Annotated in this window: 56 protein-coding genes (1 of these 56 only partly in view); 37 read left to right on the top strand and 19 right to left on the bottom strand. The window is 61.8% G+C overall.

The genetic code is table 11. From position 1 onward, the window contains the following. From PKE98_RS10675 to PKE98_RS10620, 12 genes are all read left to right on the top strand, one after another. On the top strand, positions 1-864 hold the 3' portion of the coding sequence (locus PKE98_RS10675) for a chemotaxis response regulator protein-glutamate methylesterase (protein ID WP_271195276.1). The gene continues 144 nt to the left of window position 1, outside the view; 864 of the gene's 1,008 nt are visible here — the last part of the coding sequence; its start codon lies beyond the left edge, outside the window; it ends in the stop codon at positions 862-864. Between the two features lie 130 nt (positions 865-994). Continuing rightward, positions 995-1,948, top strand: coding sequence for a response regulator (locus tag PKE98_RS10670; protein WP_271195524.1), 954 nt, complete (start codon positions 995-997; stop codon positions 1,946-1,948). Between the two features lie 143 nt (positions 1,949-2,091). Further along, positions 2,092-2,787 (top strand): tellurite resistance TerB family protein, encoded by a 696-nt coding sequence (locus PKE98_RS10665; RefSeq protein WP_271195275.1) that lies wholly within the window; start codon positions 2,092-2,094, stop codon positions 2,785-2,787. Positions 2,788-2,959: 172 nt separating this feature from the next. Next, positions 2,960-4,055, top strand: a protein-coding gene (gene prfB, locus PKE98_RS10660) for a peptide chain release factor 2 (protein ID WP_271195274.1) whose coding sequence is annotated in 2 segments (ribosomal slippage) — positions 2,960-3,031 and positions 3,033-4,055 — 1,095 coding nt in all. Because the reading frame shifts where the segments join, the coding sequence is not laid out codon by codon here. A 74-nt stretch (positions 4,056-4,129) separates the two neighbouring features. Next, a complete protein-coding gene (gene lysS, locus PKE98_RS10655) occupies positions 4,130-5,632 on the top strand; it encodes a lysine--tRNA ligase (protein ID WP_271195273.1) in 1,503 nt (500 codons plus the stop codon). 163 nt (positions 5,633-5,795) lie between these two features. Continuing rightward, entirely contained in the window at positions 5,796-6,506 is a 711-nt protein-coding gene (locus PKE98_RS10650) for a TetR/AcrR family transcriptional regulator (RefSeq protein ID WP_271195272.1), read from the top strand. Positions 6,507-6,659: 153 nt separating this feature from the next. Continuing rightward, the gene (locus tag PKE98_RS10645; RefSeq protein ID WP_271195271.1) at positions 6,660-7,874 is read left to right on the top strand and encodes an O-antigen ligase family protein; all 1,215 of its coding nucleotides are present in this window, start codon (positions 6,660-6,662) and stop codon (positions 7,872-7,874) included. Continuing rightward, positions 7,864-8,442, top strand: a complete 579-nt coding sequence (locus PKE98_RS10640) for a serine acetyltransferase (protein ID WP_271195270.1) — start codon at positions 7,864-7,866, stop codon at positions 8,440-8,442. Before PKE98_RS10645 ends, PKE98_RS10640 begins: the two co-directional genes overlap by 11 nt. Positions 8,443-8,618: 176 nt before the next feature. Next, positions 8,619-9,170 (top strand): hypothetical protein, encoded by a 552-nt coding sequence (locus PKE98_RS10635; protein ID WP_271195269.1) that lies wholly within the window; start codon positions 8,619-8,621, stop codon positions 9,168-9,170. Positions 9,171-9,273: 103 nt separating this feature from the next. Continuing rightward, positions 9,274-10,569, top strand: coding sequence for a flavohemoglobin expression-modulating QEGLA motif protein (locus PKE98_RS10630; protein ID WP_271195268.1), 1,296 nt, complete (start codon positions 9,274-9,276; stop codon positions 10,567-10,569). A 198-nt stretch (positions 10,570-10,767) separates the two neighbouring features. Next, positions 10,768-11,670, top strand: a complete 903-nt coding sequence (locus PKE98_RS10625; protein ID WP_271195267.1) for an alpha/beta hydrolase — start codon at positions 10,768-10,770, stop codon at positions 11,668-11,670. Beyond that, positions 11,667-11,993: a PA3694 family proteiin gene (locus tag PKE98_RS10620; RefSeq protein WP_271195266.1), complete on the top strand. Its 327-nt coding sequence runs from the start codon at positions 11,667-11,669 to the stop codon at positions 11,991-11,993. The genes PKE98_RS10625 and PKE98_RS10620 overlap by 4 nt, the downstream gene beginning before the upstream one ends. 123 nt (positions 11,994-12,116) lie before the next feature. Here the strand turns inward: PKE98_RS10620 and PKE98_RS10615 are convergent, their stop codons facing one another. Then, positions 12,117-14,300 carry a heavy metal translocating P-type ATPase gene (locus PKE98_RS10615; RefSeq protein WP_271195265.1) on the bottom strand — a complete coding sequence of 728 codons (2,184 nt, stop codon included), beginning with the start codon at positions 14,298-14,300 and terminating at the stop codon, positions 12,117-12,119. A gap of 80 nt (positions 14,301-14,380) precedes the next feature. Between PKE98_RS10615 and cadR the strand changes: the two genes are divergently transcribed. Then, positions 14,381-14,848, top strand: coding sequence for a Cd(II)/Pb(II)-responsive transcriptional regulator (cadR, locus tag PKE98_RS10610; protein WP_271195264.1), 468 nt, complete (start codon positions 14,381-14,383; stop codon positions 14,846-14,848). 91 nt (positions 14,849-14,939) lie between these two features. Here cadR and PKE98_RS10605 read toward each other — a convergent pair whose 3' ends face one another. From PKE98_RS10605 to PKE98_RS10595, 3 genes are all read right to left on the bottom strand, one after another. Beyond that, the gene (locus tag PKE98_RS10605; RefSeq protein ID WP_271195263.1) at positions 14,940-15,716 is read right to left on the bottom strand and encodes an OmpA family protein; all 777 of its coding nucleotides are present in this window, start codon (positions 15,714-15,716) and stop codon (positions 14,940-14,942) included. 36 nt (positions 15,717-15,752) lie between these two features. After that, positions 15,753-16,163, bottom strand: coding sequence for a DUF4398 domain-containing protein (locus tag PKE98_RS10600; RefSeq protein ID WP_271195262.1), 411 nt, complete (start codon positions 16,161-16,163; stop codon positions 15,753-15,755). A gap of 271 nt (positions 16,164-16,434) precedes the next feature. Then, a complete protein-coding gene (locus PKE98_RS10595; protein ID WP_271195261.1) occupies positions 16,435-16,779 on the bottom strand; it encodes a pilin assembly protein in 345 nt (114 codons plus the stop codon). Positions 16,780-16,989: 210 nt separating this feature from the next. On the opposite strand from PKE98_RS10595, the gene ppc reads away from it, so the two are divergent. The 8 genes from ppc (at position 16,990) to PKE98_RS10555 (ending at position 25,083) form a co-directional block, all read left to right on the top strand. Then, a complete protein-coding gene (gene ppc, locus PKE98_RS10590; RefSeq protein WP_271195260.1) occupies positions 16,990-19,626 on the top strand; it encodes a phosphoenolpyruvate carboxylase in 2,637 nt (878 codons plus the stop codon). 201 nt (positions 19,627-19,827) lie between these two features. After that, positions 19,828-20,475 (top strand): adenylate kinase, encoded by a 648-nt coding sequence (gene adk / locus PKE98_RS10585; RefSeq protein ID WP_271195259.1) that lies wholly within the window; start codon positions 19,828-19,830, stop codon positions 20,473-20,475. A gap of 86 nt (positions 20,476-20,561) precedes the next feature. Continuing rightward, positions 20,562-21,242, top strand: coding sequence for a tRNA (adenosine(37)-N6)-threonylcarbamoyltransferase complex dimerization subunit type 1 TsaB (gene tsaB, locus PKE98_RS10580; protein ID WP_271195258.1), 681 nt, complete (start codon positions 20,562-20,564; stop codon positions 21,240-21,242). 153 nt (positions 21,243-21,395) lie between these two features. Beyond that, positions 21,396-21,740 carry a hypothetical protein gene (locus PKE98_RS10575; RefSeq protein WP_271195257.1) on the top strand — a complete coding sequence of 115 codons (345 nt, stop codon included), beginning with the start codon at positions 21,396-21,398 and terminating at the stop codon, positions 21,738-21,740. Between the two features lie 81 nt (positions 21,741-21,821). Further along, positions 21,822-22,700: a DUF72 domain-containing protein gene (locus tag PKE98_RS10570; RefSeq protein ID WP_271195256.1), complete on the top strand. Its 879-nt coding sequence runs from the start codon at positions 21,822-21,824 to the stop codon at positions 22,698-22,700. Between the two features lie 32 nt (positions 22,701-22,732). Beyond that, the gene (locus tag PKE98_RS10565) at positions 22,733-23,563 is read left to right on the top strand and encodes an isocitrate lyase/PEP mutase family protein (protein ID WP_271195255.1); all 831 of its coding nucleotides are present in this window, start codon (positions 22,733-22,735) and stop codon (positions 23,561-23,563) included. A gap of 26 nt (positions 23,564-23,589) precedes the next feature. Next, positions 23,590-24,258 carry an extensin-like domain-containing protein gene (locus PKE98_RS10560; protein ID WP_373877847.1) on the top strand — a complete coding sequence of 223 codons (669 nt, stop codon included), beginning with the start codon at positions 23,590-23,592 and terminating at the stop codon, positions 24,256-24,258. 45 nt (positions 24,259-24,303) lie between these two features. Beyond that, positions 24,304-25,083 carry a class I SAM-dependent methyltransferase gene (locus PKE98_RS10555; RefSeq protein ID WP_271195254.1) on the top strand — a complete coding sequence of 260 codons (780 nt, stop codon included), beginning with the start codon at positions 24,304-24,306 and terminating at the stop codon, positions 25,081-25,083. Between the two features lie 38 nt (positions 25,084-25,121). Here the strand turns inward: PKE98_RS10555 and PKE98_RS10550 are convergent, their stop codons facing one another. Then, entirely contained in the window at positions 25,122-25,760 is a 639-nt protein-coding gene (locus PKE98_RS10550) for a TetR/AcrR family transcriptional regulator (protein WP_271195253.1), read from the bottom strand. Between the two features lie 94 nt (positions 25,761-25,854). On the opposite strand from PKE98_RS10550, the gene PKE98_RS10545 reads away from it, so the two are divergent. Beyond that, on the top strand, positions 25,855-26,958 hold the full coding sequence (locus PKE98_RS10545) for an efflux RND transporter periplasmic adaptor subunit (RefSeq protein WP_271195251.1): 1,104 nt from the start codon (positions 25,855-25,857) through the stop codon (positions 26,956-26,958). A gap of 6 nt (positions 26,959-26,964) precedes the next feature. Then, positions 26,965-30,039: an efflux RND transporter permease subunit gene (locus PKE98_RS10540; RefSeq protein ID WP_271195250.1), complete on the top strand. Its 3,075-nt coding sequence runs from the start codon at positions 26,965-26,967 to the stop codon at positions 30,037-30,039. 186 nt (positions 30,040-30,225) lie between these two features. Here PKE98_RS10540 and PKE98_RS10535 read toward each other — a convergent pair whose 3' ends face one another. From PKE98_RS10535 to PKE98_RS10525, 3 genes are all read right to left on the bottom strand, one after another. Then, positions 30,226-30,915: a DUF4197 domain-containing protein gene (locus PKE98_RS10535; RefSeq protein ID WP_271195249.1), complete on the bottom strand. Its 690-nt coding sequence runs from the start codon at positions 30,913-30,915 to the stop codon at positions 30,226-30,228. Between the two features lie 88 nt (positions 30,916-31,003). Further along, positions 31,004-31,618, bottom strand: coding sequence for a Yip1 family protein (locus PKE98_RS10530; protein WP_271195248.1), 615 nt, complete (start codon positions 31,616-31,618; stop codon positions 31,004-31,006). A gap of 93 nt (positions 31,619-31,711) precedes the next feature. Further along, entirely contained in the window at positions 31,712-32,029 is a 318-nt protein-coding gene (locus PKE98_RS10525) for a putative quinol monooxygenase (protein ID WP_271195247.1), read from the bottom strand. 160 nt (positions 32,030-32,189) lie between these two features. Here PKE98_RS10525 and mdaB point away from each other — a divergent pair, with 160 nt between their 5' ends. After that, the gene (gene mdaB / locus PKE98_RS10520; protein WP_271195246.1) at positions 32,190-32,774 is read left to right on the top strand and encodes an NADPH:quinone oxidoreductase MdaB; all 585 of its coding nucleotides are present in this window, start codon (positions 32,190-32,192) and stop codon (positions 32,772-32,774) included. A gap of 113 nt (positions 32,775-32,887) precedes the next feature. Here the strand turns inward: mdaB and plsB are convergent, their stop codons facing one another. Beyond that, complete coding sequence (gene plsB / locus PKE98_RS10515) at positions 32,888-35,371, bottom strand: glycerol-3-phosphate 1-O-acyltransferase PlsB (protein WP_271195245.1); 2,484 nt, start codon at positions 35,369-35,371, stop codon at positions 32,888-32,890. 409 nt (positions 35,372-35,780) lie between these two features. On the opposite strand from plsB, the gene PKE98_RS10510 reads away from it, so the two are divergent. After that, a complete protein-coding gene (locus PKE98_RS10510) occupies positions 35,781-35,990 on the top strand; it encodes a cold shock domain-containing protein (RefSeq protein ID WP_271195244.1) in 210 nt (69 codons plus the stop codon). A 170-nt stretch (positions 35,991-36,160) separates the two neighbouring features. Here PKE98_RS10510 and PKE98_RS10505 read toward each other — a convergent pair whose 3' ends face one another. From PKE98_RS10505 to PKE98_RS10480, 6 genes are all read right to left on the bottom strand, one after another. Beyond that, entirely contained in the window at positions 36,161-36,544 is a 384-nt protein-coding gene (locus tag PKE98_RS10505; RefSeq protein WP_271195243.1) for a hypothetical protein, read from the bottom strand. Positions 36,545-36,574: 30 nt separating this feature from the next. After that, on the bottom strand, positions 36,575-37,387 hold the full coding sequence (locus PKE98_RS10500) for a putative RNA methyltransferase (protein WP_271195242.1): 813 nt from the start codon (positions 37,385-37,387) through the stop codon (positions 36,575-36,577). Then, entirely contained in the window at positions 37,387-38,538 is a 1,152-nt protein-coding gene (gene dapE / locus PKE98_RS10495) for a succinyl-diaminopimelate desuccinylase (RefSeq protein ID WP_271195241.1), read from the bottom strand. The genes PKE98_RS10500 and dapE overlap by 1 nt, the downstream gene beginning before the upstream one ends. A gap of 275 nt (positions 38,539-38,813) precedes the next feature. Continuing rightward, positions 38,814-39,863, bottom strand: coding sequence for an alkene reductase (locus PKE98_RS10490; RefSeq protein ID WP_271195240.1), 1,050 nt, complete (start codon positions 39,861-39,863; stop codon positions 38,814-38,816). Positions 39,864-39,932: 69 nt separating this feature from the next. Continuing rightward, a complete protein-coding gene (locus PKE98_RS10485; protein WP_271195239.1) occupies positions 39,933-41,093 on the bottom strand; it encodes an MFS transporter in 1,161 nt (386 codons plus the stop codon). A gap of 33 nt (positions 41,094-41,126) precedes the next feature. Next, the gene (locus PKE98_RS10480; RefSeq protein ID WP_271195238.1) at positions 41,127-41,429 is read right to left on the bottom strand and encodes an ArsR/SmtB family transcription factor; all 303 of its coding nucleotides are present in this window, start codon (positions 41,427-41,429) and stop codon (positions 41,127-41,129) included. A 165-nt stretch (positions 41,430-41,594) separates the two neighbouring features. Between PKE98_RS10480 and PKE98_RS10475 the strand changes: the two genes are divergently transcribed. Further along, a complete protein-coding gene (locus PKE98_RS10475; protein ID WP_271195237.1) occupies positions 41,595-42,170 on the top strand; it encodes an acyl carrier protein phosphodiesterase in 576 nt (191 codons plus the stop codon). A 316-nt stretch (positions 42,171-42,486) separates the two neighbouring features. Here PKE98_RS10475 and PKE98_RS10470 read toward each other — a convergent pair whose 3' ends face one another. Then, the gene (locus PKE98_RS10470; protein WP_271195236.1) at positions 42,487-43,281 is read right to left on the bottom strand and encodes a lysophospholipid acyltransferase family protein; all 795 of its coding nucleotides are present in this window, start codon (positions 43,279-43,281) and stop codon (positions 42,487-42,489) included. After that, on the bottom strand, positions 43,281-44,036 hold the full coding sequence (gene olsB, locus PKE98_RS10465) for an L-ornithine N(alpha)-acyltransferase (RefSeq protein ID WP_271195235.1): 756 nt from the start codon (positions 44,034-44,036) through the stop codon (positions 43,281-43,283). The genes PKE98_RS10470 and olsB overlap by 1 nt, the downstream gene beginning before the upstream one ends. Positions 44,037-44,171: 135 nt before the next feature. Between olsB and PKE98_RS10460 the strand changes: the two genes are divergently transcribed. The 8 genes from PKE98_RS10460 to PKE98_RS10425 all read left to right on the top strand — a co-directional run bounded on the left by PKE98_RS10460 (position 44,172) and on the right by PKE98_RS10425 (position 50,278). Beyond that, positions 44,172-45,053, top strand: coding sequence for an acyl-CoA dehydrogenase middle domain-containing protein (locus tag PKE98_RS10460; RefSeq protein ID WP_271195234.1), 882 nt, complete (start codon positions 44,172-44,174; stop codon positions 45,051-45,053). A gap of 117 nt (positions 45,054-45,170) precedes the next feature. Further along, complete coding sequence (locus PKE98_RS10455) at positions 45,171-46,301, top strand: serine hydrolase domain-containing protein (RefSeq protein WP_271195233.1); 1,131 nt, start codon at positions 45,171-45,173, stop codon at positions 46,299-46,301. Further along, positions 46,301-46,654, top strand: a complete 354-nt coding sequence (locus PKE98_RS10450) for an amidase (RefSeq protein ID WP_271195232.1) — start codon at positions 46,301-46,303, stop codon at positions 46,652-46,654. Before PKE98_RS10455 ends, PKE98_RS10450 begins: the two co-directional genes overlap by 1 nt. A gap of 65 nt (positions 46,655-46,719) precedes the next feature. Next, positions 46,720-47,295 (top strand): YceI family protein, encoded by a 576-nt coding sequence (locus PKE98_RS10445; protein WP_271195231.1) that lies wholly within the window; start codon positions 46,720-46,722, stop codon positions 47,293-47,295. A gap of 53 nt (positions 47,296-47,348) precedes the next feature. Further along, positions 47,349-48,506, top strand: coding sequence for a phospholipase D-like domain-containing protein (locus PKE98_RS10440; RefSeq protein WP_271195230.1), 1,158 nt, complete (start codon positions 47,349-47,351; stop codon positions 48,504-48,506). Between the two features lie 165 nt (positions 48,507-48,671). After that, on the top strand, positions 48,672-49,259 hold the full coding sequence (locus tag PKE98_RS10435) for a DUF2846 domain-containing protein (protein ID WP_271195229.1): 588 nt from the start codon (positions 48,672-48,674) through the stop codon (positions 49,257-49,259). A gap of 100 nt (positions 49,260-49,359) precedes the next feature. Then, the gene (locus PKE98_RS10430; RefSeq protein WP_271195228.1) at positions 49,360-49,941 is read left to right on the top strand and encodes a DJ-1/PfpI family protein; all 582 of its coding nucleotides are present in this window, start codon (positions 49,360-49,362) and stop codon (positions 49,939-49,941) included. Positions 49,942-49,975: 34 nt separating this feature from the next. After that, positions 49,976-50,278: a ribbon-helix-helix domain-containing protein gene (locus PKE98_RS10425; protein WP_271195227.1), complete on the top strand. Its 303-nt coding sequence runs from the start codon at positions 49,976-49,978 to the stop codon at positions 50,276-50,278. A gap of 163 nt (positions 50,279-50,441) precedes the next feature. Here the strand turns inward: PKE98_RS10425 and PKE98_RS10420 are convergent, their stop codons facing one another. After that, on the bottom strand, positions 50,442-50,753 hold the full coding sequence (locus PKE98_RS10420) for a hypothetical protein (protein WP_271195226.1): 312 nt from the start codon (positions 50,751-50,753) through the stop codon (positions 50,442-50,444). 282 nt (positions 50,754-51,035) lie between these two features. Next, on the bottom strand, positions 51,036-52,556 hold the full coding sequence (locus PKE98_RS10415) for a fumarate hydratase (protein WP_271195225.1): 1,521 nt from the start codon (positions 52,554-52,556) through the stop codon (positions 51,036-51,038). Positions 52,557-52,776: 220 nt separating this feature from the next. Here PKE98_RS10415 and PKE98_RS10410 point away from each other — a divergent pair, with 220 nt between their 5' ends. The 3 genes from PKE98_RS10410 to PKE98_RS10400 are packed head-to-tail and all read left to right on the top strand — an operon-like array spanning position 52,777 to position 55,617. Continuing rightward, complete coding sequence (locus PKE98_RS10410; RefSeq protein WP_271195224.1) at positions 52,777-53,904, top strand: GGDEF domain-containing protein; 1,128 nt, start codon at positions 52,777-52,779, stop codon at positions 53,902-53,904. Then, entirely contained in the window at positions 53,897-54,835 is a 939-nt protein-coding gene (locus PKE98_RS10405; RefSeq protein WP_271195223.1) for an iron-sulfur-binding ferredoxin reductase, read from the top strand. Before PKE98_RS10410 ends, PKE98_RS10405 begins: the two co-directional genes overlap by 8 nt. 8 nt (positions 54,836-54,843) lie before the next feature. Continuing rightward, entirely contained in the window at positions 54,844-55,617 is a 774-nt protein-coding gene (locus PKE98_RS10400) for an enoyl-CoA hydratase-related protein (RefSeq protein ID WP_271195222.1), read from the top strand. The last annotated feature ends 195 nt before the right edge of the window (positions 55,618-55,812 follow it).

Raw genomic sequence — 55,812 nt, 5'->3', positions numbered from 1 at the left:
GTGGTGCTGATGGATCTGATCATGCCGGTGATGGACGGCGTTGAAGCCACCCGGCAGATCATGGCCAGAACGCCGTGCGCGATTGTGGTGGTGACGGTGAATTCGCAGCAGAGCGTCAACCGCGTGTTCGAGGCCATGGGCCACGGCGCGGTGGACGTGGTGGACACTCCGGCACTCGGCGTGGGCGACCCGCGAGAGGCGGCGGCGCCGTTGCTGCGCAAGATCCAGAATATTGGCTGGCTATTGGGCCAGCAGGAAAAAAAACCGACGGCCACGGCCCAGGGCACAGGTGCCACCCAACAGCGCAAGGCGTTGCTGGCCATTGGCGCGTCGGCGGGCGGGCCGGCGGCGCTGGAAATATTGCTCAAGGCGCTGCCGGCCGATTTCCCGGCGGCGGTGGTGCTGGTGCAACACGTAGATCAGGTGTTTGCCGCCGGCATGGCCGACTGGCTGTGCGATGCGTCGAACATGCCAGTACGCCTGGCCGTGGACGGCGAGCCGCCGCAGGTAGGCAGCGTGTTGCTGGCCGGCACCAATAACCACCTGAGGTTGCTCAGAGATGGCACCCTGAGTTACACCGTGGAGCCCAGCGCGCATATTTACCGGCCCTCGATTGATGTGTTTTTTGAAAGCGTCGCGCAGTATTGGCAAGGCGAGGCCATGGGCGTGCTGTTGACCGGCATGGGCCGCGACGGTGCCAACGGCTTGAAAATGATGCGTGAGCGCGGGTTTCATACCATCGCTCAGGACCAGCAAAGCTCGGCGGTATACGGCATGCCCAAGGCTGCCGCCGCCATTGATGCCGCTGTAGAAATTTGTGCGTTGGACGCCATCGCGCCAACGCTGTGCCGACGATGGCAGTAGGGCGAATGTCAGCTGTTGAGACCGTGATTCGGCGGATACCGCTGGCGCGGCATTCGCCCTACGAATTGGCGACAGAACAACAATGTGTAGTCGGGGTAACGCCGTAGTGATTAATGACGAAAACGCCGTAATGGTGTTGTTGGTGGACGACCAGGCCATGATTGGTGAGGCCATCCGCCGTGCCCTGGCGAACGAGCCGAACATTGGCTACCACTTCTGCTCGGACCCGCATCAGGCGGTGGCCCAGGCTATTGCCATCAAGCCCACGGTGATCATTCAGGACCTGGTGATGCCGGGCGTAGACGGCCTGTCGCTGGTGCGTGCGTACCGCGCCAACCCGGTGACAGCGGATATCCCGATTATCGTGCTGTCGACCAAAGACGACGGCATGGTCAAAAGCTCGGCCTTCGGCGCCGGCGCCAACGACTACCTGGTGAAACTGCCCGAACCCATTGAGCTGATTGCGCGTATTCGCTACCACTCGCGCTCGTTCCAGATGCAACTGCAGCGCGACGAGGCCCACCGCGCCCTGCGCGAGAGCCAGCAGCAACTGATGGAAACCAACCTGGTGCTGCAGCGCCTGATGAATTCGGACGGCCTGACCGGCCTGTCCAACCGTCGGCATTTCGACGAATACCTGGAAATGGAATGGCGTCGGGCCATGCGCGAGCAAAGCCAGCTGTCGCTGCTGATGATCGATGTGGACTACTTCAAGGCCTACAACGACAGCTTCGGTCATCTCAAGGGCGACGAAGTGCTGCACCAAGTGGCCGATGCCATTCGTGGCGGTTGCAGCCGCCCGTCCGACCTGCCGGCGCGCTACGGTGGCGAGGAATTCGCGATGGTGTTGCCCAGTACCTCGTCCGGTGGTGCGCGGCTGGTGGCGGAAAAAATCCGCCGCTCGGTGGAGGCGATGCATATTCCCCATACCTCACCCAAGGAAGGCTCGGTGCTGACCGTCAGCGTTGGCCTGGCGACCATGTTGCCGCAGCAGGGTGAAGAGCATCGGTCGCTGATTCAGACGGCTGACCGGGCGCTGTATCAGGCCAAGAATGCGGGGCGTAATCAGGTGGGGATGTTGTGATCGCCCTTAGGATCAATCGAGGCTGACGCCTCGATTACTGGAGACGTCGGCCGAAAAGCAACATCTGCAAACACTCTCGCGTAAGGCTTTTCCTGCATTTGCCTCTAGTCTGCCGATCGGTTTATTTGACGATTGGAGGCTGTATGAACACCCGTGGCTTGCTCGATCAGTTGTTGAAATCCGGCCAGGACCTGCTGCAAAACAAGGCTACCGGCGCCAAGCCGGGCAAAGCCGGCGGGCTGCTGGATGGCGCCAACCTTGGCAGCCTGCTCAGTGGGGCCGGCGGTGGTGCGTTGGCGGCCGGGGCCATGGGCCTGCTGCTGGGCAACAAAAGCGCCCGCAAGCTGGGCGGCAAAGCCCTGACTTACGGTGGCCTCGCTGCGTTGGGCGTGATTGCCTACAAAGCTTACGGTAACTGGCAGGCCAATCAGTCGGCCGGCGCCGCCCCCGAACCGCAAACCCTTGATCGTCTTCCGCCGGCCCAGGCCGAGCTACACAGTCAGGCCATTCTCAAAGCCCTGGTGGCGGCCGCCAAGGCCGACGGCCATGTCGATGCCCGCGAGCGGCAACTTATTGAAGGCGAGTTCGTGAAGCTGAGTAATGATGCCGAGCTCAACCGCTGGCTGGATCTGGAACTGAACAAACCGCTGGACCCCGCCGACGTGGCCCGCGCTGCCAGTACACCGGAGATGGCGGCCGAAATGTATGTGGCCAGCGTGCTCATGGTGGATGAGGAGCACTTTATGGAGCGCGCTTATCTGGATGAGCTGGCCAAGCAGTTGAAGATCGAGCCGTCGCTGAAGGTGGAGTTGGAGAGCCAGGTGCGCCAGGCGCTCTGATATCTCTTGTAGGAGCCAGCTTGCTGGCGAACGCTGTAAACATCGGTGTTTTCAGGGTTCGCCAGCAAGCTGGCTCTTGCGTTTATGCCCCGATTACCGGCTGCAACCCTTGCAGCGACTGGGGTATACTCGCCGGCTTTTCGAAAGTTCAAGCCTGCGAGTGCTGCCCACCATGGAAATCAACCCGATCCTTAACAGCATCAAGGACCTCTCCGAACGCTCCGAGACCATTCGGGGGTATCTTTGACTACGATCACAAGAGTGATCGTCTGACTGAGGTCAACCGCGAGCTGGAAGACCCAGCCGTGTGGAACAACCCTGAATACGCCCAGAACCTGGGCCGCGAACGTGCCGCCCTGGCACTGATCGTCGAAACACTCGACGAGATGAAAAGCGGCCTGAGCGATGCCCGTGACCTGCTGCAAATGGCTGCCGAAGAAGAAGACCAGGGCGCCGTAGACGACGTCTGCGCCGAGGTCGAGCGCCTGCGCGAGTCGCTGGAAAAACTCGAGTTCCGCCGTATGTTCAGCGGCGAGATGGATGCCAATAACGCCTACCTCGATATTCAGGCCGGTTCCGGCGGCACCGAAGCCCAGGACTGGGCCAACATTCTGCTGCGCATGTACCTGCGCTGGGCCGACAAGCGTGGCTTCGAGGCAACCATCATGGAATTGTCGGCCGGTGAAGTGGCGGGCATCAAAGGCGCCACCGTGCATATCAAGGGCGAATACGCCTTTGGCTGGCTGCGCACTGAAATCGGCGTGCACCGCCTTGTGCGTAAAAGTCCGTTCGACTCCGGTAACCGTCGCCATACGTCGTTCTCGGCGGTATTCGTGTCGCCGGAAATCGATGACAACATCGAAATCGAAATCAACCCGGCAGACCTGCGCATTGACACCTATCGTTCATCCGGTGCCGGTGGTCAGCACGTAAACACCACCGACTCGGCTGTACGTATTACTCACGTTCCGACCAACACCGTGGTCAGCTGCCAGAACGAACGCTCCCAACACGCCAACAAAGACACCGCGATGAAAATGCTGCGCGCCCGCTTGTATGAGCAGGAAGTGCAAAAACGCAACGCGGCTTCCCAGGCGCTGGAGGAGACCAAATCTGACATCGGCTGGGGTCACCAGATTCGCTCCTATGTACTGGATGCCTCGCGCATCAAGGATTTGCGTACCAGCATCGAGCGCAGCGACTGCGACAAAGTGCTGGACGGCGACCTGGACGAATACCTGATCGCGAGCCTCAAGCAAGGGCTGTAAGTTCAGCCCCGATACGCGCCCCCCTGATTGGGCAATGCAACGTGCACTGCAACGTATATGGAAACTGTAAAGACATGAGCGACCAAACACCGGATCTGCAAGCGCTGCAACAGGAAGAAAACACCTTGATCGCCCTGCGCAAGGAAAAGCTTGCCGCAGCACGTAGCAAGGGTCAGGCCTTCCCCAACGACTTCCGCCGCGACAACTACTGCGCTGACTTGCAAAAGCAGTACGTGGACAAGACCAAGGAAGAGCTGGAAGCCGCTGCCATCCCGGTCAAGGTTGCCGGTCGCATCATGCTCAACCGTGGCGCGTTCATGGTTATCCAAGACATGAGCGGGCGCATTCAGGTGTACGTGAACCGCAAAACCCTGTCCGAAGAGAAACTGGCCGAAGTAAAAACCTGGGACCTGGGCGACATCATTGCCGCCGAAGGCACCCTGGCCCGTTCCGGAAAGGGCGATCTGTACGTGGAAATGACCGACGTACGCCTGCTGACCAAGTCGCTGCGCCCGCTGCCGGACAAGCACCACGGCCTGACCGATACCGAAACCCGTTACCGTCAGCGCTACGTCGACCTGATCGTCAACGAAGAAACCCGCCAGACCTTCCGCGTCCGTTCGCAAGTGATTGCGCACATTCGCAGCTTCCTGATGCAGCGCGACTTCCTCGAAGTTGAAACGCCGATGCTGCAGACCATTCCTGGCGGCGCCGCGGCCAAGCCGTTCGAAACGCACCACAACGCTCTGGACATGGGCATGTACCTGCGCATTGCGCCGGAGCTTTACCTCAAGCGTTTGGTGGTGGGCGGTTTCGAGCGCGTGTTCGAGATCAACCGCAATTTCCGTAACGAAGGCGTTTCCACCCGGCACAACCCCGAGTTCACCATGCTCGAGTTCTACCAGGCTTACGCTGACTACGAAGACAACATGGACCTCACCGAGGAGCTGTTCCGTGAGTTGGCGCAACTGGTGCTGGGCACCACCGATGTGCCTTACCAGGGCAAGGTGTTCCACTTCGGCGAGCCATTTGCGCGCATGTCGGTGTTCGACTCGATCCTGCACTACAACCCGGACCTGACCGCCGCCGACCTGACCGATATCGACAAGGCCCGCGACATTGCCAAGAAAGCCGGCGCCAAGGTGCTGGGCTTCGAAGGCCTGGGCAAGTTGCAGGTGATGATTTTCGAAGAGCTGGTGGAGCACAAGCTGGAGCAGCCGCACTTCATTACCCAGTACCCGTTCGAAGTATCGCCGCTGGCCCGCCGCAACGACGAAGACCCAAGCGTGACCGACCGCTTCGAGCTGTTTATCGGCGGCCGTGAAATCGCCAACGCCTACTCCGAGTTGAACGACGCCGAAGACCAGGCCGAGCGCTTCCAGGCACAGGTGGCCGACAAGGACGCCGGTGACGACGAAGCCATGCACTACGACGCCGATTTCGTTCGTGCGCTGGAGTACGGCATGCCGCCAACTGCAGGTGAAGGCATTGGTATCGACCGTTTAGTGATGTTGTTGACGGATGCGCCGTCTATTCGCGACGTGATTCTTTTCCCCCATATGCGCCCACAGGCCTGATGCAGACAAAGAGCCGCCTTCGGGCGGTTTTTTGTTACCGTTCAGTGCGCGTATTTGTTGGAGTGGAGTGGAATCTATTCTGCCAAGGCAGGCTCCAAGTCCCGCCGACTCCACGAGAGTCATGGTCAGCTATCAATAGAGAGTGCGAGAGGTAAGCCCCGTCGTGACCCAACCTTCCCGAGACAGCACTGCTGACGTCGCCAGCGCCGTTGCCGAAAGTGTTCAATACCAGGGCCGCAAGGCCAGCCGCCAGGGCAGCGAACAACGCCGCCAGGCGATCCTTGATGCGGCCATGCGCATTATCGTGCGCGAAGGCGTGCGCGCCGTGCGCCACCGCGCTGTGGCTGCCGAGGCCGAAGTGCCATTGTCAGCCACCACGTATTACTTCAAAGACATCAACGACCTGATAACCGATACGTTCGCGCTCTTCGTCGAACGTAGCGCCGCCGATATGGCTGCGTTCTGGGAAGGTACTGAAGGCCTGCTGCGCGCCCGGGTAGACAAACTCGATGGCAGCGCCGAATCCCGCCGTGCGCTGGCCGACTATATCGCTGCCATGGCCGTTGAGTACGTGCGCCAGCAAGTGCAGGAGCGTCCGGCGCACTTGCTCGCCGAGCGTGCCTTTCAGCAGGAAGCACTGCTTAACCCCCGCCTGCATGATCTGGTGCGCTCGCACCGGCAGATTCTGCAGCAGGGTGCGACGCACTTCTTCGAAGTGTTGGGTTCCAAACAGCCTGAGCAGGATGCCAAGGTGCTCACCGGCATCGTTGAGCGCATGGAGTATCAGGGCTTGATTGATGGCGCTGAGCACCTGGACGGTGCCGATATGCTGGCCTTGCTCAAGCGTTATATGTATCTGGTGCTGGGTTTGTAGGTCGCTTTTCGGTCGGGCTGTCGTTTTCGCGCAAGCTGGTGGCGATGTTTTCAATGACTGAGCCGTTAAATGGCGCCAAAATGTTCGGCACGTAACACTTGGCAACATGCAGTTGCAGCCCTCCCGTTTCAGACTTCTTCATTGGATGTATGCATGGCGCTCAAACGCTTGGCCAAGGACGTTGGCCTATTGGTACTTTCACTGGGCATGCTGGTCGACCTGATCGGCATTCTGTTCATCAACGACGGAAGCCGGTTGACCGCGCTGCTCAACCTCACGTTTTTTCTCCCCGCCTTGGTGCTGACGCTTTCTGTGCCGGCTTACCGGGCGCGTCTGTTCAACCGCGAACTGCTGTTCGTGGGGGTGTTCTTGCTGTTCACCTTGTTGGTCGTCTGCCTCAATAGCCACTCGGAACACTCGCTCAAAGCTCAGCTGAAAACCGCGCTGTACGTGCTGGTGTACGTCTCGGCGGTGTTGATTCTTGCGTTGGAAAACAAGCTGGAGCGTTTGCTGTGCTGGGCGTTTTTTCTCGCCAGTGCCGTCGCCGCCGCCAGCTTGCTCTACCAGGGCGTAGTGCTGCACAAGGCGTTGTTTTTCGCCGGTTTTCGTCTGGATAGCCTGGGCTATGAGGGCTATGCCGACTTTGGTAACGCCATTGTCTCGGCGCTGTACTTCGGCGTATTCGCGGTGTTTGGTGTGCATCAGGTGGTGAGCAAACCGATGGCCGTCTGGCAGCGAGCGGTGTGGGCGCTGTGTGTGGCTGCGTTGGGGTTGTACATCCTTAGTACCGGATCGCGCGGGGTATGGGCGGGCGTGCTGGCGGCGTTCTTTGCCAGCGTGATCTTGCACCTTCACGGGCGTGTGCGGGCTGGGGTACTGGCGGCGTCGGTGCTGGTGCTCGCCGCTGCCACGTTTTACGTCAAGGTGGTGCTGGCCCAAAGCGGACGGGGCATTAGCTTGCGCGACCAGATATGGTCGGCCTGGTACGAGCGCCTCGGCGAATTCTGGTTGGCCGGCGCCGGGGCCGGTAACGACTTTGATGTGTGTGTGGCGCAAACCACCTGCTTCAATCAAGCGCACAATCTGTTTCTGCAGACCGGTTATGAATACGGCCTGATTGGCATGCTGTTGCTGGTGGTATTGATCGGCGTGGCCTGGATACGTGGCATGGACCGCTCGGTGCGCGAGCAGCCGCTGGGCAGTCTTGGTGGTGTGCTGATGCTGTTCGCCGTGATTACCGCCCTGGTGAATTACCACACCGTACTGAATCGTCCGGGTGTGTATTGGCTGGTGTTCTGGCTGCCGCTGGGGCTTCTGATCCACGCGCGGTATATGGCAACGCAACGGGGTGAGCAGCGTGCTGGGTAAGATTCTTCGCGAGGCAAAAATCTACTGGCAGGCCGAAATTCTCGGCGGCCCGCAAAAGCCGTTCACGTGGACGCGGCTGCGGCAGAAGTGCAAACGCAATAACCGCGACCTCTATCTGTTCTGGTTCCGCCTGGCCTACGCCATGAACGAGCACGGCAACAGCTTCTGGCGCCGCCGCGCCAAGTTGCTGAACGAGAAAACCAGCCGCCGTTTTGGTGTGGAAATCATGCTTGGCGCTCAGATTGGTATCGGCCTGCGCATCAATCATCCCACCGGTATCGTGATTACCTCGCACGCGCGCATCGGCCGCGATTTTCGTGTGTGGCAAAACACCTCTATCGGTATCAAAGGCGCCTCCGAGCAGGTGCGTATTGTGCTGGGTGACGGGGTTCGGCTGAGCGCCCATAGCTGCATCATTGGCGATGACATCGAAATCGGCGACAACGTGGTAATTGGCGCAGGTTCACTGGTTACCAAAAGCGTCCCTGCCAACCACGTGTTCTATAACGAACGTACCGATGTGGTTCGTCAGTACGACCCGGCACATATGGGGCGTCTGCAACAATAAGCGGGCATGGTCACAACCTGCGCTGAATCCTTGCTCGTAACATTTGTCACAATCGATAGCTAACGTGGGCCGTTTTAGTCAGGTACTCATCAGGGGAGAGAGTCGGTGACGACAGGCTGTGTAAATGTGACGGTAAAGGCAGCGCGGCTGCCGGGCGAGCAAGCGGGGAGGGCGCGATGAACCTCTGGCGTGTATTGGTTGCGTTGTCGTTTCTGCTGCTGGGCGGTTGCCTGGTGACGTTCAAAGATCCTATTCCGGCCAACGAGCCGGCGCCCATGCCGCTGCTTGGCGAGTGGACGCGCAAGAACGAGTTTGGCGACACGCTCTATCTGGATGTCAGTCGTTCGGGCCCCAACGTCTATAAGGCGCGGACCTACGTGAACACTCCCGATAACCTCAAAAGCGTCGAAGAGTACAGCTTTACCGTGTCGCACCACGGCAGCCGCTGGTACCTGTCGGCGGGCCTGCCCAAAAGCCTGGGGGCCAACTTTGCCATCGGTGGTTTCGAGCTGACCAAGGACAACGAGCTGCTGCTCTATAACCTGGATATCGACCGCGTTACCCAGGAGCTGGAAGTAGGCGGCTTGCAGGGTGATGTGGTGCAAACGCCCGAGGGCGATGGTGTGCTGATCACCAGCCCGTTAGAGAAAGTGTTTGCGTATCTGGACGATCAGGCCAATTCGGATGTATTTATCGAGGTGGCGCGGTATCAGCGTACCGGCGAGTAGCGCATAAAAAAAAGCATCGCGGCTGAAGCCGCTCTTACAGGTTGTGCAGTCTTGTAGGAGCGGCTTCAGCCGCGATGTTGTTGATTTTAAAGGCGAGGGACCGATGAACAGCCAACTCCAACTTGACGACTACCAACTGGTCATTCGCGCCTTGTCGGACCGCCTGGTAGAAGCGCAAACGCCGATCCGCGTGCTGGACGCCGTCAAGTGGGACGACAACGTGCGCAAGGCCTTCCTCAAAGGCAAAGGCAAGGAGCTGCCCCAGGTAGGTCGCGATTACTACGCCGGCCGCCCGCTGGGTTTCGACTCTGGCGCCAAGAAGCTGGAATTCCAGAATATCGAGCGCGATATCACTCGCCAGCTCGGCCAGTTCAACCCCGTCGGGCAGATCATGCGGCGCATGTGCAAGGAATACCGCATGGTTATCCGCATGCTCGAAGCGCGCGGCACGTCGGACTTTGGCCTGATCTCGCAGGAGCTGTATGGCTCGGCCTCCGATGCCTTTCATGCCGGCGACCCCACCCTGGCCGACCTTGGCCTGATGTTCTCCGATTACCTGAACAAGATCGATGACCGGGGCGACCTCAAGGACGAACCGAAAACCCTGACCGCCAAGGACGCGGTGGCCATACTGCAAGGCCGCCTCAACACCGTGTTCGGTGAAGCGCAGAGCACCATCCGCGTGTTCGAGTCGGACGGCATTCTGGCCGACGCGGCCGCCGGCGCCGACTACATCAAGATTCGTTCCGACGCCATGTTCAACGAGCGCGACGTGCGCGCCCTGGAAGTGCACGAAGGCCTGGTGCATGTGGGCACCACCCTGAACGGCCTCAATCAGCCGATCTGCACCTTTCTGGCCAAGGGCCCGCCCTCGTCGACCATTACCCAGGAAGGCCTGGCGATTCTGATGGAAGTGATCGCTTTCGCCTCCTACCCCAGCCGCCTGCGCAAACTCACCAACCGTACCCGCGCCATTCACATGGCCGAAGAGGGCGCCGACTTTCTCCAGGTGTTCGACTTCTTCCGCGAGCAAGGCTTCGATATGGAGCAAAGCTACGCCAATGCCAGCCGCAGCTTCCGTGGCTCGACGCCGGACGGCCTGCCGTTTACCAAGGACCTGTCGTACCTCAAGGGCTTTATCCTGATCTACAACTACATTCAGCTGGCCGTGCGCAAAGGCAAGCTCGAAGCCATTCCGCTGCTGTTCTGCGGCAAGGCCACCCTGGAAGACATGCGCACGTTGCGCCAATTGGTGGACGAAGGCCTGGTGGTGCCGCCCAAGTACTTGCCGCCGCAATTCCGTGACTTGAATGCCTTGTCGGCGTGGATGTGCTTTTCCAACTTCCTCAACCATTTGAGCCTGGACCGCATCGAGGCGGATTACGCGAATATTTTGTAGGCGGGTGATTGGACACGAATCACCGTTTCCTTCGATAGCCTGGGTCCCAGCCTGCGCTGGGACGACGGTGGCGGTTGGCAAAACACCCTCATCCCAGCGAAGGCTGGGATCCAGAATCTCCAGCCGTACGCCACAGGACGGAGCCCCTATGCCCAGCCCCAAACTTGGATGTGAAATGCCTGCCACCGGGTGCGCCTGATGCGCCGTGTGCTTCTGGCCGCACTGCTGATCGGCCTGACCGGCTGCAGCAACCTGTTGTTCTTCCCCCTCAAGCAAGTGCCATTCACCCCCACAGTGGCCAAGCTGCAATACCGCGATATCACCCTGACCGCCGCTGACGGCACGCGCCTGCATGCCTGGTGGCTGCCGGCCAAAGAAGGCGTGGCGCTCAAGGGCACCGTGCTGCACCTGCATGGCAACGGCGGCAATGTCGCCACCCACCTGGGCGGCAGCTACTGGTTACCGGAGCAGGGGTACCAGGTGCTGTTGCTCGACTATCGCGGCTACGGCACCTCTGAAGGCAGCCCGGATTTGCCCGGCGTCTATCAAGACATCGACGCCGCGTTCGCTTGGCTAAAAACCGCGCCCCAGACCCAGGGCCAACCGCTCTATGTGTTAGGGCAAAGCATTGGCGGCGCATTGGCCGTGCACTATTTAAGCGAGCACCCGCAGCAGGCCAGCCGCCTTGCGGCCATGGTGCTCGACGGGGTGCCGGCCAGTTACCGCGATGTGGCCCAGCTCACCCTGAGCAACTCGTGGCTGACTTGGCCGCTGCAGGTGCCGCTGTCCTGGCTGGTGCCGGACGGCGACAGTGCGATCACCAGCATTGGCAATTTGCCGCAGCTGCCGCTGTTGATCTACCACAGCATTGACGATACGGTCGTGCCCCTTTCCAACGGCGTGAGCTTGTATCAAGCTGCGCGCCCGCCGCGGGTGTTCCAGCCCACGCGTGGCGGCCATGTGCAAACCTTCGCCGACCCGGTGTGGCGGCAAGTGATGGTGCTGTTTATGAGCGACCCCCAAGGTTTTACCGGGCTGCGTCGTTTGGCTGAAGTGCCCAATAGCCCCCAATCCGATTCGAAAACAGAGACAGCGCAATGAGCGAACAACGCGACGCAAGACCCCTGATCATCACTGGCGTGCTTTCCATCATGGGCACCGTGGCCGCGCTCTGGTTCTACGGTTACCTGCATATTGCCAAGCCCGAAGATGCGTTGCTGCTGTCGGACTTCACCATGCTCAAGACCGTGCCGGGTGAAGACTACAAAGTGTCGCTGGAGCCCGCGGCGCAAGTGGCGCAGTGTGTGGATGGTATCGTGGTGTTGTTCGATACCGAGCAGAAAGGCCTGACCGGTGTGTTGGTGGACAACAAGAAACGCGCGGTACGCTGCATGGGGCAGGAGACGCCGCAGAAGATTGAGTGAAGCTTTAAGACCCTCTCCCCAGCCCTCTCCCGCGAGCGGGCAGAGGGGGCTGACCGAGTTCGATCTGGTTCCCCTCTCCCGCGTGCGGGAGAGGGGCTAGGGGCTAGGGGTAAGGGCCAGCCATTACGCAGTCTTGACTCTCAACAACCGCAACCCGTTAAACACCACCAACAAACTCGCCCCCATATCCGCGAACACCGCCATCCACAGGCTGCCCATGCCCGCCAGGGTCAGGCCGAGAAACACCACCTTGATGCCCAATGCCAGCGCGATGTTCTGCATCAGCACGTTGTGGGTGCGGCGTGACAGACGAATAAATACGGGCAGCTTGCGCAGGTCGTCATCCATCAGTGCCACGCCCGCCGTTTCAATCGCGGTGTCGGTGCCGGCCGCGCCCATGGCAAAGCCGATATCGGCCCGGGCCAGGGCCGGAGCGTCGTTAATGCCGTCGCCGACCATGCCGACCCGTTGCCCATTCACCTGCCGCTGTTGAATCTGCGCCAGTTTGTCTTCGGGCAATAAATTGCCCTGCGCCTCATCAATGCCAACCTGCTTGGCAATCGCCGCGGCGGTGTGTGGGTTGTCGCCGGTAAGCATCAGGGTTTTCACCCCCAGCTCGTGCAACTCGGCGATGGCCTCGCGGCTGGTGTCGCGCACCGCATCGGCGACGGCAAACAGTGCCAGCGGGCCGTTGCCATCGAGCAGGACGATGGCGGTTTTGCCTTGGCGCTCCAGCGTGTCGAGGTGGCCTTCCAATTCGGTCGAGCACAGTCCCAGTTCTTCCACCAGACGATGGTTGCCCAGGTGGTAGGGCGTGCCGTCGATCACGCCTTTGACGCCACGGCCGGGGAGGGCGATCAGGTCTTGCACCTCCAGCAGGGCGATCTGTTCCTCGCCAGCCGCACGGGCCAGGGCCTGCGATACCGGGTGATCGGAGCGCGTCGCCAGGCTGGCCGCCAGGGCACGTGCATTGGGCTGGTCGCCGAGCAGCACCACATCGGTCTGCTGCGGCCGGCCGTGGGTGAGGGTGCCGGTTTTATCCAGCGCCACCCAGGCCAGTTGCCGGCCCATCTCCAGAAATACGCCACCCTTCACCAGAATGCCCAGGCGTGCGGCCGCAGCCAGGCCGCTCACCAGGGTTACCGGCGTGGAAATCACCAGCGCACAGGGGCAGGCGATCACCAGCAGCACCAGGGCTTTATAGATCCAGTCCAGCCAGTGGCCGCCGACGATCAGAGGCGGTACCACGGCCGTCAGCACGGCAATGGCAAATACGCTTGGCGTATAGATACGTGAAAAACGGTCGACAAAGCGTTGGGTCGGCGCTTTCGAGCTTTGCGCTTCTTCCACGGCGTGGATGATGCGCGCCAGGGTGCTGTCGTCGGCGGCTCGCGTGGTGCTGTATTCCAGCTCGCCTTCGCCGTTGATGCTGCCGGCAAACAACACGTCGTCTGGGGCCTTTTCCACCGGCAGGCTTTCGCCGGTGATGGGCGCCTGGTTGACGCTGGAGCGGCCGTTGACCACCTGGCCATCCAGCGCAATGCGCTCGCCGGGGCGAACCCGCACGCGGCTGCCCAACGCGACGTCGGCCACCTTCATTTCCTGCCACTGGCCGTTTACCTGCACGGTGGCCTGCGCCGGCGTGAGATCGAGCAGGCCACGAATGGCACGGCGAGCGCGGTCCAGCGACTTGGCTTCGATCAGCTCGGCAATGGCAAACAGCACGCTGACCATCGCCGCTTCCGGCCACTGACCGATCAGCACGGCGCCGGTCACGGCAATGCTCATCAGCGCGTTGATGTTCAGGTTGCGGTTTTTCAGGGCAATCAGGCCCTTGCGGTACGTGGGCAAACCGGCGCCGGCGATCGCGGCCAGGGCAAACAAGGCAATCAACCAGGTCGGGCCGGCTTCAGTCCATTCCAGCACTTCGGCCACCAGCGCAGCTGCACCGGCCAGTGCCAACGGCCACCAGGGTTTGTGTTCGGCGGCAGGGGCCGGGGCGCCGTTATCCACAGGCTCGGCTTGCATGCCCAGGGTGGCGATCAGCTGTTGCAGCGGCTGTAATTCGGCAAAGCGGTGCTGCACGCGCAGCACCCGCTGGATCAGGTTGAATTCCAGCGCCTCCACTTCCTTAACCTTGCCCAGGGCATCGCGTAGCAGACGTTCTTCGGTGGGGCAGTCCATGGCATCGATGCGCAGGCTGCTCCAGCGCAGCTCACCGGTGACGCCGCTTACCGATAGGGCAGCTGCCACTTGCGGCGCGGCGTCGTGGTGGTGATCGCAGCAATGATGGTGGTCGTGACTCATGTGCATAACTCCTGGTTGACGCTGTGGCAGTGATTGCACACCCTGTAGCTACTACAGAGTCAAGCAGCGAGAGTCATGACATGAAAATTGGTGAGCTGGCGCGACTGACCGACTGCCCGGTGGAGACCATTCGCTACTACGAGCGTGAGGGGCTTCTGCCAGAGCCTGCACGCTCTGAAGGCAATTACCGGCAATACACCCAGGTGCATGTGGAGCGTCTGGCGTTTATCCGTCACTGCCGCTCGCTGGATATGACCCAGCAGGAAATTCGCGAATTGCTGGCCCTGCGCGATGCGCCCGAGGCCGATTGCACGGCGGCCAATCGCCTGATCGACGAACATATTCATCATGTGGAAGTGCGCATCACCGAGTTGCGGTCGTTGCAAGAGCAACTGCGTGAGTTGCGCGCCCATTGCCAGGTTGTGGGCAATAACGAAGCGTGCGGGATTCTGCGGGAGTTGGAACAGCCTGCACCGCCGGCGGTGGCCAGTGAGGCGTGTATCGATGCCGGGCATTTGCATGTGCCGGGGGTGCACAAGCGGCATTAGGTCGAGATCGCTGGTGCGCGGAGCACACCCTACCAAAGCGCTGTTGATCTCGTAGGGTGTGCTTCGCGCACCAGGCGATTTTACCGGCGACTTACAACACGCGAGGAGCTACAGGTGCAGGGCCATTAGCGATGGTCACCTCAACGCGACGATTCAACGTGCGCGAATCGGGCGAGGCATTGCTCGCTACCGGGTAGTCCTTACCGAAGCCATGGGTGGTAATGCGGGTTGGCGAAACCCCCATGCCTACCAGCGCGCTACGCACCGAGTCGGCACGGGCTTGCGACAGGCGCAGGTTATGGTCGGTGGTGCCGGTGTTGTCGGTAAACCCTTCCACTACCACTTGGCTGTTGGGGTTCTGCTGCAGGTAGTTACCCAGTTCCTGCACATTGCGCAGGCCGTTTGGCGTCAGCTCGGCGCGGTCGATCTGGAACAGCACATCGCCCAGGGTGACCACGGTGCCGCGCGGGGTTTGTTTGGCTTGCAGCTGTTGCAGCAGCACGCTCACCTGCTGGTTACGGGCATCCAGTTGCGCTTGCGTGCGCTGTGCCGGGGCGTTGGCCAGGCTTTGTTCAGCCTGCTTCTGAAGCATGGTCTGACGTGCCACTTCCACGCGCTGGTTGCTGATATAGGCCAATTGGTCGACCTGGGACTGCGGCTTGCCGTCGGCATAGGCGATATCGGCACGGGCGATCATATCGGCCGCTTCCTTGGTTTCCAGCGGCGCCAGGGTTTGCGCTTGCGGCTGGGCAGTCAGGGCCGAGTAGTTGCTATGGGCCTGGTCCAGGTTCGGGTTGGGTTTGGAAGCACAGGCCACCAGGGCGAGGCTGAGTACCGACAGGGCAGAAACTGAAATCAACTTGTTCATGGGGATTGTCCTTATCTGGGCTGAGCGCTGAGCGCGTTACTGCACGATGATTGGCGTGCGAGCGCCTTCTTCACGAATTTGCTGAACACCCTGTTGTGAGTCCTGCAGGGTTTTCTGGGCCTTGGTGGCCAGCGCGGTACGTTCGGCTACACGGGCATCCCACTCGGCCTGTTCGGCCATCATGCGGGCTTGTTCGTACTGGTCATCACGCAGCAGGCTTTCTGCAGCAGCCAGTTTGTCCTGCGCGGCCTTCATGGGCACCGGAGCGTACTCCGGGCCGCCTGCGGCCACGGCGCTCTTGACCACTGTGTTGGTCACGGCGAATTGCTCGGTCGGCGGGTTGCCGGCGCAGCCGGTCAGCAGCAAGGTGCCGCCGAGGGCCAGCGCTGCCAGCAATGATTTTGGGTGGGTGACAGCAGGGCTTGTCTTCATGATATTCCGCTCCATTGGGGTCTCTCCACAGATGTCTTCACTCAAGACAACTTGCCTGCCAGATGCATGCTAATTACCGATTGATAGCCGACGTTGGCTATACGTTGCCGGCTAATGGCAAATGCGCTGGCTTATGGGTGTGACCGGAGCGGTGTAAAGAATGTTCAACATAATTGACGACGGGTGGTACGGCGGGGAGGGTTGGCGAAGGGAAATGGCTCTCCGTGGGCGGCGTAGGGCGGATATCGCCAAAGGCGATATCTGCCGATTCGCTGGCCGGATGCGGTCAATGATTGGTGCTGTCCAACTGCTCGCTCAGCAAATGCAGGTGCTTTTTCGACAATTCCAGAAAGCGCGGTGTGGGCCCCACATCTTCGTACAGCGGGTCGCCCATCTCATCGGTGGCCACCACATGGTCGCCTTTTACGTAGGGCAGGCCGGCTTCCAGTTCTTCCAGGGCAGCGCCAATCAACTCGCCCAGCAGTTCTTCGGGCTGGCGCTTGGGGTACATCTCGGCAAGCGCCGCCAGGCGTGCGGCGGCTTCCAGGTCGAGGTGGATATGGTAAGGGCTGCGGGTAAGGCGGCCGGTGGCAAAGTTTTCCCAGTGGCGAACAAGTTCGCGGATCTTCATAAATTCCTCGTGAGTCTCTATGGCTTAGGGGGCGCGCGGGCGACGGTAATCGGCGCGCCTACCTGATTCAGACTAGACGGCCGCGCAATCGAGCGGGTCCATTCGTCGCAACCTTGAAATTTGATGGCGCTTTCCAACACAGCGCGCGCGAACTTTCCGATGCGGGTTAAGCTCAAGCGCAAGGTATGGATCGGCAATGGAGAAGTACTAATGGCCCAAATCGACGCGCGTTTGCGTGAGGACGTTCACCTGCTCGGCGAGTTGCTGGGGGAAACCATCGGCGCCCAGCGTGGCGAAGGCTTTGTCGACAAGATCGAGCGCATTCGCAAAGGCGCCAAAGCGGCGCGTCAGGGATCTGCCAAAGGCGCGGCACAACTGACCAGTACGCTAGACAGCCTCAAGGAAGACGAACTGTTGCCCGTGGCACGCGCCTTCAATCAGTTTCTTAATTTGGCCAATATCGCCGAGCAGTATCACCAGGTGCGCCGCCTGGGCCCCGAGGAGCCACCGCGCTTTGAAACCGAGGTGCTACCGCAACTGCTGGAACGCCTGAAGAATGAGGGTCACACGGCCGAAGTACTGGCGCGTCACTTGAGCCGCCTGGAAATCGAGCTGGTGCTGACGGCGCACCCCACCGAGGTGTCGCGCCGCACCCTGATTCAGAAATACGACGCCATCGCCGCGCAACTGGCCGCTCAGGACCACAGCGACCTGTCCCCCGCTGAGCGCAGCCAGGTCAAACAGCGCCTGCATCGGCTGATTGCCGAGGCCTGGCACACCGAAGAAATCCGCCGCACCCGGCCGACGCCCGTGGATGAAGCCAAATGGGGCTTCGCCGTGATCGAGCACTCGCTGTGGAAAGCCGTGCCCAAGTACCTGCGCGGCGCCGACGACGCGCTGTATGCCGCCACCGGCCTGCGCCTGCCACTGACGGCGGCTCCCATTCGGTTCGCCTCGTGGATGGGCGGCGACCGCGACGGCAACCCCAATGTCACTGCGCCGGTTACCCGCGAGGTGCTGCTGCTGGCGCGCTGGATGGCCGCCGACTTGTACCTGCGCGATGTGGATAATCTGGCCGGCGAGTTATCGATGCAGCAGGCCAATGCCGCAGTGCGCGAGGTGGTCGGCGACAGCCCCGAGCCATACCGCGCGTTGCTCAAGCAACTGCGCGAACGCCTCAAGGCCACCCGCGCCTGGGCCGAAGCCGCGCTGCATGGCGACCTGCAACCGTCGGCTGGTGTGCTGCACAGCAACACCGAACTGCTGGAACCGCTGGAGCGCTGCTACCACTCGCTGCATGAGTGCGGCATGGGCGTGATCGCCAACGGTCCGTTGCTCGATTGCCTGCGCAATGCCGCCACCTTTGGCCTGTTTCTGGTGCGCCTCGACGTGCGCCAGGACTCCACCCGCCATGCCTCGGCCATGAGTGAAATCACCGATTTCCTCGGCCTGGGCAAGTATCAGGACTGGGATGAGGAAACCCGCGTGGCGTTTTTGCTGCGCGAGCTGAACAACCGTCGGCCCTTGCTGCCGGCGCACTACCAGGCCTCGGCCGACACCGCCGAAGTGCTCGCCACCTGCAAGGTGGTGGCGCAGGCACCGCAGGCGTCGTTGGGCTCTTACGTCATTTCCATGGCAGGTGCGCCTTCAGACGTGCTGGCGGTGCAACTGCTGCTTAAAGAAGCCGGGTTGCAACGGCCGATCCGGGTGGTACCGCTGTTTGAAACCCTGGCGGATCTGGAAGGGGCTGGCGCGGCGATTGATCGTCTGCTGGGTTTGCCCGGCTACCGTTCGCGGTTGCATGGCCCGCAGGAAGTGATGATCGGCTATTCCGATTCGGCCAAGGACGCCGGCACCACGGCAGCGGCCTGGGCGCAGTACCGAGCGCAGGAAGCCCTGGTGAATGTGTGCCGCGAGCATCAGGTAGAGCTGCTGTTGTTCCACGGCCGTGGTGGCACCGTCGGCCGTGGCGGCGGTCCGGCGCATGCGGCGATTCTGTCGCAGCCGCCGGGGTCGGTGGCCGGGCGCTTCCGCACCACCGAGCAGGGCGAGATGATCCGCTTCAAATTCGGCCTGCCGGATATTGCCGAGCAGAACCTCAACCTTTATCTGGCTGCCGTGCTTGAAGCCACGGTGCAACCGCCGCCAGTGCCGGAGCCGGCCTGGCGCGAGTTGATGGGCAAGCTCGCCGAAGACGGCGTAGCCGGTTACCGCGCGGTGGTGCGTGAGCACCCGCAGTTTGTTGAATACTTCCGCCAGGCCACGCCGGAACAGGAACTGGGGCGCTTGCCGTTGGGCAGCCGACCGGCCAAGCGGCGCGAGGGCGGGGTGGAAAGTCTGCGCGCCATTCCGTGGATTTTCGCCTGGACGCAAACCCGCTTGATGCTGCCGGCCTGGCTGGGCTGGGAAAAAGCCTTGGGCAACGCGCTGGAGCGCGGCGACGGCGAGCTGCTGGCGCAGATGCGCGAGCACTGGCCGTTCTTCCGTACCCGCATCGATATGCTGGAAATGGTGCTGGCCAAGGCCGACGCCGCCATCGCCGGTTTGTACGACGAACGCCTGGTATCGGACGAGCTGCGACCGCTGGGTGCGCATTTACGCGACCTATTGTCGCAGGCTGGTACGTCTGTGCTGGCTTTGACCGGGCAGTCACAGCTGTTGGCCCATAGTCCTCAGACGTTGTCGGCCTTCACTGTACGAAACACTTACCTCGACCCGCTGCACCTTCTGCAGGCCGAGCTGCTGGCCCGTTCTAGACACTCCGAGCGCCAGGCAGATAGCCCTCTGGAGCAAGCGTTGCTGGTCAGCGTGGCCGGTATCGCGGCGGGGCTGCGCAACACCGGTTGAGGGGCAAGCGCAGGGCCTGGGGAGCGCGTTCCAGGTGCTCCCAAGGGCCCCGTTGGCTCCTACTTTCGGTGGCTTGTGCGGTGCGGGTGCGCTGTGTATCTTGAGCAACCTTTTGGCCGCTCCATGCTGCCGGGACCTATACCGAGATTGGCCCCACGAGGCGAATCCGACGAGTTCTATTCAATCTTGAGGAGCACAGAGATGCGCGTGATTCTGTTGGGAGCGCCCGGTGCCGGCAAAGGTACCCAGGCTCGCTTCATCACCGAGAAATTCAACATTCCACAAATCTCCACCGGCGACATGCTGCGTGCGGCCGTCAAGGCAGGCACCGAGCTGGGTCTGCAGGTCAAAGGTGTGATGGATAGCGGTGGTCTGGTTTCCGATGACCTGATCATCGGCCTGATCAAAGAGCGCATCGCTCAGCCAGATTGTGCCAATGGCTTCCTGTTCGACGGTTTCCCACGCACCATTCCTCAGGCCGAAGCCCTGAAGGACGCCGGCGTGAAAATCGACAACGTGGTGGAAATTTCGGTGGACGACGAAGAAATCGTGCAGCGCATTTCCGGCCGCCGTGTACACGCCGACTCCGGCCGTGTGTACCACCTGATCTACAGCCCGCCCAAAGTGGAAGGCAAAGACGACGTTACCGGTGAAGACCTGGTTCAGCGCGTCGACGATACCGAAGCTACCGTGCGCAACCGCCTGAAGGTCTACCACGACCAGACCAAGCCCCTGGTGAACTTCTACCAGCAACTGTCGGCTGCCGAAGGCTCGCCCAAGTACAGCTTTATTGAAGGCGTGGGTTCGGTAGAAGACATTACCGCCAAGGTGCTCGCAGCCCTGAGCTGAGTGCCGACCGCTTTGCAACCAACGGCCCGCTTGCGGGCCGTTGGCGTTTATACTGCGCCCCGTTTTTCTCTGCCCTGGATCGACCAATGAGCACTCTGCTGGCCCTGGATACCGCAACCGAAGCTTGCTCCGTTGCCCTGCTGCACGACGGCAAGGTGCTGAGCCACTACGAAGTGATTCCGCGCCTGCACGCTCAGCGCCTGCTGCCGATGATCAAAGACCTGCTGGCCGAAGGCGGCATCGCGCTGTCATCGGTGGACGGCATTGCCTTCGGGCGCGGGCCGGGCGCTTTCACCGGCGTACGCATTGCCATCGGCGTGGTGCAGGGGCTGGCCTTCGCCCTGGATCGCCCGGTGCTGCCGGTGTCCAACCTTGCCGTGCTGGCGCAGCGAGCATTGCGTGAACATGGCGCGCAACAGGTCGCCAGCGCCATCGATGCGCGGATGGATGAAGTCTATTGGGGTTGCTACCGCGCCGAGCAGGGTGAAATGCGCCTGGCCGGGCTGGAAGCAGTGCTGCCGCCGGAGCAAGCCAACCTGCCACGCGATGCCAGCGGCGACTGGTTTGGCGCCGGCACCGGTTGGGGCACCTTTGCGCCGCGCATACCCGTGCACGTGGTCGGGCAAGAACCCAATATGCTGCCGCATGCACTGGACCTACTGAGCCTGGCGCAATTCGCCTGGGCCCGTGGCGAGGCGCTGCCGGCCGACCAGGCGCAGCCGGTTTATCTGCGCGACAAGGTGGCCACGCCAAAGGCTGACCGTTAACCGTTCAGCATCCCGTCAGCCAGCCGACTGACGGGTGATTGCGCTTATGTATCCAGTCTGGTTACATACCCGACACATACATTGGCCATAGTTGCGAATGGCCATTGTATGTCGGCCAATTCCGATACGTTTGAACGAGAAGTCTGAGCAGTAATGCGCATCGACGGTTTTACCTCCTCTTACACGCCAGAACGCACCCCGTTGCCGGGGAGCGCGGTCACGCCTTTCCGTGAGGTTCAGCGCGCGCAAGAGGCCCGTCAGGACGTTCCTGCCACACCGTCGACCACCCAAGGTATCGAAAGCACCCCGCAACAACGCCGCGTACAAGCCAGTAACGCCAGTAGTGATAGCCTGCCGGCGCGCTCGCAAGAGGTGTACGTGCAACGCAATGGTGTCAGCAGCCGCGCTCAACAGGCGTTGGCCAGCTATGCCAGCACCGCCAGCTACTCGAATGACACCGACGCCAACCAGGTTCTTGGTCTGGATACGTACGCGTAACCGGAGGGTGTGCTTGGCGCACCATCGCGTTTACTCGGCCATCGCTCGGTGCGCAGAGCACACCCTACGGACCGCATTGAGTTGACGAATTTCGATCGGCCCGTACTGCCTTATTTCCTCGGCTGCCCCTCCTGGAGCGAAACCGCCTGGCGCGGTGATCTCTACCCCGATAGCGCCCGCAGCGCCGATTTTCTCGGGCTCTACACCCAGGTCTTCAACACGGTGGAAGGCAATACCACCTTCTACGCCCAGCCCTCGGCGGCCACGGTGCAGCGTTGGGCCGAGCAGATGCCGGCGCATTTCCGTTTTTGCGCCAAGCTGCCGCGCGATATCAGCCACACCAGCGACCTGTTCGCCCAGCTCGACGCCGCTCAGGCCTTCGTCACCTTGCTCAAACCCTTGGGCGAGCGAGTCGCGCCGTTCTGGCTGCAATTGCCGGCCAGCTTCGGGCCGCAGCGGTTGCCGGAGTTGGCGGGTTTTCTCGCCGAGCTGAAGGTGCCGTTGGCCGTGGAAGTACGCCATCCGGCGTTTTTCGCCAAGGGTGACGAGGAGCGGGCGCTCAATCGTTTGCTGCTGGGCCACGAGGTGGAGCGCCTGTGCCTGGATTCACGGGCACTGTTCAGTTGTGTGTCCACCGACCCTGCGGTGCTGCACGCGCAAGCCAAAAAGCCACGCCTGCCTACGCGCCCGGCGGCCTTTACCCAATTCCCGCAACTGCGGTTTATAGGCCACCCGGAGCTGGCCGCCAACGACCCGTTTATGCAGCCCTGGCTGCACAAGGTTGCGGGCTGGATTGAAGAGGGCCGCACGCCGTATGTGTTTTTGCACACGCCGGACAACATCCTGGCCGCCCAACTGGCGCGGCGTTTTCATCAGCAGTTGATGGCGTTGTTGCCTGGGTTGCCGGCGTTGACTGAATTAGAGGTCGAACCGGCTGCGCAGCAACTCGGTCTGTTGTAGGTTGGCGTTCTTCACCCAGCAGGAAGCTATCCATGTCGTCGCAATTGGCTCGCGCTCACACCTTCCAGCAATTACATGCCGCCGACGGCGCATTCGTCTTCCCTAATCCGTGGGATGCCGGCTCGGCAAAAATGCTCGCCAGCTTAGGTTACAAAGCCCTGGCCACCACCAGCGCCGGCCTGGCCTTCGCCCTCGGACGGCCAGACGCTGAAGGCGCGATTTCCCTTGAAGAAAACCTGGCCAACGCCCAGGCCATCGTCGCCGCCACCGACTTGCCGGTCGCCGGCGACTTGGAGAACGGTTTTGCCGATGATCCGCAAGGGTGCGCCGCCTGCATCAAGCGCGCGGCGGCGATTGGCCTGGTGGGCGGCTCCATTGAAGATGCCAGCGGCCGTGCCGACGCGCCGATCTACGATTTCCAACTGGCGGTGGAACGGGTGCAAGCGGCGGTTGAAGTCGCCCGCAGCCTGGACTTCCTCTTCACCCTGACCGCCCGCGCCGAAAACCTGCTCAACGGTCGCGACGACCTGGCCGACACCATCCGCCGTCTGCAGGCGTTTGCCGAAGCGGGCGCCGACGTGTTGTTCGCGCCGGGGCTGCGCTCGGTCGCCGAGATTGAAGCGGTGGTGCGCGCCGTGGCGCCGAAACCTGTGAATGTGCTGATGGGCTTGTCGGGCGTCACCCTCACGGTGGCGCAGTTACAGGACCTGGGCGTCAAGCGCATCAGTGTCGGCTCTTCCCTGGCTCGTGCGGCCTACGGCGAGTTCTTGCGCGCCGCGCAGGATATTCAGCAAAACGGCCGCTTCACCTACGCCGAACGCGCGCTGCCGTTCCAGCACCTGAACGATCTGTTCAAGGGCTGACGGTGCGCGGGCTGCCTAAATTTCTGCTGGTCGTGGTGGTAATAGGCGCTGCGCCCTTTGCCGTGTGGCGCGGCTGGTGGCAAGTGCCGCCGCAGTGGAACCCCTGGGCACCGCTGGATGTGCGCCTGGAGCCGAATATGCTGACGCCGTGGAAGATGATGCGGCTGGGGCAGAACCGTGAGCTGTGTGCGCAAGCCTTGGCCACCTCTCCGGTGCGGTTTTTGCCGCTGGCCGATAACGCCGCCACCGCCAATTGCCCGCTCAACAATGTGGTGCGCGTACAGGGCTCGGTGGTCGCTTTCAGCAGCAGCTTTATCGCCACCTGCCCGCTGGCGGTGGGCTTTGCGATGTATGAGCGCCACGGGTTGCAGCCGGCGGCCGAAGCGGTGTTTGGCCAGAAGGTTACGCGTATCGACCATCTGGGCAGTTTTGCCTGCCGTAATATCGGCAGCAGTTCGCGGCGCAGTCAGCATGCCAGCGCCAATGCATTGGATATCGCTGGCTTTCGTCTGGCCGATGGCCGCCGCATTACGGTGGCCCGGGACTGGAATGGCACGGGCGACGATGCGCGGTTTTTGCGCCTGGCACGGGATGCAGCCTGCCAGTCGTTCAAGGTCACGCTCAGCCCGGAATACAACGCTGCTCACCACGACCATTTTCACCTCGACATGGGCATGTTTAGCCTCTGTCGCTAGGCTCTGGCAGAATGCCGCCCCTGATTTGTCCGAGTTGCTTTTCCCATGAGTGATCACATCCCAAGCGTTGTCGTACGTGCCGAAGCCTTGGCGCCGGTCTACACCGAGGCCGCTGCGAAGTGGGCGGCGCGTTTGGGGTTGCCGCTCGAAGGCGAGGCGGACTTTGCCTTGCAACTGGGCGATGACGGCCTGCAACTGACCGATCTGGGCCCCCAGGCGCCGGGCCCGGTGCGGGTGGATTTTGTCGAAGGGGCGGTGGCCCATCGGCGCCTGTTCGGTGGCGGCACCGGGCAGATGATTGCCAAAGCCGTCGGCGTACAACCGGGCGTGCGCCCTTACGTGCTGGATGCCACGGCAGGGCTGGGGCGCGACGCATTCGTGCTGGCCAGCCTCGGTTGCCAGACCGCCATGATCGAACGCCAGCCGCTGATTGCAGCGTTGCTCGAAGACGGGTTGAGTCGTGCCAAAGACGACGAAGACGTCGGCCCCATCGTTCGCCAGATGCGCTTACTGGTGGGCAATGCCATCGAGTTGATGCAGGCCTGGGAAGGCGAGGCGCCGCAGGTGATCTACCTGGACCCGATGTTTCCGCACCGCGACAAGAGCGCGTTGGTGAAAAAGGAAATGCGCCTGTTCCGCCCACTGGTGGGCGATGACCTCGACGCCCCGGCCTTGCTGGAGGCGGCACTGGCGTTGGCCACGCACCGGGTAGTGGTCAAGCGCCCACGCAAGGCGCCGATCATTGCCGGCGCCAAGCCCAGCTATGCGCTGGACGGCAAATCCAGCCGCTACGATATTTATCCGAAGAAAGCGTTAAAGGCCTGAATCGGCGGATACCGCCACGCGGGTTTCCGCCGCAACACCTATCTCGGCAAATACGCCCGCACAAACATCTGCACCGCATCGGCAATCTGTTCGGCGCTGGACGTGGTTTCGTCTTCGCCGTTGCAGCCGATCAGCAAACGGAAGTTGATGCCGCCTTTGAGCAGGCAAAGAAAGTGCTCCGCCGCCAGTTCCGGATTGGCAATCTCCAGCTTGCCCAACTGGTCGGCCCTGCGGAGCAGGTCGCTCATCTCCTCGTGCACCACCTGCGGGCCCGACTCGTAAAAGAGCTTGGCAAGCTTGGGGTCGGATGCGCCCAGGGCAATCATCACCCGGTGCAATTCGATCGATTCACGGCTGCTCACCAGGCAATGGAACGCCTGGGCGATGTTAAGCAGCACGGTTTCAATCGGCGCAGTTTCCAGCAGCTCGAAAATCACCAGCGGCATCTGCTCTTCACACTTGGCGCGCACGGCCATGGAGAACAGCGTCTCCTTGTCGGTGAAGTGGCTGTAGACGGTGAGCTTCGACACCCCGGCCTCGGCGGCAATGGCATCCATGCTGCAGCCGTCGTAACCCAGGCGCAGAAACAGGTTCTTCGCGGCATCGAGGATCGCTGCGCGCTTTGTAAGGTCTTTCGGGCGACCCGGTCCGCTAGGCGGTAATAGTTTGTCAGACATTTCGCGTTTTATTACTGGACTGGCGAGTTTGCTATTTTTACTATACCCGCCAGTACAATTATTCAAAGCCTTAATTCGCGAAAGGTCATACATCATGTTCCGCCATGTCCTGCCACTCGCCTTACCTGCGTCCCTTGTTTTCCTGCTCGCCGCCTGTGGCGCGCCTGAAGAGGTGAAGGTTCTCCCACGTCCAGCCCTGGTGGTGCAGCCGCAACCGGCGGGCGAATTGGCCGATACCTACCCCGGTGAAGTGCGCGCCCGTCTGGAGCAGGACCTGGCGTTCCGCATCGGCGGCAAGGTCAGCAAGCGCCTGGTGGAAGTCGGCGAGCGGGTGAAAAAGGACCAGCCGCTGGCCGAGCTCGACCCGCAGGACGTGCAGCTGCAACTCGAAGCCCAACGCGCCCAGGTGGCCGCCGCCACCGCCAACCTGCAATTGGTGCGCAGCGAACGTGATCGGTACAAAACCCTGTTCGACCGGCAGATGGCCAGCCGCTCGCAGTACGACAACGCCGAAAACCTCTACCGCGCCGGTGAAGCGCGGGTAAAACAGGCCAAGGCCGAATTTGATGTGTCCAGCAACCAGGCCGGCTATTCCGTGCTGCGCGCCACCCAGTCCGGCGTTATCTCGCGCCGTCTGGTGGAGGTGGGCAATGTGGTTTCCGCCGGGCAGACCGTGTTCAGCGTGGCCGCTGATGGCGAACGCGAAGTGGTGATCAGCCTGCCGGAGCACAGCATCGAGCGTTTCAAGATTGGCCAGGACGTGTTCGTCGAGCTGTGGTCGCGCCCGGACAAACGTTTCCCCGCGCGCATTCGCGAGTTGTCGCCCGCCGCCGACCCGCAATCGCGCACCTATGCCGCCCGCGTTTCCTTTACCGCCGACAAAGTGCCGGCCGACCTGGGCCAGAGTGCGCGCGTGTTTGTGCCCGTTGCCGGTGAAGTGCCGTTGGCCGTGCCGCTATCCGCACTGAGCGCCGAAGGCGGTAGGCCGTTCGTGTGGGTGGTCGACCCGCAAAGCTCCAAGTTAACGCGCCGCGAAGTGAAAGTCGGGCCTTACGGCGAAGACCAGGTGCCGGTGCTCGAAGGCCTCAAAGCCAGCGATTGGGTGGTTGCCGCCGGTGTTCAAGTACTGCGTGAGGGCCAGCAAGTTCGGCCCGTGGACCACGCCAATCGCTCGGTCAAACTGGCAGCGCAGGAGTAAGCACGGATGAGCTTCAACCTATCCGAATGGGCGCTGCGCAATCGGCAGATCGTGCTGTTTCTGATGTTGCTGCTGGCGATTGTCGGCGCGATTTCCTACACCAAGCTGGGGCAGAGCGAAGACCCGCCCTTTACCTTCAAGGCCATGGTGGTCCGCACTAACTGGCCGGGCGCCAGCGCCGAGGAAGTGTCGCGGCAGATCACCGAGCGCATCGAGAAAAAACTGATGGAGACCGGCGAGTTCGAGAAGATCATTTCGTTCTCGCGTCCCGGCGAATCGCAGGTGACCTTTCTTGCCCGCGACTCGATGAACTCCCGCGAAATTCCCGAGCTCTGGTACCAGATCCGCAAGAAGGTCAGCGACATTCGTTACACCCTGCCGCAGGGCATTCAGGGGCCATTCTTCAACGACGAATTCGGCACTACCTACGGCAACATCTACGCCTTGACCGGCGAGGGTTTCGACTACGCCACCCTCAAGGACTACGCCGACCGCATCCAGCTGCAACTTCAGCGGGTAAAAGATGTGGGCAAGGTCGACCTGCTGGGCTTGCAGGACGAAAAAATCTGGATTGAGCTTTCCAACGTCAAGGCCGCTACCCTCGGCCTGCCGCTGGCGGCGGTGCAAAAAGCCTTGGAAGACCAGAACACCGTGGCCGCTTCGGGGTTTTTCGAGACGCCCAGCGACCGTATCCAGTTGCGGGTGACGGGCCGCTTTGAATCGGTGGATGAGATCAAGGCGTTCCCGATTCGGGTTGGTGACCGCACCTTCCGTATTTCCGACGTCGCCGAGGTGCACCGGGGCTTCAGCGACCCACCCGCACCGCGCATGCGTTTTATGGGGCAGGACGCCATCGGCCTCACTGTGTCCATGAAACCGGGCGGCGACATTCTGGTGCTGGGTACGGCGCTGGAAAAAGAATTTGCGCGCATGCAGCAATCGCTGCCGGCCGGCATGCAGCTGAGCAAAGTAAGTGACCAGCCGGCCGCGGTTAAAACCGGTGTGGGCGAGTTTGTGCAGGTGCTGGTGGAAGCCTTGGCCATCGTGATGCTGGTGTGCTTCTTCTCGCTGGGCCTGCGCATTGGCCTGGTGGTGGCGCTGGTGATTCCGCTGGTGCTGGCGATGACGTTTACCGCCATGTACTACTTCGGCATCGGCCTGCACAAGATTTCCCTCGGCGCCCTGGTGCTGGCGCTTGGGCTTTTGGTGGACGATGCGATCATTGCCATCGAGATGATGGCGATCAAGATGGAGCAGGGTTACTCACGGTTCAAAGCCGCGAGCTTCGCCTGGACGAGCACGGCGTTCCCGATGCTCACCGGCACCTTGATCACCGCCGCCGGCTTTCTGCCGATTGCCACCGCGCAGTCGGGCACCGGCGAATACACGCGCTCCATCTTTCAGGTGGTGGCCATTGCCCTGCTGGTGTCGTGGATTGCCGCCGTTATCTTCGTGCCTTATATCGGCGAAAAACTGCTGCCGGACCTGGCCAAATTGCACGCCGCCAAACACGGCGGCAGCGACAAAGGTCACGACCCGTACGCCACACCGTTCTACCTGCGCGTTCGCGGGGCCATCGAGTGGTGCGTGGGCCATCGTAAAACCGTGATCGTGCTGACCATCGCCTTGTTCGCCGGCTCCATCTTCATGTTCAAGTTCGTGCCGCAGCAGTTCTTCCCGTCCTCCGGGCGGCTGGAGTTGATGGTCGATCTGAAGCTGAGCGAAGGCGCCTCGTTGAAGGCCACCGAAGAGCAGGTTCGTCACCTCGAAGCGCTGCTCAAGGATCACCCCGGCATCGACAACTATGTAGCCTACGTGGGCACCGGTTCGCCGCGTTTCTACCTGCCGCTGGACCAGCAATTGCCGGCCGCCAGCTTTGCCCAGTTTGTGGTGCTGAATAAGACCATCGAAGACCGCGAAGCTGTGCGCAAATGGCTGATCGAAACCCTGGCGAGCGAGTTCCCGACCCTGCGTACGCGCATCACCCGCCTGGAAAACGGCCCGCCTGTGGGTTACCCGGTGCAGTTCCGCGTGTCTGGCGAGCATATCGACGAAGTCCGCACCCTGGCCCGCGAAGTGGCCGACCGCGTGCGCGAAAACCCCCACGTCACCAACGTGCACCTGGACTGGGAAGAACCGAGCAAGGTGGTGTACCTGAGCATCGATCAGGAGCGCGCCCGCGCCCTTGGCGTGACCAGTGCCAGCCTGTCGACTTTCCTGCAAAGCGCACTGTCGGGTAACACCGTCAGCCAGTACCGGGAAGACAACGAGTTGATCGAAATTCTGCTGCGCGGCACCGTGCGCGAGCGCCAACAGCTGGCGTTGCTGCCAAGCCTGTCGGTGCCTACCGACAATGGCAAAAGCGTCGCGCTGTCGCAGATTGCTACGCTCAAGTACGGGTTCGAGGAAGGCATTATCTGGCACCGCGATCGCTTGCCCACGGTTACCGTGCGCGCCGATATCTACGGTAAGGAACAGCCGGCAAGTATCGTCAAACAGATCCTGCCGACCCTGGACGGCGTGCGTGCCAAGTTGCCCGATGGCTACCTGCTGGGCGTAGGCGGCACGGTGGAAGACTCGGCCAAGGGCCAGAACTCGGTAAACGCCGGTATTCCGCTGTTTATCGTGGTGGTGCTGGGCCTGCTGATGCTGCAGCTGAAAAGCTTCTCGCGCTCGGCCATGGTGTTTCTCACAGCACCCTTGGGTCTTATTGGCGTGACGCTGTTCCTCCTGGTGTTTAACCAGCCGTTTGGCTTTGTGGCCATGCTGGGCACCATCGCCTTGTCGGGCATGATCATGCGCAACTCGGTGATTCTGGTGGACCAGATCGAGCAAGACATCAGCGCCGGGCATGACCGCTGGCACGCGATCATCGATGCCACGGTTCGCCGCTTCCGGCCGATTGTGCTAACGGCCTTGGCGGCGGTGCTGGCGATGATTCCGCTGTCGCGCAGTACCTTCTTCGGGCCGATGGCGGTGGCGATCATGGGCGGGTTGATCGTGGCGACCGCGTTGACGCTGTTATTCCTGCCGGCGCTGTATGCGGCGTGGTTCAGAGTGAAGAAAGAGGAAAAGGTGTGAAATAAGACGGCTTCCGGGGCGTCGGCCATGCTGCGTTGAAAGCCGCCTTTAAATGCTCACGTACTTGAGTACGCTGCGCTTTAAAGCCGACTTTCGCCTTGCCTGGCTCTAGCCCCGAAACCCTCGACCGAGTTGCGGCCGCACTTCAACAGCGAGTTGCGGCCGCACTTCAACAGCGAGGTGCGGTTAAAGCGCGCCAAACACCTTCTTGGCCAGGCTGGTCGCCGCGGCGGCCGGGTCTTTACGAATGCTGGCTTCCTGTTTGGCGATCATCTCGAACAAGCCGTCGAGCGCCTTTTCGGTCACGTAGTTTTCGATATTGGCGCTCTTGGCATCCACGGCGCCAAAGCTCGCAGCCTGGCCGGCGAAGGTGTTGTATTGCTTGGCCAGGCCGACCTGGTCGGTGGCCTGTTTGACGATCGGCAGGAATTTGGCGCGGATTTGTTCGCGGCTGGTTTTGTTCAGGTATTGGGTAGCGGCGTCATTCTTGCCAGCCAGAATGCTTTTAGCGTCCGACACGGTCATTTTCTTCACGGCATCTACCAGCAGCGCCTGGGCTTGCGGCACGGCGGCCTCGGCCGCCTTGTTCATGCTGGTTTCCAACTGATCAACCTGCGCCCCCATGCCCATCATCTTCATGGCCTTGGCAGCTTTGCCGAGGTTGCCGGGCAATTCGATACGCACGTCTTTGTTGTTGCTGAAGCCGCCGGGCGTACCCAGTTGCTTCACGGCAATTTGCGCGCCTTGGGTCAGGGCATCTTTCAGGCCGCCGCTGGCGTCGGTTTGCGAGAGGTCGCTGATGGACAGGGCGAACACCTGGGCAGACAACGCCAGACCAGCGAGCAGGGTGGCGAGAGAGGCAGTGGAGCGAAGCATGGGCACATTCCTGTTGGGGACAATGGCCCGAGCTTAGCGGACTGTACCGTTCAGGCAAACCCGTTACGGCACAGCCGCTGCAACCTCGCTATTGGCCAAGCGGGCCGCGCAGGTATTCCGGCGGCAGGTAGAAGTACCAATAGAGAATGGCCGATACCAGCACGGTAACCAGGGTCAGTACCGACACGCCCCACACGCTGGAGGAAAACAGAAAGCCTTGCTCTGTTTTGGTCCGCATAAAGGTCGGCAGGCCGACGTACAGCAAAAAGGTCGAGTAGGCGCAGGCGGCAAGCAGTACCGCCACTGCTAGCCAGCGACTGGGGTAAAGCCCTGCCAGCCCGGCCACGAACAAGGGCGAAGCGGTGTAGGCCGCAAAGCCAATGCATTGATTAAGGGTTGGGCGAGCGTCGAACGTGCGGGACATCCAGCGAATAAACACACCCATAAGTGCTGTGCCGAGCAGGATGGCGCCGTAAATCATGGCGCTTAGCGCCAGCGCGCTATCGGCGGTCAGGCGTACGGTTTCGTTCTCCGCCAGGCTCCAGCCCACCTGGGTGGTGCCTATAAACAGAGCAAAAGGCGGGATAAGCCCGAGAAAAATCAGGTGGGGCCAGTAATTGCGGGGTTTTTCCTCTTCTTCCTTGCGGATATCAGTCCAGACCCGTTCCGGCTGGGTGAAGAGTTTGATCAGGTGCGTGCTCATTCTCAGATCCTCGCGCGGGTCGGTCTTGCGACCGGATTACAGGTTTAGACGCGCCCGGCGGCGAGGGTTTCAAGTGTTTTTGCAGCGTGCGGCTCAACGGTTGGCCGAGGAGGGGCTGAGCATGTCGATAAGGCGGATATCGAAGTCACGGGTCAGGTAGTCCATACGCTGCTCGGCAAAGCGCTGCATATGGGGCAATGCCGAGTGCACATCGAGGTGCGCCTTGCTGGCCCAGATCTCGTAGAAGATAAACAGCGTGGGGTCTTGCTGGTCCCGCAGCATGTGGTACTCGATGCAGCCTGGCTCGGCGCGGCTGGGCTCCACGTAGGCGCTGAACAACGCCTGAAACGCTTCGGCTTTTTCCGGCTTGGTGTGGGCGTGAAGGATAAAGCCGTAGGGTTGGTCGCTCATGAAAGGGCTCCTGATTAAGGTGGATTGCTGCATTTTAATCAGGGAGTTGAAGGGGTATTCATGCTTTTGGAGCAAATATGATTTGCGCGGCGCTGGGTGTTTCTCCTCGCGTGAGGCCGTTAATCTGCCGGCCATTCAGCGACTCACCGAGGTAAATTCCGTGAAAAAGATTCTTCTGCTCAATGGCGGCAAACAGTTCGCTCACTCCGACGGCCGCTACAATCAGACCCTGCACGACGCCGCGCTCAGCTACCTCGACCGCTCAGGTTTTGATGTGCGTGAAACCTTTATCGACGGCGGTTACGACGTTGCAGAAGAAGTGCAGAAATTCCTCTGGGCCGACGTGATCATCTGGCAAATGCCAGGCTGGTGGATGGGCGCGCCCTGGACGGTGAAAAAATACATCGATGAAGTGTTCACCGAAGGTCACGGCAGCCTGTACGCCAACGACGGCCGCACCCGCTCCGACGCTTCGCAGAAATACGGCAGCGGCGGTTTGCTGCACGGCAAGCAGTACATGATTTCCGCCACCTGGAACGCCCCGCAGCAAGCCTTCGACGACCCCACCGACTTTTTTGAAGCCAAGGGCGTGGACGCGGTGTACTTCCCGTTCCACAAGGCCAACCAGTTCCTGGGCATGACCGGCCTGCCGACCTTCCTGAGTGTGGACGTGATGAAGCGCCCGAACATCGAAGGCGATATCGCGCGGTATGAGCAGCACTTGGCGCAGGTGTTCAAGGCCTGATCGCTATCGAGGCGGCGGATATCCGCGGCGCGGATATTCGCTCTAGGTCGTGAAAAGCTGCAATAAAAAAGGGAGCACACGGTGCTCCCTTTTTTATTGCCGCGGCCTGGCGGTTACAGCCCGTCCGCTACATCTTCGCTGCGGTCCATCGCCACCTGGCGAATAGACAGGCGAATCTCCGCTGGCAGCACGCGCTTGGCGGCGCCTTCGGCCAGTTCGTTGAGCAACGGGTGGTGGCTGAGTTTGCCGGCCGTATCCTGGCGCAGTACGCCCTGGTCCAGCAGGGTCTGGATAAAGTGACGGAACAGGCTCTTGTCGAAAAACTCCGGGGCGTTGAGGCCGTGGAGAATCGACAGGCGCTGGGCCATCACCGTACACAGGTCTTCCAGCTCTTCGGCGCTGATGGCGTTCTGGCCGGCATTGAGCAGCAGTGCGGTGGCCATATAGAAGCGCTGCAACGTCTGGGCAATGGCGCGCGACAGCAGGGTCAGCAGTACAAAGTTGCGCGAGCTTGGCGCCGGGCGTACGTACACGTCGGTTTCGAACTTCAGCAGGCCCTGCTCCACAAACGCTGCCAGCCACTGGTCCACCACCGCGTCCAGCTCTTCCAGGCTCCAGCGGATAAACAGCTCCGACTGCAAGTACGGATACAGCGCACGGGTGTAGCGCAGAATCTGCTCGCGGCTCATGCGTGCGCTGCTCTGGAAGAAGCTCGCCAGCAGCGCCGGCAGGGCGAAGATATGCAGCACGTTGTTGCGGTAGTAGGTCATCAGGACGGCGTTCTGCTCATCCAGATAGAGAATCTTGCCCAGTGCATCTTTCTGCTCGGCGAGCAGCTTCATGCCTTGCACGTACTCGATCAGCGTCTGGCCATCGCCTTCGGGCAGCGTGGTATGGGGCGAGTAGGGCACTTTGCGCAGCAAGGTCAGGTACAGGTCGAGCACGCGGGTGAGGGCGCGTTCGTCCAGGGCCAGTTTGCTGGTGGACAGCAACGCCAGCGCCACCAGGTTCACCGGGTTTACCGCGGCGGCTTCGTTGAGGTGCTGGGCCACGCGCTCGGACAGACGATGGGTGGTATCGCTCAACCAGGTTGGGCGGTATTGCGGGCCCAGGTCCTGTTCGCGCCAGCCGGGCTGGTCATTATCGAGAAACTCGGCCAGCTTGATCGGCTCGCCGAAGTTCACCCACACGCTGCCAAAGCGCTGCTTGAGCGCGCCAATGACTTTGAAAATATCGAAGATCGACTCTTTCTTCTTGCTCGCCCCACGCAACTCGCCGAGGTAGGTGCGGCCCTCCAGCACGCGCTCGTAACCGATGTACACCGGCACGAACACCACCGGCAGGCGGTTGGAGCGCAGGAAGCTGCGCAGGGTAATGGCCAGCATCCCGGTTTTGGGTTGCAGCATGCGCCCGGTACGCGAACGCCCGCCTTCAACGAAGTACTCCACCGGGAAGCCTTTGCTGAACAGGGTGTGCAGGTATTCGTTGAACACGGCGGTGTACAGCGGATTGCCCTTGAACGTGCGGCGCATAAAGAAGGCGCCGCCACGGCGCAGCAGACCACCGATCACCGGCATGTTCAGGTTGATGCCGGCGGCGATATGCGGCGGTGTCAGGCCGTTACGGAACAGCAGGTAAGACAGCAGCAGGTAGTCGATATGGCTGCGGTGGCAGGGCACATAAATCACCTCATGGCCCTGGGCAACGTCTTGCACACCTTCGATATGGTTGACCTTGATGCCGTCGTAAATCTTGTTCCAGAACCAGCTGAGCACCAGTTCGAGGAAGCGGATGGCGGTATAGGTGTAGTCCGAGGCGATTTCGTTGCCGTAGCGCAGGGCCAGGGCTTCGGCTTTCTCGGGGGAGATTTTCTCGCGTTCCACTTCCTCGGCAATCGCCTGACGCACCAGCGGACCATGCACCAGGCCTTTGACCAGGTTGCGGCGGTGCGAGACGTCCGGGCCGATGACGGCGGATTTCTGGTTACGAAAGTGCACCCGCAAAATGCGCTGCACCATACGCAGGGTGCGCTCATGGCCTTTGTCCTGCGCCACCAGCTCGCGCAGGTGAATGGGGGCGGAGAATTGCACGCGGGTTTTGCGCCCCAGAATCAGAATGCTGACCAGCCGACGCAGGCGGCCAGTAACGGCCCAGCTGTCGGCAAACAGCAACTTCCACGGGCTGGTTTCGCGGTCGGGCGATTGGCCCCAGAACACACTCACCGGCACGATCTGCGCATCTTCCACGGCGTGCTGATTGAGCGCGCCTACCAGGCGCACCAGGGTGGGCGAGGTGCCGGGTTTGCTCGGCGTACCCAGCCAGCCCGGTTCCGGGTTGAGGTAGAAAAACGCGGCTGGCTCGATCAGGTCGCCGACGGCCACCGGCACCACGGGGCGCGGCAGGCCGGCCTTGGTGCATTCCCTGTCGACTACCGCCAGGTCGCTCAGCGACGGCTGCTGCAACACGTAGAGCACGGGCTTGCTGCGGTCGAGCTTGAGGGTAAAGGCGGATTGGTTGATGGTTTCCGAGCGCACCCACAGATAGAGCAAGCGGCGCAAGGTACCGAAGACAAGGCGGCGAAACGGGGAACGGGTCATACAGAGTCTGTCGAAATCGAGCCTCGGCTCGGGGACGCTAGTTTGCCGTATGAACTGCGTGCGGGCAAAAGACATATGGTCGCCAAACCACAGTCTTCGCGGGTATGACGGTAAACGGCGTGGGAAGTGCGTTGCTGCCTGCCGGGGCCTTCGCGTGATGCCTGCACCGAAATGTTACCGATACCCACAGGCGGGCAACCTCGCCTCGATCACTTTGTACGTCCGTACTTAACCGATAAAGCCAGGCGGCGCGCTCTACGACGGGCGTTGCAGTCGGGCGTGCCGAATTCGTTGGCAGGCTTTGTGCTTACGAAATTGGCCGGCGCCGACCTGCTTCGGGCGTGCTGGCACTGATCCGTCGATACCTCCTTGAGAGGACATAAAAAAATGCGAGTTGGAGAAAGTAGTAATGGCTGATCGCGAGACTGGAACCGTTAAGTGGTTCAATGATTCCAAAGGCTATGGCTTCATTCAGCGTGAAAGTGGCGCCGATGTGTTTGTTCACTATCGTGCTATCCGCGGTGAAGGCCACCGGTCCCTGAACGAAGGCGACCGCGTCGAGTTCGCCGTTATCGACGGGCAGAAAGGTCCTCAGGCCGAAGACGTCGTTAAAGGCTGATTCTTCGGTTAGAAAACACAAGCCCCGCTCTGGCGGGGCTTTTGTTTTCTAACCGATCGGCTGCGCGTCGGCGCTACTGCGTTAAAAACGGCTTTTCAATGCTCATGGGCTCCAGCGATTGCTGATGGATCGCGTGGTGCGCATAGCACACCCTACAAGAGTGGAGCGCGTTAGGTGGTGTGCCAGGTGATTTCCTCTTCGCCATCGCTGCTGATACGAATCCAGCGGTCGGCCTGTTCTTCGGCTTCCTCTTCACTCCAGCCACCCGGCGCGCAGCGCACTTCCACGTTCAACGCGGCGAAGGCGGCGCGGGCGCACGCCAGGTCGTCGTCCCACGAGGTCATGTCGCTTTCCAGAAACAGGCTGTTCCATTTGCCCACGGCCTTGGGCAGCCAGGTCACCGGAATCGGGCCGTCGCTGCTGGCGATGCTGCATTTGAAGGTTTGCCCCTGCTGACGCCAGGCCGACACGGGGCCCAGGGCCGCGCTCAGCCATTCGGTGATGGCGTTGTGGTCGGCGTCTTTTACGTAGATTTCGATATCGGGTTGGCGCATGGGGTTCTCTCGTGATCCGTGTGTAGCCGCTCAGGCGTGGCGCTCTGATTCAAACCAATCGTAGCGCATGGAAACGGTGACCTTTAACGGCGCGGCAATCACTGCTTCACGCCGCTCGGCACTGGCGCGCCAGCCGTGGGGTGTCATGGCCAGCAGGTCGGCGCGGGCCTGCTCGCTGTCCACGTTCAAGGTAAAGCGCAGTTCTTCGCTGTGGGCGTGGCGCATGCCGTTGGGCACCAGGGCCAGGTGTTTGTCGTCGCTGTAGTCGCGCACCTGGTCGTAGAGTTTCTCGCGCAGTTCCATCAGGTGTTCGTTGGTGGGGCCAATACGCAGTAACCCGCCGCCGGGGCTCAGTACGCGTTTGGCTTCCTGCCAGTCCAGCGGGCTGAAGACACTGACCAGCGCCTGGCAGCTGGCATCGGCAAGCGGAATACGCGCCATGCTCGCCACCAGCCAGGTGAGTTGCGGGTTGCGCTTGCAGGCGCGCTTTACCGCCTCGCGGGAAATATCCAGCGCGTAGCCCTCGGCAGCGGGCAGGGCGTCGGCCACCTGGGCGGTGTAATAACCCTCGCCGCAGCCGATATCCAACCAGCGTGCGGGCGCCCGTTCGGCCAGCAGCTCGGCCAGGCGCTTGGCCACGGGGGCGTAGTGACCGCCCTCAAGAAAGCGCCGACGGGCTTCGACCATGGCCTGGTTGTCGCCAGGGTCGCGGCTGTTTTTGTGCTGCACCGGCAACAGGTTCAGGTAGCCCTGGCGCGCGCGGTCGAATCGGTGGTTGGCCGGGCACGCCACGCCGTTGTCGACCGCGTGCAGCGGGGCGCTGCAAATGGGGCAGGCGAGCATCAGGCGAGCAAGTTCACGAGGGTCTGGTAGTAGATCTCGGTCAGGGTATCGAGATCGCTGGCCAGTACCCGCTCGTTGATCTGGTGAATGGTGGCATTCACCGGGCCCAGCTCAACCACCTGAGTGCCGAGGGTGGCGATAAAGCGGCCATCGGAGGTGCCGCCGCTGGTGGACGGCGTGGTATCGCGGCCGGTTACCGACTTGATGCCAGCAGCCACGGCATCGAGCAGCGCGCCCGGCTCGGTGAGGAACGGCAGGCCGGACAGCGCCCATTCCACATGCCAGTCCAGGCCATGCTTGTCGAGGATGGTGGCAACCCGTTGCTGCAAGCCTTCCACGGTGGATTCGGTGGAAAAGCGGAAGTTGAACACCGCTTCCAGATCGCCCGGAATCACATTGGTGGCGCCAGTGCCGGCGTTGAGGTTGGAGATCTGGAAACTGGTCGGCGGGAAGAACGCATTGCCGTCGTCCCAATGCTCGGCAGCCAGTTCGCTGAGCGCGGGTGCGGCCAGGTGAATCGGGTTCTTGGCCAGGTGCGGGTAGGCCACATGGCCCTGCACACCGCGCACCGTGAGCTTGGCGCCCAGCGAGCCGCGCCGGCCATTCTTGACCACGTCACCCACCAGGGTGGTGCTTGAGGGTTCGCCGACGATGCACCAGTCCAGACGCTCCTTGCGCGCCGCCAAGCGCTCGACCACCGCCTTGGTGCCGTGGTGGGCCGGACCTTCCTCGTCGCTGGTAATCAGAAAGGCGATACGGCCTTTGTGGTTCGGGTGGTCGGCGACAAAGCGCTCCACCGCAATGATCATCGAGGCCAGGCTGCCTTTCATATCGGCGGCGCCGCGCCCGCAGAGCATGCCGTCTTCATCGACCTTGGCGTCGAACGGAGCGTGTTGCCAGGCCTGCAAGGGACCTGTGGGCACCACGTCGGTATGACCGGCAAAACACAGCACCGGGCCTTCGCCGCCGTGGGTGGCCCAGAAGTTATCCACATCCTCGATGCGCATCGGCTCGATGGCAAAGCCCAGGGCGCGCAGGCGTTCGATCATCACCGCCTGGCAATCGGCGTCCACCGGGGTCACCGAGGGGCGGCGGATCAGGTCGCAAGCCAGTTGCAACGTGGGCGAAAGGGTGGACGAAACGGCGGTCATGAAACAGCTCCAGCGGCGGCATACAGATTGAGGGTGGGCATTCTAGCAATATCCAGGCGGGGTGCCTTGGGGAACGGAGCGTGTTACGTGAGATTTAGACCGGTGTCGGGGCCAGCCCTCACCCCCAGCCCCTCTCCCGCAAACGGGAGAGGGGAGCCATACCGCGATCAGGCCCCCTCTCCCGCTTGCGGGAGAGGGTTGGGGTGAGGGGCCTTTTAAACGCAAAAACGCCCGGCGCACTCATTACGCCGGGCGTTTTTAGTCAACCAATCGCGTTACAGACGCGGGTAGTCGATATACCCCACCGGGCCGCTGCCGTAGAAGGTTTCCGGGTGCGGTTCGTTCAGCGGTGCGTCTTGTTGCAGACGCGCTGGCAGATCCGGGTTGGCAATAAACGGAATACCGAAGGCGATGGCATCGGCGCCGCCGCTGGCGAGCAGGGCGTTGGCGCTGTCTTTGGTGAAGCGTTCGTTGGCGATAAACGCGCCGCCGAAAGCTGCTTTCAGTTCAGCGCTGATGCTGTCGTCAGCCAGTTTTTCGCGGGTGAAGATAAAGGCGATGCCGCGTTTGCCCAGTTCACGCGCTACGTAGCTGAAGGTGGCCAGGCGGTCGGAGTCGCCCATGTCATGGCTGTCGGCACGCGGTGCCAAATGCACACCCACGCGACCCGGTTCCCATACCGACAACACGGCGTCGGTGACTTCCAGCATCAAGCGAGCGCGGTTTTCGATGGAGCCGCCGTACTGGTCGGTACGCTTGTTGGTGCTGTCTTGCAGAAACTGGTCGAGCAGGTAGCCGTTGGCGCCGTGTACTTCCACGCCGTCAAAACCGGCGGCCTTGGCGTTTTCCGCGCCGTGGCGATAGGCCTCGACGATATCGGCGATTTCTTCGGTTTCCAGGGCGCGCGGGGTAACGAAGTCTTTCAGCGGACGCACCAGGCTAACGTGGCCTTTAGGCGCGATGGCGCTTGGCGCTACCGGCAGTTCGCCGTCCAGGTAGCTGGGGTCGGAGACGCGGCCCACGTGCCACAGTTGCAGGAAAATCTTGCCGCCGTTGGCGTGTACCGCCTTGGTGATGTTGCTCCAGCCACGCACTTGCGCGTCGGACCAGATGCCCGGGGTGTTGGGGTAACCCACACCCATCGGTGTTACCGAGGTGGCTTCGCTGAGGATCAGGCCGGCGGATGCACGCTGGGCGTAGTACTCGGCCATCATGGCGTTGGGTACGCGGCCTTCGTCGGCGCGGCAGCGGGTGAGCGGGGCCATCACGATGCGGTTGTTCAGTTGCAGGTCGCCGATGGTAATAGGGTCGAAAAGAGTCGCCATGGGTACAAATCTCCGGGAACGTTAGTTAGTCAGTCACTGCCAGGTACGGCTTGGTTCGAACAACCGGGCTTAATCGAGCACCGGCTGCAGTTGGTTACGGGCATTGCTGGTCAGTTGCGTGGCGATCAGGGCGATGACCGCCAACACGGCGGCGGCCAGCGGCACGTCGGTCAGGCCCAGGCCACGGCTGATCACCACACCACCAACCCAGGCGCCCAGGGCGTTGCCGAGGTTGAAGGCGCCGATGTTCAGGGTGGAAATCAGGTTCGGTGCATCTTTGCCGAACGCCATCACGTTGATCTGCAGGGCGGGTACGGCAGCGAAGGCGGCCATGGCCCAGAGAAACAGGGTGATTTCTGCGGGAATCAGCGATTCGCTGGTAAAACTGAACAGGCTGGCCAATATCGCCAAGGCGATAAACACCCCGGTCAGTGTGGTGCCCAGACGCCAGTCAGCGAGTTTGCCGCCGAGGATATTGCCGATGGTCAGGCCCAGGCCGATCAATAGCAGGGTCCAGGTCACGCCAGTGGGCGACACGCCAGTCACCTCGCCGAGCATCGGTGCGATATAGGTGAACAGGGCGAACACCGAGGCGGAGAAAAACACGGTGGTGCTCAACGCCAACCACACACCGGCACCACGCATGGCACGCAGTTCAGTGCGCAGGTCGGCTTTTTCCTGATCGTGCTGGTGCGGCAGGGCACGCCACAGACCAATCAGCGCGACGATGCCGATCAGGGTCACGGCCCAGAAGGTCGAACGCCAGCCGGCGGCTTGACCGAGTGCGGTGCCCAACGGCACACCGAGCACGTTGGCCAGGGTCAGACCGGTAAACATCAGGGCCACTGCCGAGGCGCGGCGGTTGGCCGGCACAAGGCTGGCGGCAACCACCGAGCCGATACCGAAGAAGGCACCGTGGCACAGGGCTGTAATCACCCGCGCCAGCATTAGCATGTTGTAGTCGGTGGCCAGGGCACAGAAGAGGTTGCCGGCGATAAAGATGCTCATCAGGGCGAGCAATGCGGCCTTGCGCGGCCAGCTGGCGGTGACCATGGCCATAAAGGGCGCGCCGATGGCCACGCCCAGGGCGTAACCGGTCACCAGCCAGCCGGCGCCGGGGATGGACACGCCGAGGTCGGCAGCCACATCGGGCAGCAAGCCCATGATGACGAATTCCGTGGTGCCGATGGCAAAGGCCGATAGCGCCAGAACGATAAGTGCGAGGGGCATGGTGTGCTCCGGAAGGTGGGCGAGGCGGCTGGCTTACAGCGCGTCGTACAAATGGGTGATAAAGGCCTGGATGACGTCTTCGTTGCGTTTGAAGAAGTTCCATTGCCCAACCTTGCGGCTGGTCACCAGACCTGCGCGTTGCAAGCTGGCCAGGTGGCCGGAAACGGTGGACTGCGACAGGCCGGTTTTGTGGTCGAACTTGCCGGCACACACACCAATCTCGAACGGGTGGTCCTGTTCCAGGAAATGGGTGTGCGGGTCTTTCAACCACACCAGCATGTCGCGGCGCACCGGGTGGGCGAGGGCTTTGAAGATTTCGTCGAGGTCGATGGGCATGATGAAAACCACCTGTTTCGCTATGGATGCCGGGGTGTTTATCGGCTTGCGGCGAACTTTATATCGGTGACTTCCGATATACAGATTGATCGTGGCGATAGTGCACATCAGCAGCAGTGATCCAGAGGCTGGGATTTATCCTTGGCAAGGCCCTACACTCGCCCCATGAACTACCTCGCACATCTTCATCTGGGCGGCGATCAGCCGGCCCAACTGCTGGGCAGCCTGTACGGCGATTTCGTCAAAGGGCCGCTGGCCGGGCGTTTTCCTGCGCCGGTGGAGCACGCGATTGCCGTGCACCGGCGTATCGATGCCTACACCGACAGTCACCCGCTGGTGCTGCAGGCCAAGGCGCGTTTTCCCCAAGCACGGCGGCGGACGGCCGGCATTCTGCTGGACCTGTTTTTCGACCATTGCCTGGCCCGCCATTGGCGGCGCTATGCCGATGAGCCGCTGGCGCAGTTCACCGCGCGGGTGTACCGGGTGCTGGATAACGAGCCGGCGTTGCCCGAGCGTCTGGCCTATATCGCCCCGCGCATGGCGGCGCAGGATTGGCTGGGCAGCTACGAGGAATTTGCCGTGTTGCAGCAGGTACTGCTGGGCATGAGCAGGCGCCTGTCACGGCCGCAGATGCTGGAAGGGGCGATGGAGGAATTGCGTGAGTTGTACGAGCCGCTCACCGACGATTTTCACGCGTTTTATCCAGAGTTGCAGAGGTTTGCGCGGTTGCAGATCGGGTAGGTTTCGACTGGCGTGCACGGCTTACCATTCTGGATCCCAGCCTGCGCTGGGATGACGGAGTAGGTTCAACATCACCGTCGTACACCCCGCTACGCAGCTGACGAGCTCTCACCGGCGTGCACGGCTCACTATTCTGGATCCCAGCCTGCGCTGGGTGGTTCAACCATCACCGTCGTCCCAGCGCAGGCTGGGACCCAGAATTCACCGTCGTACACCCCGCTACGGAGCTGACATGCCCTTGCAGGGTGTGCTCCGCGCACCATGGCGCTGGCTGGGCGACCGCAACGGTGCGCATAGCACACCCTACGGGGGCGGGTTATGCCGCGAGGTCGGTGCCTTGCTCTTCCACTTCCACTGCCTCTGTCTCGCCAAACAACGCAAACCCGATCGCCCGGTGCGCTTGTTTGGCCAACACATTGCGCGAGGCACCCACGGTTTCAATCGGCTCCAGCAAATGAATGCGCACACTGGCCACATCGCTGGAGAGCAATCGCAGCAGGTGTGAAATCAGATCATCGTCGCCAACAAACGGCGCGATCTCGGTATCGATCTGGTTGTTGCGCACATACCGAATGGCCACCGGTTGCAACGCGGTGCCGGCCTCGATGGCGCTGCTCAGCAGGCGACCATGGAAGGTGCGCAGCTGGCGGCCGTCGGTGGTGGTGCCTTCGGGAAAAATCAGCAGCGAGCGCTGTTGCTGCAAATGCGCAAGCAATTGCTGGCCGAGCAGGGCGCTGTCGCCTGAGCCGCGGCGGATAAACAGGGTGCCGGCTTTCTTCGCCAGCCAACCGGCCACCGGCCAGGTGCGAACTTCGGCCTTGGACAGAAACGACAGCGGCGCCAGCATGCCCAGCAGCGGGATATCGGTCCACGACACGTGGTTGCTGATCCACAGCATTGGCTGTTTGGGCAGGCTGCCGCGCACTTCGATGGTGAACGGCAAGGCCGCACTCAGGCGCGCCAGGTACCAGCGGGTAAGACGTTGGCGAATGAGGCTTTCGTTGCGCAGGTGCAGGCGCTCCACCAGGGTCATGGTGCCGGCGACCAACAGGCCGAGGCCGACGGTGGCCAACAGCCTGGCGATGCGCCCGTACAGGCGCACCTTGCTCATCACACGGCCGCCTTAAAGTGGCGGGCGTAGCGAGGGCACAGCTCGTCGCGCTTGAGCAGAATAAATACGTCGGCTACTTGAAAATCCTGGTCCCAGCACGGCTCGCCGCACACCTTGGCGCCCAGACGCATGTAGGCCTTGAGCAGCGGCGGCATTTCGGCGATCACGTTGCCCGGCAGATCCAGGCTCGGCAGCGGGGTTTTCGGTTCCGCGCGCAGGTGTTCGGTGCACAGGTAGCGTTCGCGCAGGCGTTGCATGATGGCCTGGGCCTGAATGCCGCCGTCTTGCATGGGAATGCTGGCGCAGCCCATCAGGTAGCTGTAGCCGCCTTCATTGAGCACTTCGGCCAGTTCGCTCCAGAGCACGGCAATGGTGCCGCCGTTGCGGTAGGCCGGGTCGACGCAGGTGCGGCCGATTTCCAGCACCGGGCCTTGCAGATGGGCCAGGCCGTGCAGGCTGAATTCTTCTTCACTGTAGAAACGCCCCAGGCTGCGCGCGGCGTTGTGGTCCAGCAGGCGGGTGGTGGCCACCAGCGCGCCGGTGTTGAGGTCACGCACGCCAATATGGGCGCAGTGGCTGTCGTAGTCGTCCATATCCAGGCCCAACTCTGCGCCTTTGAGCTTGGCGTCGAACTCTTTGCTGAATACGCTAAAACGCAAGGCCTGGGCTTCGCGCAGGGCGCGGGGGCCGACCAGGCGCTCGGCCTGCAGACGGCGTTCGGCGGTGGTGTCGCGAGTGCGGGCGAGTGTAGACATCGAGTAGCCTCCATAAGCCGGCTTGATTGAGTTGCAGCCGGTCGACCTTGTTGGGCAAGCTCAGGCTAGGAATACCCGGTGTCATCACCATGAACCTTTGGTGATGCTTGCATGACAGTGAACGAGGACACGCTTATGTACTGGCAACGACTGCTCGCCTGCGCCGAGCGCCTGCCTGCAACGACGGGGTTGGAAGATTGGTATGCGGCACTGCTGGCCACACTGGGCGAGGGCGTGACGCCGTTTGAACTGGCGTTGCTCGGTGGCCGCCTGGCGCAAACGCCGGGCCTGGCGTTTCTGGCCGGCTACCAGGGGGCATTGCGCGCGCTCTGGCCGTCGGCGCCCTGGACGTTGGGCGCCCTGTGCGTCACCGAAAACCGCAGCGTGCGCCCGGCCGATATGCAGGTGCGCCTGGAGGGCCTGAGCCTGTCGGGGCGCAAGGATTTTGTCACCGCCGCCGATGCGTCCGACTGGCTGTTGGTCGCTGCCCGCAGCGAGTTACCCGGCGCCTCGCCGCAAGTGGCCTTGTGCGTGACCTACAACGGTGCCCCAGGCGTGCGGGTGGACGTGCTGCCGCCGCTGTCGTTGATGCCGGATGTCAGCCACGGCCGCCTGTATCTGGAGGCGGCGCAGTGCGAGCGTCTGCCGGGAGATGGCTGGGACGCTTACGCCAAACCCTTCCGCACCCTGGAAGACCTGCACGTACTCACCGCGTTGCTGGCCTGGCTGTACGGAGTGGCCGGCGACAATGCCTGGCCGCAACCGTTGAAGTTGCGCGTGCTGGCGTTGCTGGGCAGCTGTGCCGAAGTGGCTCGCCAGGGCGCGAACGAGCCGGCTACCCACTTGCTGTTGGCCGGCGTATTCGAGCAATTCAATCACCTGCGCGGTGAAATCGATTCGGCCATGGCCGCCGGCGAGCCGCACTGGCAAGACCTGTGGAAACGCGACAACAGCCTGCTGGAAATCGCCCGCGCAGCGCGCGATAAGCGCCTGCAAAATGCCTTGGCCACTTTGTAAGGAAAGCGGCAGCTGACTATTCGCGCCGAAGCGTCGTCTTGTGCGGCGCGTTCGGCGCTGTTGCCGTTCATCGGCCCCATGCTAGGGTTGGCGCCTTCTCCAACAAGAGGCTGCCCAATGCCCGCTCCTGCCTTTCGCCGCCTGAGTCTTGCGCTCGGTTTGCTCTGTTCCTTGCCCCCGGCTTTCGCCGAAACCTGGCCCGCTGCCGATTGGGCCGTGGCCCCGGTACCCGCCAGCCCGGCCGTTGCCGCGCTGGAGGCCTATGCATTTCCACAGCGCGATGACGACAGCCGCAAAGGCGTACGCACCGATGCACTGCTGGTGATTCGCGATGGACAGATTATTTATGAACGCTATGCCGGCCCCACCAAGGCCAGCACGCCGCACCTGGCCTGGTCGGTCAGCAAAAGCCTGATGGCCACCACCCTGGGTGTGGCCTACGGCAAAGGCCTGTTCAGGCTCGACGATCCGGTGGCCAAGTTCTACCCGCCGATGAGCCAACACGCGGACATCAAGATTGGGCACCTGTTGAACTGGGCCTCTGGCCTGGACTGGCAGGAGGGCTATGAATACGCACCGGTGAAATCCAGCGTGGTGGCGATGCTCTACACCCGTGGCCGCACGGACATGGCAGCGTTTACGGCCAGCTTTGGTCAGGCCGCTACGCCGGGCACGCGCTTTCTCTATTCCAGTGGCGACGCCAATCTGCTGTCGGCAGCGTTGCGCGGCATGGTCGGTACCGAGGCTTACAAAAATTACCCGTGGACGGCCTTGTTCGAGCCGCTGGGCATCACCAGCGCCGTCTGGGAAACCGATGCCGCCGGCACCTTCGTTGGCTCGTCCTATGCCTACCTGACCGCGCGCGATCTGGCGCGGGTCGGCTTGCTGATGGAACGTGATGGCCGTTGGGGCGAACAGCAACTCGTGCCCAAAGCCTGGGTCGATTTCAACCGCACGCCGTTCGCCAACTATCAGCCGTCGAAAGAAACCGAAGGCGATGCCATTCCCGGCGGCCAATGGTGGCTGAACGCGCCGATAGCAGGCGCCGCCAAACCCTGGCCGGATGCACCCGATGAGACGTTTGCCGCCCTCGGCCACTGGGGCCAGGCGCTGTATGTGCTGCCCAAGGAAAACCTGGTGATCGTGCGGTACGCCGATGACCGCGACCACAGCTACTCGCACGATGAATTGTTGAAGCTCGCCCAGGCGGCATTCGTCCCTGCCGTTCAAAATCGGGAGGCCAAGTGATGAGCGCCTTTATCAAACGTCGTCCCTTTAGCACTGTGCTGCTCATTATCGTGGTCGCGCTGGCCGCGTTGGCCTGGGTAAACCGCGTTCACCTGGCGGCCTTCCCCGGCATCATCGGCGCGCTGTCGGCCAAGGAATATTGCTCGTGCCGCTATGTGATGGATAACGAGGCCGGCTACTGCAAGAGCTACGTCAAACAGATTATCCCCATCAGCGGCTTTTTTGATGACGAGGCCAACAAGCGCGTAACCGCACGCGGCCTGGGCAGCACGCAGACGGCACAGTGGAAGAGCCAGCGCGAAGGTTGCCAACTGCTGCCACAGGCGGCAGAGCTGCCGGCGGGCTCGAACTAATCCGGGGTTTGCATGCCTGACTCAGGCGGTTAAGGTGCCGCCTGAGTCAGTTACCCGGAGTCGCAATGTTCAAGTGGTTAGTCTTCTCCCTGGCTGCGTTTACGCTGCCAGCGGCACACGCAAGCTGGTACCTCGACAACGAGTCCTCGCGCCTTTCGTTTATCTCCACCAAGGGCGGCAAGCTGTCGGAGGTGCATCGTTTTCTCACCCTGCATGGCCAGATCGAAGACAGCGGCGCGGCCACCTTGCGGGTCGAGCTGGATTCGGCCAGCACCGGAATCCCCCTGCGTGACGAGCGTTTGCGCACGCTGTTGTTCGACACCGAGCACTTTCCCGAAGCGTTGATTACCGCGCAAATCGACCTGGCGCCCATCACCACCCTGGCACCCGGTGCACAGTTGGAATTGCGCCTGCCTTTGACGGTCGAACTGCATGGCCAGCGGCAAACCGATACGGCCGAGTTGCTGGTTACCCGCCTGGATGAACAACGTTTTCAAGTGGTGACGCTCGCGCCGCTGGTGCTGCAGGTTGAAGACTTCGACCTCAGCGACGGCCTTGAGGCGCTGCGCAAGCTGGCGGGCGTTTCTACGATCAGTTGGTCGGTGCCGGTGGGCGCCGTACTTATTTTTACCGTGCGCTAATGAAAGGTAAGCAGGGAGTCGACCGTGGTTGAACCGCAAAGGAAGCAGGCCTGATGCCGGGACGAATCTACCCGTGGCGCACCGATAACGGCTTTGAGCTGTTGGTGGACGGGCCGCAGTTTTTCCCGCGAATGTTTGAATGCATCACCCGCGCCCAGCGCCAGGTGGAGCTGGAGTTGTACCTGGTGGAGTCCGGCGCGTGCGTGGACTTGCTGGTGCAGGTGCTGTGCGCAGCGGCCGAGCGGGGCGTGCAGGTGCGCTGCCTGTTTGACGGCTTCGGCAGTTCGGCGTTTTCGGTTGTCGACCGTGAGCGCCTGGTGCAGGCCGGCATCGACCTGCGCTTCTACAACCCGATCAAGATCTGGCGCTGGCAGCGCAACCTGTACCGCGACCACCGCAAGTTGCTGTTGGTCGATGGCGCCGTGGCCTTTGTCGGCGGCACCGGCGTTACCGATGCGTTCTGGACACCTGGCGAAGACCATAGCGCCTGGCACGAAGTGATGGTGGAAATCACCGGGCCGCTGGTGCAGGACTGGCAGCACCTTTTCGAACAGCAATGGCTGGCTAACCCACAGAATCGAGCATGGCTGCCGTTCAAGCCGGGCCCGCGGCCACGCATTCCCATGCTTCCAGTGGGTGGCGCGGGGCTGGGGCGGGTGGCCTATGCCAACGCCATGCAGCACCGCGATATCGTGCAGTCACTGGTGCGCGCCTTGAACAGCGCGCAGCGGCGCATCTGGCTGGCGACGCCGTATTTTCTGCCGAGCTGGAAAGTGCGCCGTTCCTTGCGCAAGGCGGCGCAACGCGGCGTGGATGTGCAACTGCTACTGACGGGGCGGCAAACCGACAACCCGCCTGTGCGCTTTGCCGGCCAGCGCTACTACCCGCGCCTGCTGCGGGCCGGCGTGAAAATCTTCGAATACCAGCCGTGTTTTCTGCACCTGAAAATGGTGCTGGTGGATGACTGGACCAGCATCGGCTCATGCAACTTCGACCACTGGAATCTGCGCTTCAACCTCGAGGCCAATCTGGAAGCGGTAGAGCCGCCGCTGACCGCTGCGGTGGTGCAGAGCTTTAGCAACGACTTCGGTCAGAGCAAGGAAATCACCCTGGAACTGTGGAAGTCGCGACCGTTGTGGAAGCGCGTGCAGCAGCGGTTGTGGGGCTGGATGGATCGGTTGGTGGTGAATCTGCTGGATCGGCGCAAATGACTGAGGGTTAATCGAGGCCGAAGCCTCTCCTACAGGTGCTCGTGGTTGGGTGTAGGAGAGGCTTCAGCCTCCATACCTACAAACGGTGATCCCAGCCTTTTGTCGGGTGTTCTTCAGCGCCGCCCTCGCTATCCTCAGCGCCATAACCAGAAGAGGAATGCGCGCTTGAGCCGACATCACCCACTCGTTGTTTTTCTGCTGCTGTGCCTGGCCGGCTGCTCTTCTCCCGGTGCCTTTCTCGACACCAACGACGGCCCGCTCTTCACCCCCCATGCGCTGAGCGATGAAGACCATGCGCTGGTCTATCTCTATCGCCCACAGAGCGACTGGGCCGATCAGGAGATCGAAGCCCCGGGGTTGTTCCTCAATAAAAAACTCATCGGCAGCCTGCCCAGCAACAGCTACCTGGTGCTCGAACTGGATATGGCCAGCTATCCGCTGGAAATGCGTCGTCCGCTGTTCGGTTCGTTCTGGACTGCCTTGGCCGATGGCACCTTCGACTTCACCCGCATCGCCGGTTTCAATCTGGATGTAGGCGCCGGTGGCACTTATTACCTGCGCTACGACGAACTCAATCCGCCGCCGGTGGCGGAGGGCACCACCACCCTGGGCGACGGCCCGCTGCAGTTGGTGTCGGCGAGCCTCGCCGAAAAAGAGATCGGCGCCACCCACGAATTTCAGGCCGCGCAGCGCTTCACGGCAGAAGGGGAGCGGAAAAGCGAACCAGGTTTTTGGGGTGCGTTGGGGCTTTGAGGGCGAATTGAGCAGGTAGTACTAGCCTATTACCTGCCCCGTAAGCGGCGCGGCAATACTGGCCACGCACTTACTTATTCACCTGCCTGGAGTCACCCCGATGGCCGCTAAAAAGATTCTGATGCTGGTTGGCGATTACGTTGAAGACTACGAAGTGATGGTGCCGTTTCAGGCGCTGCAGATGGTCGGCCATACCGTTCACGCCGTCTGCCCGGACAAGAGCGCCGGGCAAAGCGTGCGCACCGCCATCCATGATTTCGAGGGTGACCAGACCTACAGCGAAAAGCCTGGCCATAACTTTGCCCTGAATTTCGATTTCGCCAAGGTCAAGGCCAAGGATTACGACGGCCTTGTGGTGCCCGGCGGCCGTTCGCCCGAGTACCTGCGGTTGAACAAGAAGGTGCTGGACCTGGTGAAAGCCTTCGATAAAGCCGGCAAGCCGATTGCCGCCGTCTGCCACGGTGCGCAACTGCTGGCCGCTGCCGGCATTCTCAAAGGCCGCGAGTGCAGCGCTTACCCGGCGTGCGCCCCGGAAGTGAAGCTGGCGGGCGGTACCTATGTGGAAATCGCCGTGGACCACGCCCACATTGAAGGCAACCTGGTCAGCGCCCCGGCCTGGCCGGCGCACCCGAACTGGCTGGCGGGTTTTCTGTTGCTGCTCGGCACCCAGATCACGCTGTAAGCTGCACCGCCACGTTTTGAAAGGAGCAGGGTTTATGTGTGAGCTGTACGTAAAGGCCGATCCGATTCTGTATGAGTCACGCTCGCGGTCGCTGCGCATTTGCGGCGTAGTGACGACCCTGCGCCTGGAAAACCAGTTCTGGGACATCCTCAGCGAGATTGCCGCAGTCGATGGCATGACCACCAACCAACTGATCAGCAAGTTGTACGAAGAAGTGATGGACTACCGCGGCGAGGTGGTGAACTTCGCCTCGTTTCTGCGGGTGAGCTGCTGCCGATATCTGGCGCAGCCGCAGGACAAGCGGGCACCGTTGAGCTTGGTGGCTAATCGGTCGTAGTGGGGGAGCGTCGGTTTGCAGAAATCGCGGCTGAAGCCGCGATGTTTGTCAGGTCTGAGACGCCGGTCAGGAATGTACTACCCAGTTAGTCTGTAAGCATTTCGCTCAATTTGTGTAGGACAAAACTTACGAAGAGGCATCCTGGCTTACTTTTGTAGGACAATCACCAGTACAGCGTAACGATGGTAGGGCCGGTTTCGGAACCTTTCACGTCGCTGACGGCATTGCTTTTCAGCGGGGATTCGGTGCGCGCGCCATTGCTCTCACGGTCAACACGGAAGCTGTTGATGCCGTCGCAATTGTGATTCTCAACGCGAACTGTCTGGCCGTTGCTGCCGCTGCTGAGTTCGCATGCGGAGGTAATGGTGATACCGATGGCCAAGTTGCCAGAGGCTTGCCCTGCCTGGGCTTGAGCGCCCATAAGGGTAAAAGCTACGGCTGCTACGAGGGACGCAAAACGACTACTGCTGGTCATACCAAATCGCTCTTTGATGGTTCGGGTTGACTGCACTCAGGCAGCAAAGCGTTTACAACCATCCGTAGCGATCCGGGTTCCTGCCCCGGGGGTTTGTACGCATATTCCGTCATTTCCGTGGCGCCAATCTTACCCATGGGGATGTCAGCCTGCCACTACCGTTTGTAAGCCATTCGCTATGGTGTCGTGTATGACATTGTCCTTGTCGTTTTTATCGTTTTTTCTGACGTCAAAAAAATACCCGGCACGTGACCGGGTATTTTTACCGCGCTTTAGTGGCGTTTAAATTTCAACCGCCAGGCTGTCGCTGATTTTCTTCTGCCAGATGGCAGGCCCAGTGATGTGCACCGATTCGCCCTTGGTGTCGACCGCCACGGTAACCGGCATGTCTTTCACTTCGAACTCATAGATGGCTTCCATCCCCAGCTCAGCAAAGGCCAGCACCTTGGACTTCTTGATGGCCTGCGCCACCAGGTAGGCAGCACCGCCAACGGCCATCAGGTACACAGCCTTGTTGTCCTTGATCGCTTCGATGGCAATCGGGCCACGTTCGGATTTGCCGATCATGCCCAGCAGGCCGGTTTGCTCGAGGATCTGACGGGTGAACTTGTCCATCCGCGTAGCGGTGGTCGGGCCGGCCGGGCCCACGACTTCGTCGCCTACCGGGTCAACCGGGCCAACGTAGTAGATGAAGCGACCCTTGAGGTCCACCGGCAGGCTTTCGCCTTTGTTGAGCATTTCCACCATGCGCTTGTGCGCAGCATCGCGGCCGGTCAGCATTTTGCCGTTGAGCAGCACGGTCTCGCCTGGCTGCCAGCTTTGCACCTCTTCCGGGGTCAGGGTGTCGAGGTTGACGCGACGGGCCGACGGGCCGGCTTCCCAGACGATTTCCGGGTAGGCGTCCAAAGGTGGCGCTTCCAGCGAGGCCGGGCCGCTACCGTCCAGCACAAAGTGGGCGTGACGGGTGGCGGCGCAGTTGGGGATCATGCACACCGGCAGGGAGGCCGCATGGGTCGGGTAGTCCATGATTTTCACGTCAAGCACGGTGGTCAGGCCGCCCAGGCCCTGGGCGCCGATGCCCAGCTGGTTGACCTTCTCGAACAGCTCCAGGCGCATCTCTTCGAGCTTGTTCTGCGGGCCGCGGGCTTTGAGCTCGTGGATGTCGATGGACTCCATCAACACTTCCTTGGCCATTACCGCAGCTTTTTCGGCCGTGCCGCCGATGCCGATGCCGAGCATGCCCGGTGGGCACCAGCCAGCACCCATGGTCGGTACGGTTTTCAGCACCCAGTCGACGATCGAGTCGGACGGGTTGAGCATGGCCATCTTCGATTTGTTTTCGGAGCCGCCGCCTTTGGCCGCCACGTCCACTTCCACGGTGTTGCCGGGAACGATGGAGTAGTGGATGACCGCCGGGGTGTTGTCCTTGGTGTTCTTGCGCGCGCCTGCCGGGTCGGCAAGGATGGATGCACGCAGCACGTTTTCCGGCAGGTTGTAGGCGCGACGCACGCCTTCGTTGATCATGTCGTCCAGGCCCATGGTGGCGCCGTCCCAGCGCACGTCCATGCCCACGCGTACAAATACGGTGACGATGCCAGTGTCTTGGCAGATCGGCCGGTGGCCGGTGGCACACATGCGCGAGTTGATCAGAATCTGGGCCATGGAATCACGGGCCGCTGGCGATTCTTCGCGCAGATAGGCCTCGTGCATCGCCTGGATAAAGTCCACGGGGTGGTAATAAGAAATGAACTGTAAAGCGTCGGCGACGCTCTGAATCAGGTCGTCTTGCTTGATCACGGTCATGCAGCGCGCTCCTCTATAAACACGGGAACATCTAAGCGCGCGGGGCAATGGCCCAGCAGGCTTGGGAAGGCAAAAAAGGCGCGGCAGTATAACGCGCAGGGCCTGGTTGGCGCACCCGCTGACAATAGACCTTGGTCGATTAACGCACGAACGGGCGTACTAGGTTTTTTGCTAGCACCTAGGTACAGTGACGGCACGATGCCAGTACGGGACGGAGCCCATGAGCAGCGCTAAAAAGAAGGGTACCCAGAAAGCCCTGCAAAGCCTGCTGCTGAAGCGATTCGGCATGGCTGCGGCTACTTACGGCCTGACGTTGCTGCTGTTCGTGGTGTTGGTCGTCAGCGACCAGTACCAGGGCGAACTCTCCACGGCGCTGCTCTGCGCCGGCCTGGTGATCTTCAGTCAGTTGGTGTTCTTCGGCATCTTTATCAGCGGCACCAACCTGCGTTTTAACGACCCCAGTCTCACCGAGCCGCAGGTCATCGTCGCCCTCGGCATGCACACCTACCTGATGTATCACCTGCACAGTGCTCGCGGCACCATGCTGGTCTTCTATCTATTGATTTTGCTGTTCGGCGTTTTCCAGCTGGCCCCGCGGGTATTTGCCCGTTGCGCGGCGCTGGCCTTCTTTGGTTTCGCCTTTATCAACCTGTGGGACGGTTTCCAGATGCGCCTGGCCGACCCTCAACTCGCCGCCCTGCAAGTGGGCGTGCTGGCGGTGATGCTGGTCTGGCTCAGCCTGTTTGCCGGCTATGTGCAGGCGCTGCGCCAACGCATGCGCCAGCGCCGCTTCGCCCTGCAAGCCCACCAGGACACCTTGCGCGGCATGATGCGCCAGCTCGAAGACCTGGTGGCCACCGACGAACTCACCGGCCTGTTCAACCGCCGCCACTTTCTGCGCCTGGCGGCCCGTGAGCTGGACAGCCTCGACCCGGATCGCCAGCACGGCCTGGCGCTGATTGATCTCGATCACTTCAAACGCATCAACGACCAGCACGGCCACGCCAGCGGCGACCGCGTGCTGCAAACGTTCGCCACCGTGGCTCAGGCCTGCCTGCGCGACGGCGATGTACTGGCGCGCTACGGCGGCGAGGAGTTTGTGCTGTTGCTGCCCAACACCGACGCCGACCAACTCACCGCCTGCTGCGAACGCCTGCGCGAAGCCTTTGCCAGTGCCGAACCGGTGGGCGTGAAAGTGCACAGCATCAGCCTCTCCGCCGGCATGACCTTGCTCGAAGCCGGCGACGATCTGGACGAAGCCCTGCACCGTGCCGACCAGGCGCTGTACCGAGCCAAGCACAGTGGGCGCAATTGCTGCCACGCGGCCTGGGAGAGCAGTGGTGCCTGAGCTGCGCGTAGCGGGGCAGGCGTACCCGGTAAACCCTGGCAGCAATCTGCTCGATGCCTTGCTCGCAGCTGGGATCGCCGTGCCCTACAGCTGCCGCGCTGGCAGTTGCCATGCTTGCATGGTGCGCTGCGTGAGTGGCGAGCCGCTGGATAACAACCCTGATGCATTAAGCGCCGCCCAACGTGCGCAGGGGTGGCGCCTGGCTTGCCAATGCCGGGTGGTGGATGACCTCAACGTCGAGGTGTTCGACCCCGTTCGCGACGGGCTGCCGGCCACCATTGCCAGCGTCGATTGGCCCAGCCCCAACGTGCTGCGACTGCGGTTGGCGCCCGAGCGGCCGCTGCGTTATCGCGCCGGCCAGCACCTGCTGTTATGGACCGCCAGCGGCATCGCCCGGCCTTACTCGTTGGCCAGCCTGGCAGGCGAAGACCCGTGGCTGGAGTTTCATATCGACTGTCGCCACAGCGGTGCCTTCAGCGATGCAGCGCGCCAATTCCAGGCGGGCGACACCTTGCGCCTGGGCGAACTGCGCGGCGGCGCCTTGCACTACGACCCCAACTGGCAACAACGACCGCTGCTGTTGATGGGCGCGGGCACTGGCCTGGCACCGTTATATGGCCTGCTGCGCGATGCTTTGCGCCAGGATCACCAGGGCAACATTCGCCTTGTGCACGTGGCCGCCCACAGCAGCGAGCACTACCTCGCCACCGAATTGCAGGCGCTGGCGGCGGGCCATCCGCAGCTGCAAATCGAACGGGTGGAAGCGGCCGAGTTGCCAGCCGCTTTGGCCGAACTACGCCTTGTTTCGCGGCAAACCCTCGCCTTACTCTGCGGCCAGCCGGCCAGTATCGAAACCTTCTCGCGCCGGCTCTATCTGGCAGGTCTGCCGCGCAATCAAATGTACGCCGACCTGTTCTTGCCCCATGCGTGAGGATGGTTATGAGCGAACATGTACTGGTGGAGCGCGAAGAGGGCCTGTTGACCCTGCGCCTGCACCGTCTCGATAAGAAAAACGCGCTCACCCGCGCCATGTACAGCCGCATGGCCCAAGTGCTCGAAGACGCCGACAGCGACCCGAGCGTACGCGCGGTGCTGATTTGCGGTGGTGAACAATGCTTCACCAGCGGCAACGACATCGCCGACTTTCTGCAGGAGCCAACCACCGGCATGGACAGCCCGGTGTTCGCCTTTATGCAGGCCCTGTTCGACATGAAAAAGCCCGTGGTCGCTGCCGTGGCGGGCCCCGCCGTGGGCATTGGCACCACGTTGCTGCTGCACTGCGACCTGGTGTACGTAAGCCAGGACGCTACGCTGAAAATGCCCTTTGTGGCGCTCGGTCTGTGCCCGGAATATGGCTCGAGTTTTATCCTGCCGCAGATGCTCGGCCACGCCAAAGCAGCCGAGCTGTTGCTGCTTGGGGAAGCGTTTACCGGCGCGCAGGCGGCCGAATGGGGCATTGCCAATCAGGCCCTGGAAAATGGCGCAGCCACCCTGACCAAAGCCAGGGAAATGGCCAAACGCTTCCTGCACTTGCCGCCCAAGGCAGTGGAAGTGAGCAAGCAATTGATGCGTGGACCGGGCCGTGAACACCTGCGCCAGGTAATTGCCGAGGAGGGGGCACTGTTCAACCAACGTCTGCGCTCGCCAGAGGCGATTGAAGCGTTGTCAGCGTTTATGCAACGGCGCAAACCGGATTTCGGTAGGTTCGCGTAAAGCAGACGCAGTGCGCCTTGGTAGGGTGTGCTCCGTGTTCAGCCGGGGGACATAGGTAACGGGTGTCGGGAGACATAGGTAACGCATTTAGGCTTAAGGGCTTCATCGAATCGGGAGATCGAGTGATGCCTTGGCCGGAGCGCAGCACTATGTCGATAAGGCGTGAATTTGTTCTGCTGGCGGGACAGCCCCAAA

The organism is Pseudomonas turukhanskensis, assembly GCF_027922365.1.
GTDB classification, from domain to species: domain Bacteria; phylum Pseudomonadota; class Gammaproteobacteria; order Pseudomonadales; family Pseudomonadaceae; genus Aquipseudomonas; species Aquipseudomonas turukhanskensis.
The sequence above is the reverse complement of the archived record's forward strand: the minus strand, read 5'-3'. Positions and strand labels throughout refer to the sequence as shown.

Bases quoted from the DNA above. Each gene is read 5' to 3' on its own strand.
- PKE98_RS10670 (WP_271195524.1), top strand. From the start codon at position 995: ATGGTGTTGTTGGTGGACGACCAGGCCATGATTGGTGAGGCCATCCGC.
- PKE98_RS10665 (WP_271195275.1), top strand. From the start codon at position 2,092: ATGAACACCCGTGGCTTGCTCGATCAGTTGTTGAAATCCGGCCAGGAC.
- lysS (WP_271195273.1), top strand. From the start codon at position 4,130: ATGAGCGACCAAACACCGGATCTGCAAGCGCTGCAACAGGAAGAAAAC.
- PKE98_RS10645 (WP_271195271.1), top strand. From the start codon at position 6,660: ATGGCGCTCAAACGCTTGGCCAAGGACGTTGGCCTATTGGTACTTTCA.
- PKE98_RS10635 (WP_271195269.1), top strand. From the start codon at position 8,619: ATGAACCTCTGGCGTGTATTGGTTGCGTTGTCGTTTCTGCTGCTGGGC.
- PKE98_RS10630 (WP_271195268.1), top strand. From the start codon at position 9,274: ATGAACAGCCAACTCCAACTTGACGACTACCAACTGGTCATTCGCGCC.
- PKE98_RS10625 (WP_271195267.1), top strand. From the start codon at position 10,768: ATGCGCCGTGTGCTTCTGGCCGCACTGCTGATCGGCCTGACCGGCTGC.
- PKE98_RS10620 (WP_271195266.1), top strand. From the start codon at position 11,667: ATGAGCGAACAACGCGACGCAAGACCCCTGATCATCACTGGCGTGCTT.
- PKE98_RS10615 (WP_271195265.1), bottom strand. From the start codon at position 14,300: ATGAGTCACGACCACCATCATTGCTGCGATCACCACCACGACGCCGCG.
- cadR (WP_271195264.1), top strand. From the start codon at position 14,381: ATGAAAATTGGTGAGCTGGCGCGACTGACCGACTGCCCGGTGGAGACC.
- PKE98_RS10605 (WP_271195263.1), bottom strand. From the start codon at position 15,716: ATGAACAAGTTGATTTCAGTTTCTGCCCTGTCGGTACTCAGCCTCGCC.
- PKE98_RS10600 (WP_271195262.1), bottom strand. From the start codon at position 16,163: ATGGAGCGGAATATCATGAAGACAAGCCCTGCTGTCACCCACCCAAAA.
- PKE98_RS10595 (WP_271195261.1), bottom strand. From the start codon at position 16,779: ATGAAGATCCGCGAACTTGTTCGCCACTGGGAAAACTTTGCCACCGGC.
- ppc (WP_271195260.1), top strand. From the start codon at position 16,990: ATGGCCCAAATCGACGCGCGTTTGCGTGAGGACGTTCACCTGCTCGGC.
- adk (WP_271195259.1), top strand. From the start codon at position 19,828: ATGCGCGTGATTCTGTTGGGAGCGCCCGGTGCCGGCAAAGGTACCCAG.
- tsaB (WP_271195258.1), top strand. From the start codon at position 20,562: ATGAGCACTCTGCTGGCCCTGGATACCGCAACCGAAGCTTGCTCCGTT.
- PKE98_RS10575 (WP_271195257.1), top strand. From the start codon at position 21,396: ATGCGCATCGACGGTTTTACCTCCTCTTACACGCCAGAACGCACCCCG.
- PKE98_RS10565 (WP_271195255.1), top strand. From the start codon at position 22,733: ATGTCGTCGCAATTGGCTCGCGCTCACACCTTCCAGCAATTACATGCC.
- PKE98_RS10555 (WP_271195254.1), top strand. From the start codon at position 24,304: ATGAGTGATCACATCCCAAGCGTTGTCGTACGTGCCGAAGCCTTGGCG.
- PKE98_RS10550 (WP_271195253.1), bottom strand. From the start codon at position 25,760: ATGTCTGACAAACTATTACCGCCTAGCGGACCGGGTCGCCCGAAAGAC.
- PKE98_RS10545 (WP_271195251.1), top strand. From the start codon at position 25,855: ATGTTCCGCCATGTCCTGCCACTCGCCTTACCTGCGTCCCTTGTTTTC.
- PKE98_RS10540 (WP_271195250.1), top strand. From the start codon at position 26,965: ATGAGCTTCAACCTATCCGAATGGGCGCTGCGCAATCGGCAGATCGTG.
- PKE98_RS10535 (WP_271195249.1), bottom strand. From the start codon at position 30,915: ATGCTTCGCTCCACTGCCTCTCTCGCCACCCTGCTCGCTGGTCTGGCG.
- PKE98_RS10530 (WP_271195248.1), bottom strand. From the start codon at position 31,618: ATGAGCACGCACCTGATCAAACTCTTCACCCAGCCGGAACGGGTCTGG.
- PKE98_RS10525 (WP_271195247.1), bottom strand. From the start codon at position 32,029: ATGAGCGACCAACCCTACGGCTTTATCCTTCACGCCCACACCAAGCCG.
- plsB (WP_271195245.1), bottom strand. From the start codon at position 35,371: ATGACCCGTTCCCCGTTTCGCCGCCTTGTCTTCGGTACCTTGCGCCGC.
- PKE98_RS10510 (WP_271195244.1), top strand. From the start codon at position 35,781: ATGGCTGATCGCGAGACTGGAACCGTTAAGTGGTTCAATGATTCCAAA.
- PKE98_RS10505 (WP_271195243.1), bottom strand. From the start codon at position 36,544: ATGCGCCAACCCGATATCGAAATCTACGTAAAAGACGCCGACCACAAC.
- PKE98_RS10500 (WP_271195242.1), bottom strand. From the start codon at position 37,387: ATGCTCGCCTGCCCCATTTGCAGCGCCCCGCTGCACGCGGTCGACAAC.
- dapE (WP_271195241.1), bottom strand. From the start codon at position 38,538: ATGACCGCCGTTTCGTCCACCCTTTCGCCCACGTTGCAACTGGCTTGC.
- PKE98_RS10490 (WP_271195240.1), bottom strand. From the start codon at position 39,863: ATGGCGACTCTTTTCGACCCTATTACCATCGGCGACCTGCAACTGAAC.
- PKE98_RS10485 (WP_271195239.1), bottom strand. From the start codon at position 41,093: ATGCCCCTCGCACTTATCGTTCTGGCGCTATCGGCCTTTGCCATCGGC.
- PKE98_RS10480 (WP_271195238.1), bottom strand. From the start codon at position 41,429: ATGCCCATCGACCTCGACGAAATCTTCAAAGCCCTCGCCCACCCGGTG.
- PKE98_RS10475 (WP_271195237.1), top strand. From the start codon at position 41,595: ATGAACTACCTCGCACATCTTCATCTGGGCGGCGATCAGCCGGCCCAA.
- PKE98_RS10470 (WP_271195236.1), bottom strand. From the start codon at position 43,281: ATGAGCAAGGTGCGCCTGTACGGGCGCATCGCCAGGCTGTTGGCCACC.
- olsB (WP_271195235.1), bottom strand. From the start codon at position 44,036: ATGTCTACACTCGCCCGCACTCGCGACACCACCGCCGAACGCCGTCTG.
- PKE98_RS10460 (WP_271195234.1), top strand. From the start codon at position 44,172: ATGTACTGGCAACGACTGCTCGCCTGCGCCGAGCGCCTGCCTGCAACG.
- PKE98_RS10455 (WP_271195233.1), top strand. From the start codon at position 45,171: ATGCCCGCTCCTGCCTTTCGCCGCCTGAGTCTTGCGCTCGGTTTGCTC.
- PKE98_RS10450 (WP_271195232.1), top strand. From the start codon at position 46,301: ATGAGCGCCTTTATCAAACGTCGTCCCTTTAGCACTGTGCTGCTCATT.
- PKE98_RS10445 (WP_271195231.1), top strand. From the start codon at position 46,720: ATGTTCAAGTGGTTAGTCTTCTCCCTGGCTGCGTTTACGCTGCCAGCG.
- PKE98_RS10440 (WP_271195230.1), top strand. From the start codon at position 47,349: ATGCCGGGACGAATCTACCCGTGGCGCACCGATAACGGCTTTGAGCTG.
- PKE98_RS10430 (WP_271195228.1), top strand. From the start codon at position 49,360: ATGGCCGCTAAAAAGATTCTGATGCTGGTTGGCGATTACGTTGAAGAC.
- PKE98_RS10425 (WP_271195227.1), top strand. From the start codon at position 49,976: ATGTGTGAGCTGTACGTAAAGGCCGATCCGATTCTGTATGAGTCACGC.
- PKE98_RS10420 (WP_271195226.1), bottom strand. From the start codon at position 50,753: ATGACCAGCAGTAGTCGTTTTGCGTCCCTCGTAGCAGCCGTAGCTTTT.
- PKE98_RS10415 (WP_271195225.1), bottom strand. From the start codon at position 52,556: ATGACCGTGATCAAGCAAGACGACCTGATTCAGAGCGTCGCCGACGCT.
- PKE98_RS10410 (WP_271195224.1), top strand. From the start codon at position 52,777: ATGAGCAGCGCTAAAAAGAAGGGTACCCAGAAAGCCCTGCAAAGCCTG.
- PKE98_RS10400 (WP_271195222.1), top strand. From the start codon at position 54,844: ATGAGCGAACATGTACTGGTGGAGCGCGAAGAGGGCCTGTTGACCCTG.